The sequence below is a fragment of the Candidatus Stoquefichus massiliensis AP9 genome (assembly GCF_000455285.1).
In the GTDB taxonomy this organism is placed as follows: Bacteria; Bacillota_I; Bacilli_A; order Erysipelotrichales; family Coprobacillaceae; genus Stoquefichus; species Stoquefichus massiliensis.
Genome location: NZ_HG005294.1, coordinates 1 through 50,289, shown reverse-complemented (window position 1 = coordinate 50,289; position 50,289 = coordinate 1). Strand labels below are relative to the sequence as shown.

At 29.3% G+C, this 50,289-nt stretch carries 43 protein-coding genes and 3 pseudogenes; 39 read left to right on the top strand and 7 right to left on the bottom strand.

Annotated elements, in window-relative coordinates:
• The first annotated feature begins 130 nt into the window (after nucleotides 1-130).
• The 26 genes and pseudogenes from BN350_RS20065 to BN350_RS21935 all read left to right on the top strand — a co-directional run bounded on the left by BN350_RS20065 (nucleotide 131) and on the right by BN350_RS21935 (nucleotide 30,106).
• Complete coding sequence (locus BN350_RS20065) at nucleotides 131-856, top strand: LPD28 domain-containing protein (RefSeq protein WP_049945594.1); 726 nt, start codon at nucleotides 131-133, stop codon at nucleotides 854-856.
• Nucleotides 857-880: 24 nt separating this feature from the next.
• On the top strand, nucleotides 881-9,355 hold the full coding sequence (locus tag BN350_RS21475; protein ID WP_028044423.1) for a helicase-related protein: 8,475 nt from the start codon (nucleotides 881-883) through the stop codon (nucleotides 9,353-9,355).
• A gap of 45 nt (nucleotides 9,356-9,400) precedes the next feature.
• Nucleotides 9,401-10,357: a DUF3991 and TOPRIM domain-containing protein gene (locus BN350_RS15560; RefSeq protein WP_028044422.1), complete on the top strand. Its 957-nt coding sequence runs from the start codon at nucleotides 9,401-9,403 to the stop codon at nucleotides 10,355-10,357.
• Between the two features lie 73 nt (nucleotides 10,358-10,430).
• On the top strand, nucleotides 10,431-10,697 hold the full coding sequence (locus BN350_RS15555) for a hypothetical protein (protein ID WP_028044421.1): 267 nt from the start codon (nucleotides 10,431-10,433) through the stop codon (nucleotides 10,695-10,697).
• Nucleotides 10,698-10,946, top strand: coding sequence for a hypothetical protein (locus BN350_RS15550; RefSeq protein WP_028044420.1), 249 nt, complete (start codon nucleotides 10,698-10,700; stop codon nucleotides 10,944-10,946).
• A 56-nt stretch (nucleotides 10,947-11,002) separates the two neighbouring features.
• A complete protein-coding gene (locus BN350_RS15545; protein ID WP_231385305.1) occupies nucleotides 11,003-11,221 on the top strand; it encodes a hypothetical protein in 219 nt (72 codons plus the stop codon).
• A complete protein-coding gene (locus tag BN350_RS19520) occupies nucleotides 11,221-11,418 on the top strand; it encodes a DpnD/PcfM family protein (RefSeq protein WP_044600389.1) in 198 nt (65 codons plus the stop codon). Before BN350_RS15545 ends, BN350_RS19520 begins: the two co-directional genes overlap by 1 nt.
• Nucleotides 11,419-11,546: 128 nt before the next feature.
• Nucleotides 11,547-12,401, top strand: a complete 855-nt coding sequence (locus BN350_RS15535) for a hypothetical protein (RefSeq protein WP_028044418.1) — start codon at nucleotides 11,547-11,549, stop codon at nucleotides 12,399-12,401.
• A gap of 1 nt (nucleotide 12,402) precedes the next feature.
• Complete coding sequence (locus BN350_RS15530) at nucleotides 12,403-12,951, top strand: hypothetical protein (protein ID WP_028044417.1); 549 nt, start codon at nucleotides 12,403-12,405, stop codon at nucleotides 12,949-12,951.
• A gap of 332 nt (nucleotides 12,952-13,283) precedes the next feature.
• Nucleotides 13,284-13,616, top strand: coding sequence for a plasmid mobilization protein (locus tag BN350_RS15520; RefSeq protein ID WP_049945593.1), 333 nt, complete (start codon nucleotides 13,284-13,286; stop codon nucleotides 13,614-13,616).
• Entirely contained in the window at nucleotides 13,616-15,013 is a 1,398-nt protein-coding gene (locus tag BN350_RS15515) for a relaxase/mobilization nuclease domain-containing protein (protein WP_028044415.1), read from the top strand. The genes BN350_RS15520 and BN350_RS15515 overlap by 1 nt, the downstream gene beginning before the upstream one ends.
• The gene (locus tag BN350_RS15510) at nucleotides 14,955-15,698 is read left to right on the top strand and encodes a PcfB family protein (RefSeq protein WP_028044414.1); all 744 of its coding nucleotides are present in this window, start codon (nucleotides 14,955-14,957) and stop codon (nucleotides 15,696-15,698) included. The genes BN350_RS15515 and BN350_RS15510 overlap by 59 nt, the downstream gene beginning before the upstream one ends.
• Before the next feature lie 3 nt (nucleotides 15,699-15,701).
• Nucleotides 15,702-16,613 (top strand): hypothetical protein, encoded by a 912-nt coding sequence (locus BN350_RS15505; RefSeq protein ID WP_028044413.1) that lies wholly within the window; start codon nucleotides 15,702-15,704, stop codon nucleotides 16,611-16,613.
• A gap of 4 nt (nucleotides 16,614-16,617) precedes the next feature.
• A complete protein-coding gene (locus BN350_RS15500) occupies nucleotides 16,618-16,830 on the top strand; it encodes a hypothetical protein (RefSeq protein ID WP_028044412.1) in 213 nt (70 codons plus the stop codon).
• The gene (locus BN350_RS15495; RefSeq protein ID WP_028044411.1) at nucleotides 16,817-17,362 is read left to right on the top strand and encodes a type IV secretory system conjugative DNA transfer family protein; all 546 of its coding nucleotides are present in this window, start codon (nucleotides 16,817-16,819) and stop codon (nucleotides 17,360-17,362) included. Before BN350_RS15500 ends, BN350_RS15495 begins: the two co-directional genes overlap by 14 nt.
• A 731-nt stretch (nucleotides 17,363-18,093) precedes the next feature.
• Complete coding sequence (gene ltrA / locus BN350_RS19515; protein ID WP_081652942.1) at nucleotides 18,094-19,863, top strand: group II intron reverse transcriptase/maturase; 1,770 nt, start codon at nucleotides 18,094-18,096, stop codon at nucleotides 19,861-19,863.
• 113 nt (nucleotides 19,864-19,976) lie between these two features.
• Nucleotides 19,977-20,822: pseudogene (locus BN350_RS19510) on the top strand (VirD4-like conjugal transfer protein, CD1115 family); the annotation flags it as partial.
• 618 nt (nucleotides 20,823-21,440) lie between these two features.
• Nucleotides 21,441-23,258: a reverse transcriptase domain-containing protein gene (locus BN350_RS15480; RefSeq protein WP_028044410.1), complete on the top strand. Its 1,818-nt coding sequence runs from the start codon at nucleotides 21,441-21,443 to the stop codon at nucleotides 23,256-23,258.
• A gap of 113 nt (nucleotides 23,259-23,371) precedes the next feature.
• Nucleotides 23,372-23,809, top strand: a pseudogene (locus tag BN350_RS19505) (type IV secretory system conjugative DNA transfer family protein); the annotation flags it as partial.
• A gap of 111 nt (nucleotides 23,810-23,920) precedes the next feature.
• Complete coding sequence (locus BN350_RS15470) at nucleotides 23,921-24,223, top strand: hypothetical protein (RefSeq protein WP_044600386.1); 303 nt, start codon at nucleotides 23,921-23,923, stop codon at nucleotides 24,221-24,223.
• A gap of 24 nt (nucleotides 24,224-24,247) precedes the next feature.
• Nucleotides 24,248-25,087 (top strand): VirB6/TrbL-like conjugal transfer protein, CD1112 family, encoded by an 840-nt coding sequence (locus BN350_RS15465; RefSeq protein ID WP_478209957.1) that lies wholly within the window; start codon nucleotides 24,248-24,250, stop codon nucleotides 25,085-25,087.
• 506 nt (nucleotides 25,088-25,593) lie between these two features.
• Nucleotides 25,594-26,487, top strand: a complete 894-nt coding sequence (locus tag BN350_RS15455; RefSeq protein ID WP_028044405.1) for a hypothetical protein — start codon at nucleotides 25,594-25,596, stop codon at nucleotides 26,485-26,487.
• Between the two features lie 181 nt (nucleotides 26,488-26,668).
• The gene (locus BN350_RS15450) at nucleotides 26,669-27,076 is read left to right on the top strand and encodes a PrgI family protein (RefSeq protein WP_028044404.1); all 408 of its coding nucleotides are present in this window, start codon (nucleotides 26,669-26,671) and stop codon (nucleotides 27,074-27,076) included.
• Nucleotides 27,027-29,354 carry a VirB4-like conjugal transfer ATPase, CD1110 family gene (locus BN350_RS15445; RefSeq protein WP_028044403.1) on the top strand — a complete coding sequence of 776 codons (2,328 nt, stop codon included), beginning with the start codon at nucleotides 27,027-27,029 and terminating at the stop codon, nucleotides 29,352-29,354. The genes BN350_RS15450 and BN350_RS15445 overlap by 50 nt, the downstream gene beginning before the upstream one ends.
• 6 nt (nucleotides 29,355-29,360) lie before the next feature.
• Nucleotides 29,361-29,642: a DUF6674 family protein gene (locus BN350_RS21940; RefSeq protein ID WP_028044402.1), complete on the top strand. Its 282-nt coding sequence runs from the start codon at nucleotides 29,361-29,363 to the stop codon at nucleotides 29,640-29,642.
• A 20-nt stretch (nucleotides 29,643-29,662) separates the two neighbouring features.
• Nucleotides 29,663-30,106, top strand: a complete 444-nt coding sequence (locus BN350_RS21935) for a DUF6674 family protein (protein ID WP_315968806.1) — start codon at nucleotides 29,663-29,665, stop codon at nucleotides 30,104-30,106.
• 17 nt (nucleotides 30,107-30,123) lie between these two features.
• Here BN350_RS21935 and BN350_RS15430 read toward each other — a convergent pair whose 3' ends face one another.
• A complete protein-coding gene (locus tag BN350_RS15430) occupies nucleotides 30,124-30,453 on the bottom strand; it encodes a hypothetical protein (protein ID WP_028044400.1) in 330 nt (109 codons plus the stop codon).
• A gap of 95 nt (nucleotides 30,454-30,548) precedes the next feature.
• Between BN350_RS15430 and BN350_RS15425 the strand changes: the two genes are divergently transcribed.
• Together BN350_RS15425 and BN350_RS20060 are read left to right on the top strand one after the other, a co-directional pair.
• Nucleotides 30,549-30,920, top strand: a complete 372-nt coding sequence (locus BN350_RS15425) for a DUF6075 family protein (protein ID WP_044600385.1) — start codon at nucleotides 30,549-30,551, stop codon at nucleotides 30,918-30,920.
• Nucleotides 30,920-32,509 carry a lysozyme family protein gene (locus BN350_RS20060; RefSeq protein ID WP_049945591.1) on the top strand — a complete coding sequence of 530 codons (1,590 nt, stop codon included), beginning with the start codon at nucleotides 30,920-30,922 and terminating at the stop codon, nucleotides 32,507-32,509. The genes BN350_RS15425 and BN350_RS20060 overlap by 1 nt, the downstream gene beginning before the upstream one ends.
• Nucleotides 32,510-33,742: 1,233 nt before the next feature.
• Here BN350_RS20060 and BN350_RS15410 read toward each other — a convergent pair.
• The 3 genes from BN350_RS15410 to BN350_RS15395 form a co-directional block, all read right to left on the bottom strand.
• The gene (locus BN350_RS15410) at nucleotides 33,743-34,351 is read right to left on the bottom strand and encodes an ATP-binding cassette domain-containing protein (protein ID WP_028044397.1); all 609 of its coding nucleotides are present in this window, start codon (nucleotides 34,349-34,351) and stop codon (nucleotides 33,743-33,745) included.
• A gap of 523 nt (nucleotides 34,352-34,874) precedes the next feature.
• Entirely contained in the window at nucleotides 34,875-35,678 is an 804-nt protein-coding gene (locus BN350_RS15400) for a hypothetical protein (RefSeq protein WP_147573607.1), read from the bottom strand.
• 114 nt (nucleotides 35,679-35,792) lie between these two features.
• A complete protein-coding gene (locus BN350_RS15395; protein ID WP_028044394.1) occupies nucleotides 35,793-36,194 on the bottom strand; it encodes a hypothetical protein in 402 nt (133 codons plus the stop codon).
• Nucleotides 36,195-37,074: 880 nt separating this feature from the next.
• Between BN350_RS15395 and BN350_RS21730 the strand changes: the two genes are divergently transcribed.
• From BN350_RS21730 to BN350_RS15345, 9 genes are read left to right on the top strand one after another with little or no spacing between them, the layout of a single operon-like run.
• Nucleotides 37,075-37,464, top strand: a complete 390-nt coding sequence (locus BN350_RS21730; protein WP_028044392.1) for a lantibiotic dehydratase — start codon at nucleotides 37,075-37,077, stop codon at nucleotides 37,462-37,464.
• Nucleotides 37,461-39,944, top strand: coding sequence for a lantibiotic dehydratase (locus BN350_RS21725; protein ID WP_261797231.1), 2,484 nt, complete (start codon nucleotides 37,461-37,463; stop codon nucleotides 39,942-39,944). Before BN350_RS21730 ends, BN350_RS21725 begins: the two co-directional genes overlap by 4 nt.
• The gene (locus tag BN350_RS15375) at nucleotides 39,941-41,260 is read left to right on the top strand and encodes a glycosyltransferase family protein (RefSeq protein WP_028044390.1); all 1,320 of its coding nucleotides are present in this window, start codon (nucleotides 39,941-39,943) and stop codon (nucleotides 41,258-41,260) included. The genes BN350_RS21725 and BN350_RS15375 overlap by 4 nt, the downstream gene beginning before the upstream one ends.
• Nucleotides 41,244-42,332: a lanthionine synthetase LanC family protein gene (locus tag BN350_RS15370; RefSeq protein ID WP_187117150.1), complete on the top strand. Its 1,089-nt coding sequence runs from the start codon at nucleotides 41,244-41,246 to the stop codon at nucleotides 42,330-42,332. Before BN350_RS15375 ends, BN350_RS15370 begins: the two co-directional genes overlap by 17 nt.
• A gap of 51 nt (nucleotides 42,333-42,383) precedes the next feature.
• Nucleotides 42,384-42,587 carry a hypothetical protein gene (locus BN350_RS15365; protein WP_028044388.1) on the top strand — a complete coding sequence of 68 codons (204 nt, stop codon included), beginning with the start codon at nucleotides 42,384-42,386 and terminating at the stop codon, nucleotides 42,585-42,587.
• A 56-nt stretch (nucleotides 42,588-42,643) separates the two neighbouring features.
• Nucleotides 42,644-43,384, top strand: coding sequence for a flavodoxin family protein (locus tag BN350_RS20055; RefSeq protein WP_028044387.1), 741 nt, complete (start codon nucleotides 42,644-42,646; stop codon nucleotides 43,382-43,384).
• Between the two features lie 2 nt (nucleotides 43,385-43,386).
• On the top strand, nucleotides 43,387-43,830 hold the full coding sequence (locus BN350_RS15355) for a hypothetical protein (protein WP_028044386.1): 444 nt from the start codon (nucleotides 43,387-43,389) through the stop codon (nucleotides 43,828-43,830).
• Nucleotides 43,805-45,595, top strand: coding sequence for an ABC transporter ATP-binding protein (locus BN350_RS15350; protein WP_028044385.1), 1,791 nt, complete (start codon nucleotides 43,805-43,807; stop codon nucleotides 45,593-45,595). Before BN350_RS15355 ends, BN350_RS15350 begins: the two co-directional genes overlap by 26 nt.
• A 22-nt stretch (nucleotides 45,596-45,617) precedes the next feature.
• Nucleotides 45,618-46,235, top strand: a complete 618-nt coding sequence (locus tag BN350_RS15345; protein ID WP_028044384.1) for a PIG-L deacetylase family protein — start codon at nucleotides 45,618-45,620, stop codon at nucleotides 46,233-46,235.
• A 220-nt stretch (nucleotides 46,236-46,455) separates the two neighbouring features.
• Here BN350_RS15345 and BN350_RS19490 read toward each other — a convergent pair.
• From BN350_RS19490 to BN350_RS19485, 3 genes and pseudogenes are all read right to left on the bottom strand, one after another.
• Nucleotides 46,456-46,764, bottom strand: a pseudogene (locus BN350_RS19490) (ATP-binding protein); the annotation flags it as partial.
• Between the two features lie 159 nt (nucleotides 46,765-46,923).
• The gene (locus BN350_RS20350; protein ID WP_081652940.1) at nucleotides 46,924-47,454 is read right to left on the bottom strand and encodes an accessory gene regulator B family protein; all 531 of its coding nucleotides are present in this window, start codon (nucleotides 47,452-47,454) and stop codon (nucleotides 46,924-46,926) included.
• Between the two features lie 161 nt (nucleotides 47,455-47,615).
• On the bottom strand, nucleotides 47,616-47,903 hold the full coding sequence (locus BN350_RS19485; protein ID WP_081652939.1) for a helix-turn-helix domain-containing protein: 288 nt from the start codon (nucleotides 47,901-47,903) through the stop codon (nucleotides 47,616-47,618).
• Nucleotides 47,904-48,667: 764 nt separating this feature from the next.
• Here BN350_RS19485 and BN350_RS15325 point away from each other — a divergent pair.
• Nucleotides 48,668-49,372 carry a LytR/AlgR family response regulator transcription factor gene (locus BN350_RS15325; RefSeq protein WP_028044383.1) on the top strand — a complete coding sequence of 235 codons (705 nt, stop codon included), beginning with the start codon at nucleotides 48,668-48,670 and terminating at the stop codon, nucleotides 49,370-49,372.
• A 734-nt stretch (nucleotides 49,373-50,106) separates the two neighbouring features.
• On the top strand, nucleotides 50,107-50,289 hold a 183-nt coding region (locus BN350_RS21460; protein ID WP_222704657.1), incomplete at its 3' end, for a hypothetical protein.

The window sequence follows — 50,289 nt, the reverse complement described above, 5'->3', positions numbered from 1 at the left end:
AGGAAACAAGGCTTGAAAGATATAATCTGATTGGTGTTATCAAGGAAGAAAAAATGCCAGAGTGGGCAAAAGAAAAACTGAATCAAATTGAAAAAAGTCAAAAGAATAAAAGTAAAGGTGCTGAACGCTGATGCTGAGAGCAGTTGTTGAACAAAATCATAAAAAAGCATATATAGACTTTAACAGTTCATGGGATAAAATTCATAGATCACTTCGCCATATTGGAATCCAAAAAAATATAGATCAATTGAAAATTAACGAACCACATATCAAGGTTCATTTTACAAAGGATTCAGGTCATTTTTATTCTTGCCTTAGACAATTAGTCAATGAAAATGATACGTATTTTGCTGTTTATGATGCATGTCATATTCTCCAGAGTGAAGATAAGGAATTTTTAGATTATTTGCAGAGCAGGTTTAATAAAAATGAGATTAACAGTATTGCAGATATCAGCATTACAAAGGATTTGTATCTATTATATAAGATCAATAAAACTGATAATGCTAAATGGAGTTTTAATGCAGATGTTCTGCACTATGAACAGATAAATTTTTTAAATAAAACAGTCCTTTTTACTCCCTCAAGAATTGACAGAAATACACTTCCTCATGGAGTGTACTTCTATGAAGTTCAGCATGATGATGCTCATAGAGGTATTATGACAATGATAGGTCATCATATAACAGTTAATTTTTGGGGAAGCATTATATCCAGTCAGAAAATCGGATTAGATAGAAATGGTTATAGAGAAATTGATGAAAAGAAAGATATCAGGTTTTTAGATAAACCAGTTTTAACACTAAAAGAATATTTAAATAAATATCCAGCTAAAAAAATAAGCTTTGAAAGATAAAACTATTAAAAAAGGAGGTGCAGTATGCCAAGCAAATATCAAACAGTATGTGAATTATTAAGGGAAACAACATTAACAGTGACAACATCTGCTGATCAGTGGCTCAATTTTCTTGATACATCATCGTGGTTCTTCAAGTCAACTTTTGAAGATCAGTTGCTTATTTATGCTCAAAAGCCAAATGCGACAGCGTGTGCTGAATTTGATGTATGGAACAAGAAACTTCATCGCTGGATAAAAAAAGGCTCCAAAGGAATTGCTTTGATTGCAGATAATGGTTTGAAATATGTATTTGATGTTTCAGATACAATCGCTAAAGACAATCGGCCACTTTATCTGTGGGAAGTCAAGGAAGAGTATTATGATGAACTTACTGCAGGACTTGAAAATGAGTATGGCAGTATTGACAAGAACGATTTTGGAGCAGTTCTTCTTGAAGTTGCTAAAATCATTTCTGATGAGAACGTTAATGATTATCTTACTTCTTTATTGCATTATCATAGTGGCAGCAGTCTTGATGAATTGGAAGATGCAGAAATCACAAGAGAATATAAAAGTCTCATTCAAAACAGTGTTGGTTACTCACTGCTGAAACGCTGTGGATTAAATCCTTTAGACTATTTTGATAAGGAAGATTTTAATGGAGTTGTATTATTTAACACCTATGAAACAATTGGTCAACTAGGAAGTGGATATCGTGACTTAACGGAAATGGGGCTAAAAGACATTGCATTGCATGTTAGGCAGATCATGATTCGTACATTTGATAAGAGCAGAGATATAGTCCAAAATAAAAATATGGAAAGCGAAAGGAGTGATTTTCATGAAGGAAATCAATTACAGTCAGGTGGGAGATTATCAGATGCCCAATCTCAAGGGGATGGAACCAGTCCTCAACAGCAGATACGCAAGGATGAGAGTCAATTATCTCAAGACACATCATCAGGGTTATCTGTTCTCGCTAAAGATCAGCAATCAACTGAATATTCATCTTCAGGAGATAGAAAAACAGATGGAGTTACGTATGGAAACACTGATGAACCAGTTACTGGAGCAATATCCAGCACCCAACAAGGAATTGAAACAGTTGGAGTGGATACAACATATGAACAACCTGAAAATGCAGGCAGAGGAGACAGCAATCAGGGAAATCATTTACAATTAAATTTAGATATTGAGATAACAGATGGTAAGGAGCAGTCTTTACCATTTTTTGATTTAGATGAAATCGAAACAGTGTTAAGGGAAGATAGGGCTCTTATTCGTTCAAGAGCAGAAATTATAGAATACTTTGCAGAACATACAACTGCTGAGGAACGAATAAAATTTTTAAGTGGCAGTTATAATGATTCTATTATTAAGACAAAAAGACGACCTGATTTTTATGATGGATCAAGTTTGAGCTTTAAAAAGGATAAGGAGCGTAATGGTTTAATTATCTGCTATGGAAATTATGGGAAATATGGTCATCCTACTTTCTATGGCTTTGATTATCTTCAGGAAGTTGTAGCAAATCTAATCGACAAAAAAGAATATCTACTGCCAAATATGAAGAATCTCAATGGCTTTCAGTATTCATATTTTGCTGAAGTATTTAATCGTGATGCAAAACATCGTATTTTTTCCTATCAGTCCTACATGAACTATTCATCTGCTGAAATCATCTCATATTTTAAGAAAACTCATGCAGATAGTGAACGAGCTAATTATGCAAAATCCATTTATCCAGTTGGTATTCATGAATTTGTGATTGATGATATTCCATTTGGTTTTGAAAAGAATGAGGATTTTCTTCTTATCTATTTTGGGACGCAGGAGCATATCTCTGCAAAAGAGGAAGTTGAGTGGAAAAGCGTAGCATCAAATATTGATGGACTTATCTTATCCCGATATTTTGATCCTAACGTACAGATTCCAACTATGGAAGAGCAGATAAATTCAGTTTATGAATCTACTGAAAATTTAGAAAAAGGTATCTTTTTCTCTCAGGAGGAAATTGATCGTGTTCTTGTACTGGGGAGTGGAACAAGGGACGGAAAATACCGAATATATAAACAGTTTAAGCAAAATAAGAATAACAAGGAAAATGCTGATTTTCTAAAAAAGGAATATGGTACAGGTGGAACGCATCCTGCAGTTGGATGGATAGATTTATTCCATAATTCTAAGGGAATGACATTAGAGCGTGGAGATATTGGTGAAAAGGATATATCTGTTACATTGAAATGGAGTCAGGTCAGCAAACGTATTGGAGAACTCATCGAATTAGATCGCTATCTAACACCCATAGAAAAAGATTATTATCCAACATATGTTCAAAAAGAAAATGAAAAAATGCTTGAATATGAAAGACAGCAGTTAGAAAAAGATAAAAAAACCAACCAGCCGGAAAAAATAGAAACAGTCAGCGATATTAATATTCATAGAGAATATGTATATAAGATTGGTGATACTGCCTATATTGGAAGTAAGGAGTATGAAATCATTGATACATCTAATGGTGTTGAACTGCGTGATAAGGATTTTCCACTGTTTAGTGAGCAATATACTGAAGAACAGTTTAAAAAATTATTAGCAGACAATCCACTCAATCAACATCTTCTCAAGGAAGTAATTGATGTGCCTGCTTCTCAAGGATTAACAAGACAGCAACTATATCAAAAATATTTGCCCATATTTGTTGATAAAATCAGCAACAGTTCTGTTTATCCAATTCTGCGAGATAGAGAAACCGATGTCACTGAGGCAGAAAGATATATACGCTCAGAAATGATTGAAATTATCAATGAGTATGCTATTGACGATAAGGATATTTATGATGCGTTTACAACTGATGATGAATTCAGAAACTATATGATTGATGATATTCTCGAAAGAACATATCAGGATATATCACTGCATGATGATCATTCCAAACACTTAGTAAATTCAGTTTATGGTGAACTGTATTCAATGTTTCAGAAATTGTCTCCACATACTATTGATAATCTATGCTGTCTGCAGACTATGGGAGCAGGTCCTCGTGATGATAAACTGATGATTACCAATCATGGCAATAATTTTGAACAGAAAGATAATTTTATTGAGATATTCCATATTTCTTATATTAATGGGATGGAAGTCAATCAGCCTCAAATGAAGTTTGAAATTGATTATAAAGAGAAAACATTAAAGCCTATCTATTACTATAGCAGATCTCCTTATATGGAAATTGACTTGTCAAATAACGAGAGTGTTTTAAGTGATGATGAGGTTTCTCAAGAACTAAGTGGCTATGCATCAAAATGGCTACAGAATCTTACTGATAAAAATTATTATCTTATCAATGAGCAGTATTATAGGGAAGATAGTGGATATTATGATATGAATTTTGATAGGGATGGAATCATCAGTACAACTATGCCCTATCCTCAATTAGTAGAATACTGCAGTCAGAATGGAATTGCTCTTGATGATAAATATCGTGAAAATACTGAAGTAAGAACTTTAGAAAGCATTCTTCATTCTCTTAGAATAGAAGATATTGACGTATCGTGGGATGATGAGCATAAAGGTATTATTGCAGGTGATGGTGATAATCTATGGCAGGGTAAAGCGTTCTATGATTTTCTAGCCGGTGAAGTGTTTGTCTATGAAGATGGAAAACCTGCAGGAGTTAATGAATGGGATTATGAACAGTATCTAGGTTTTGCAGGTGAGTATTCAGATGCTCCTAAAATATTGGAGCAACATGAAAAGATGAATTACACCATAAATGAAGATATTTTAGGTGCAGGAGCACCAAAAGAAAGATATAGAAATAATATTGCAGCCATCAGGTTGCTTTTTTTATTGGAGAAAGAAAATCGACTTGCCACTGCAGATGAACAGGAAGTATTAGCAAAATACGTTGGCTGGGGTGGATTAGCAGACGTCTTTGATGTAAAAAAGACAACTTGGAATTACGAATATCGAGAGTTAAAACAACTTCTCAATGATGAAGATTATAAAAGTGCCAGAGAGTCTACACTAACATCTTTTTATACACCACCGTTTGTGATTGAAAGTATCTATAAGGCAATTGAGAATATGGGATTCAGGCATGGAAATATTATTGATCCAGCCTGCGGTATTGGGAATTTCTTTGGAAAGGTTCCTGATTCACTGAGCAGTTCAAAACTCTATGGAATAGAAATTGACAGCATCAGTGGACGAATTTCAAAACAGCTATATCAAAATGCCAGTATTGCAGTAGAGGGATATGAAGATACGAGATTACCTGATTCATTTTTTGATATTGCAGTTGGTAATGTACCTTTTGGTCAGTTTAAGGTCAATGATCCTAACTACAATAAACTCAATTACAGTATCCATGATTATTATTTTGCAAAGACGATTGATAAGGTTCGTCCAGGTGGTGTTATTGCATTCATTACTTCACGATTTACAATGGATAAAGCCAATGGTTCCGTTCGCAGATATATCAATGAACGTGCAGAATTACTGGGGGCTATTAGACTTCCCAATACTACGTTTCAGGATAGTGCCAATACCAAAGCAGTCAGTGATATACTTTTCCTGCAAAAAAGAGATAAGCCAATAGTCAAGGAAGAAAACTGGCTACAGACATCAGCAGACAAAGACGGAAATATCATTAATCAATATTTTATTGATAATCCTCATATGGTTCTTGGAACTTTTAAGCAAACCAAAGGCATGTATGGTCGTGACGACTTAACTGTAGAGCCATTTGAAGATGTGAGTTTAAAAGAATTGTTGTTGACCACAATTGAATCAATCAAGGGAAATGCAAATGATATTTCATATGTTTATGATGATGAAATCAGTGATGAAGAAATAGAAACAATTCCTGCTAATCCAACCGTTAGAAATTACAGCTATACAATTGTCGATGATGAGATCTATTTTCGAGAAAACAGTATCATGACAAAGATGACCTTTTCAAAGACTGCTAAGAATCGTATCTGCGGTTTAATTGCGATTAGAGAAAGTGTCAGAACGCTAATTGAATATCAGACAGAAGATTATCCTGATACGACAATTGAATTAGAACAACTAAATCTGAATCAGATTTATGACGGTTTTATAGAAAAATATGGCTTAATTAACAGTCAAAGCAACAAGAGAGTCTTTCGTGATGACAGTTCATATTATCTGCTATGTTCATTAGAAAATCTCAATGAAGATGGTACGCTAAAGTCAAAAGCAGATATGTTTACAAAGCGTACGATTGGTCGCAAGGCTGAAATCACTCATGCTGATACTCCAAATGAAGCACTGCTATTTTCATTAAATGAGCGTGGCAAAGTGGATTTAGAGTATATGAGTCAACTTACTCATATAGAAATTTCATCATTAATTGAGAGTTTAAAAGGTGTTATCTATAAGATTCCAAATGTAATAGATGGTACAAAGGAAGATGAATACGTCACCGCTGATGAGTATTTAAGTGGAAATATTAGGGAAAAACTGAATATCGCAAAAATGTCTGCGACAATTGATCCTATATACGCGGAACATGTTAAAGCATTGGAAAATGCGCTTCCTGAGCCTTTAACTGCAAGCGATATTGAAGTACGTATTGGTGCTACATGGGTACCTATAGACATTTATGAAGATTTTATGCATGAGATTTTAAGTATGGATTATTTTGCTAAGGAGAAGATTCATATACATTATTCCTATATAACTGATACATGGAGTCTGTCTAATAAAAGCTGGGATAAGGGAAATGTAAAAGCAGAAAAATCCTATGGTACGCATCGTGCCAATGCTTATAGACTGATTGAAGATTCACTTAATCTGAAACCGACTCAAATTTATGATACTGAATATGATGATGAAGGCAAGAAAGTTAGTGTTCTTAATAAAAAAGAAACAATGATTGCCCAGCAGAAACAGGACATTATTAAGGAAAAATTTATCGAGTGGGTGTGGAAAGATTTTGACAGACGTGAACAGTTGACAATACTCTATAATGAAAAGTTTAATTCCATTAGAGCAAGAACCTATGATGGAGACCATTTGACGTTTCCAAACATGAATCCTGAAATTAGCCTGAGAAAGCATCAGAGGGATGCTGTTGCACGTATTTTATATGGAGGGAATACATTGCTAGCACATGTTGTTGGGGCAGGAAAAACATTTGAAATGGTAACTGCATGTATGGAACTAAAACGATTAGGGCTATCTCAAAAATCATTGTTTGTTGTTCCGAATCATCTTGTTGAACAGTGGGGATCAGAGTTTCTTCAGCTTTATCCATCAGCAAAGATATTGGTCACAACGAAAAGAGATTTTGAAAAAACCAGAAGAAAGAAATTCTGTTCAAGAATCGCAACTGGTGATTTTGATGCAGTCATTATTGGCCATAGTCAGTTTGAAAAAATTCCAATGTCAATTGAACGTCAGCGTCATTTAATTGAACAGCAGATTGAATCAATTACAAATGGTATAACAGATGCTAAAAACAATAATGGTGCAAAATTTACTGTTAAGCAATTAGAAAAAACGAAGAAAAGTCTACGAGATCGTCTTGAAAAATTAAATAAGCAGGAGCGAAAAGATGATATCATTACTTTTGAAGAATTAGGTGTAGACAGATTGTTTGTTGATGAAAGTCACTTTTATAAAAATCTGTTCTTATATACGAAGATGAGAAATATATCACAGTCGGATGCACAAAAATCAAGTGATTTATTTATGAAGTGTCAGTATTTAGATGAGGTAACAGGTGGAAAAGGAATTGTCTTTGCGACAGGAACACCTATATCAAATTCCATGACAGAAATGTATACGATACAGCGTTATTTACAGTATAGTACTTTAAGGAAGATGGGATTAGAGCATTTTGATAGCTGGGCAAGCACATTTGGAGAAACAGTAACTGCCATAGAATTAGCACCAGAGGGTAAAGGCTATCGTATGAAAACACGTTTTTCCAAGTTTTATAATCTGCCTGAATTAGTAGCGATCTTCAAAGAGTGTGCTGATGTTAAGACAGCTGATATGCTGAATTTACCAACACCCACTGCTCACTATCATAATATTTCTGTTCTAGCAAGTGACATACAAAAAGAGATATTGGAAGATTTAGCAGAGCGTGCAGAAAAAATTCGTGATGGAAAAGTTGATCCAACAGTGGACAATATGCTGAAGATTACAAATGATGGTCGTAAGTTAGCATTAGATCAGAGATTAATTGATCCATTGCTACCTGAATTTGAGGGAAGTAAAGTCAATGAGTGCATTAGGAATGTTTTGGAAATTTATCAAAAGACAGCTGATAGAAAGTTAACGCAATTGATTTTCTGTGATATGTCTACACCTAGGGTAGATACCTTTAATATCTACGATGAGATACATGAAAAGTTGGTTAGAAATGATGTTCCAGATGATGAGATTGCATATATTCATAATGCAAATTCAGATATAAAAAAGAAAGAACTGTTTTCAAAAGTACGAAGTGGAAAAGTGAGAATTTTGATTGGTAGTACGCAAAAAATGGGAGCAGGAACAAATGTTCAGGATAAATTATTTGCGATTCATAACCTTGATTGTCCTTGGCGACCAAGTGATTTAGAGCAAAGAGTTGGAAGAATTTTAAGACAAGGGAATACAAATTCAGATGTACACATTTTTCGCTATGTTACAGAAAATACCTTTGATGCCTATTTATATCAGTTGATAGAGAATAAACAGAAATTTATCAGTCCGATTATGACATCAAAAAGTCCAGTGAGAAGTGCAGAAGATATTGACGAAGCAACACTCAGTTATGCAGAAGTTAAAGCTTTGGCAAGCGGTAATCCTAAGATTAAGGAAAAGATGGACTTGGATATTCAAGTCAATAAATTAAAGATGGCTAAAGCGCACTATTTATCTGAAAAATACAGTCTTGAGGATCAGATTGTAAAGTTTTATCCGGTCCGTATTCAAGTGATGAAAGATAGAATCAAATGGTATGAGGAAGATATTGTTAGTATAGAATATCCTAAGGAATTTGATGGAATGATGATTTTGGATAAGCATTACAATGAAAAAGAGCTGGCAGGAAATGCACTTCTACTAGCAATACAGCAGATTAAAACCACGAGTGAAACATATATTGGTTCGTATCGTGGGTTTGAACTTTATATCGAATATAACCTTGGAACAAAGCATCATCAGACAATACTGAAGAAAAGAAATTCATATTATGTTGATTTAGGCAGTGATGTATTTGGAAATATTACTCGACTGGACAATCGTATTGAAAGCATTCCAAAAAATCTTGAAAGTGAGAAAATAGAATTATCAAATACACTTAATCAATTTGAAAATGCAAAAGAAGAAGTTAAAAAACCTTTCATCAAGGAAGAAGAACTTCAGGAAAAACTAAGTCGTTTATCTGTATTAAATAAGGAACTGGATGTTACAAATTCCAAAGAACAGAATATTATTGATTCAGGAGAAGTCATTGAAGAAAAAGAAATAAAATCTAGAAATTACGAACGATAGAGAAAACTTATTTTGAGTTTTCTCTATTTAATTATGGAGGAAAAAATGAAAAGGCATATTACAACAGAACAACTTGCAGAAGTAAAAAAAATAGATTTATTAACCTATCTGTCCAACTACGAACCAAATGAGCTTGTTAAATTAAGTAGAAATGATTATGTCACAAGAACACACAGTAGTCTCCATATTTCCAATGGAATGTGGTGCTGGTGGGTAAAAAATATTGGTGGTAAAACAGCATTGGATTATCTGATTAAGGTAGAGGAAATGAATTTTTTGGATGCCGCACTGCTTATTCATGAATGTATTACAAATGAAAAACCACAAATATCTAAAACTTATCATAAAAATGATAATAGATATCTAAGACTGCCACCTTCAGCTGATAGCAATGAAAATGTTATTCATTACTTAACTAATGTAAGATGCATTGATAGAGAAATTGTTGATTATTATATTTCACTTGGAATGATTTACGAGGCAAGGGATGATCATGCAGTTATCTTTTTAAGTTATGATGATAATAAAAAGCCTCGTTATGCGTTTAAAAGATCAATATGTGGAAATGAAAAAAGACATTTGAGTGGCTGTGACAGATCTTATAGTTTTTCTTTTGTTGATAAGGAGAGCAGTGAACTGCATTTGTTTGAAAGCAACATAGAAATGCTTTCGTATCAGACCTTGATTAAGCAAAAGAAAAGAAATTGGAAAAGAGATAACTATCTTTCACTATCAGGTGCTACGATGATAGGAAGCAGTATTGAAGATACCGATCTGCCAATTGCTCTATATGAATTTCTAAAAAGCAATCAGAATATTAAAGAAATATATGTTCATACAAATAATGATCGTGCTGGTTATGAAACCTATCAAAAGATATATTTTCATTTGTCTAAAAAATTTAATGTTTATAACAAAATCCCAAAACATACAAATGATATAAATGAATTGCTTATTTTAAACAATACTAAAAAGAAAAATAATTCACATCTTATTCTTTAGATAAGATGAAATTGCATATTGGATATATTATTTTACATTCTATATACTTCTATTTATATGGAGGTAAAATTTTATGGAGGATATGGATTATAACGAATTTGAGGAAATTCTACAGAAAATAAATAATAATGTTTACTATGTTATACTTTCCGTTATAGAAAGCATTAAAGATTCTGAAGAATTTAGAGAGTTAAGTTATTCAAGTGAATATAGACAATATGCAAATAAACTCTTGCTGGAATGCATTAGAGATGCATATTTTGAAGGTGCACATTATACACTAAGATTACTGACAGAAGAATTAGATGCTATTGTAGAAAGACGGAAGAAGGAATGTTAAATGAATAATGATATAGATAAAAATATATCTATAACAATTGGAAAAAGCAATGAAAAATATTCAATAACTATTATTTCTTCTGATGATTTAAGTATTGAGGATATTCACGAAGTGATATTTAGTTTTTTTGATATTGCAAAATTACACTACATTATGAGTGCTGAAGAATTTTCCTCTTTCGTGATTGCATTGGAGATATGTTTATATACTGATGAGACGAATTTTGAAGAACTTAATAAATTAAATTAAGATATCACACAAAAATTATTTTAGTATTAAAGCAACCACAGAAGGTTGCTTTTTATATGGGAAGGAAAAAAATGATAAAGAAAATTACTAAAGAAATTAATAAACTGGAACAGCAGAAACACCAAAAAAATGAAAAAAGAAATCAGCTGGATAGTGAAATCAGTCTTATTTCATTGCGATTAAAAGAATTAAATAATTTGAAGAATCAGTATGAGAAACTAGAAAAATCTACTGATTCTTTTTTTGAAAATAACGAGAATGGAGGGACTGTTTAATGCCGAAATACAAAATGGAAATCACTGAAATATTACAGCATACTGAAATAATTGATGCTGAAAATCAGGAAGAAGCAATCAGAAAATTGAAGGAAAAATATGATGATCAGGAAATTATCTTAGATTCTGCCAATCATGTTTCAACAGAATTTCATGTGCTGGAGAAGATTAAAAAGCGTGATTTATATGAAAGATAAGTATATTATCTTTAGATTTTCGTCGATAAATACATGTAATTACAAAGAATTAACAATTATTTAATATAATGATACTAGAGAATACTTCCTTTATAAATTAAACTATTAGCATAAAGGAGGAAATTGATATGATTAAAGGGAAGAAATTTTTGATACCATGCTTAGCAAGTTTAATATGTTTAGGAGGGGTAGTAAATGTTAAAGCAGATAGTATCATTTCGAACAATTCACAAGAAAATTATTATAGTGAAACAACATATTATACAGGTGATGAATTAAAGAATATTCAGCCATACAATGTTGAAACAGAGGATAGCGTATTAGTCGGTGCAGTAGAAAAAACGGTTTATGTTTCTGAGAAGAAAGATGATAATGGTAAAATTATTGATAGTCATCTTATGAATGAGGATGAGGTTAATGAGTATAAAAAATCATTATTGACAAGAGATAGTTCACACTTAGGAAACGATTCTACATCTAGAGGAAGATTAAATATTTTAATTCAGTTATTTAGAGAAGGAAGCGAATATCGTGCATATGGAAACGCAAAGTGGGCAATAGGTGCAGGTACTGCAGAACAAGGCCCAGCTTCTGGTAGAGATTTTGTTGCACTAACTTGGGGTGGTGGCAATAATTTAGTACAAACATCTAAAAGTTTGTCAGTTACTCGTCATAATGGAAGTTCTATGTCTTATAGCCAGGCAAAAGCTGACTCATACAAAGGTTATTGCTGGTCATTTGATGATTATTCAAGTAGTGGAAATATGGAAAGTTTACAAGCGATAGTTAAAATTAAAAGAGTTAGCAGTAAATTAAAAAACTTGCAAACGAGTATGAAGTTTACTTACATTCATACTTACCAATCTGTTACAGGATCTATTAGTTTTAGTGGTGGAACTGCTGGTTCAGCAGCAGGTGTTAGTTTATCATCAACATCAAAAAAATGGCAAATTGAAGTAGATGTTCCTGGCATAGTATATTAATATGAAAAAAATAATTTTGGTTATATTAATTTCATTAACAGGTTTAAGTTTAAGTCTGCTTCCAAAATTATGTAAATCTAATAAGGTTAACATTGATAATCATAATTCAGTAATTGATAACATATTACAGTTAAAAGGATATACTTCCATTAATATAGTTAAAGAAAAAAGATATAAAGATTATTATGCAATACTTTATTATAAATCGAGTTTCAATATAGACAATTCTAAAAAGAATTTAGAATTATCAATCTATAAGAAACTTGATAATTCAAAAAATAATTATGATTATTATGGAGGAGCATCCTCAACTAAAGATTTTGATACATTTAATTGTAATGACAGAGGTCAGGAAACAATTATTATTGTTTATGGTGATAATCAGTTAACCAATGCATCTTCATATTGTATAAAGAGTTCACAAAATTTATATAAGAAGAATATTGAATCAGATTTGATCTTAGATATTTATATTATATATGATACTAACAATTGTAGCTCAGTTAATGAGTTGCTTGATATAAATGGAGAAATCATTAAAATGTTTTAACGAAATTACACATACTAATATGATATAAAAATGAATAATTTAAATCTTATTTAATTTTTAACCAACATTAATTAATAGTAAATAATGTTGGTTTTTTTGTTTTATTTCAAATGATAAATTTAAGACATATTGTGTCCTGAATTGTAGCAAGCAAGGACTTTTGGGTACAAAGAGTCCAAAAGTCAGCTTGTTAGGGGATATCCCCCTAATACCCTCATCTAAGAAAGGAGAATGTGATATGGAGTTGTTGAAGTTGTTTGTGGTTTATGAAATTGGTGTTTTAAGTGGAGTTGGACTTCTGATTCTTATACAGAAGTTGCATGGTGTGTATGATGAAACGAACTAAAGAGATTAAGGTTCGTCTTAGTGATGAAGAATTTGAAAAATTGAATCAGGATGTATTAGAGAGTGGATTATCTAGAGAGGAATATGTAAGATCGCTTTTAAGAAAAGTAGTGCCTTCCAGTAAGCCAAGTCCTGATTTTATTGAAACAATTAAGCAGTTAAGAATGATAGGAAACAATCTGAATCAGATAGCTGTGATTGCCTATAAAACAAAATCAATTGATGTTGTGAGGTATAAGAAAGAAATGCTGTTACTGCAAAATGAAATTAAGCATATTTTAGATTTGTATAATGAACCGATACAATTGGAGGAAAGGTGATGGCAACAACTTCTATATGGGCAGTTAAGGATAATCTTAAAAGAGTGATTGATTATGCATCCAATCCAGAAAAAACAGAGAACAAGGATTTTGATCAGTATGATTTTAAGGGATTGGAAAATGTTATTGAATATACAACTGATGATTTAAAAACAGAAAAGCAGTTTTATGTGAGTGGAGTTAACTGTCATCCAAGCAATGCTTTACAGCAGATGATACAGACAAAGAAATCTGCACACAAAGAAGATGGAGTACTAGCATTTCATGGGTATCAGTCATTTCAGTATGGTGAAGTCACGCCTGAAACAGCACATCAGATTGGTGTTGAACTTGCAGAGCATATGTGGAGTGATGATTTTGAAGTTATTGTAAGCACCCATTTGGATAAGGGACATTTTCATAACCATTTTGTTGTAAATTCAGTTTCATGGACAACAAGAAAGAGGTTCCTAAACAAGCATAGAGATTATGACAGATTAAGAAGACTGTCCGACGAGCTTTGCAGAAAATATAAATTAAGTGTTATTGAGAATCCGAAAAAAGGAAAGCATTATGCAGAGTGGCGTGCTGAAAAACAAAAGATACCTACAAAGCGATCTATTATAAAGGATGATGTTGATAGAGCAATCATTCATTCAAGAACCTTTACCCAGTTTGTTCGCTATCTAAAAGAATATGGATATGAGGTTAAAACAAATGTTAAGCATATTGCTGTTAAGTCACCTGGATCTGATAAATTCTTTAGACTTCATAATTTAACCAATGATGAATACTACAGTGAAGAAAATATAAAATCAAGAATACTTGAAAAATCTATCTTTGTAAAAGAAAAAATGAATCTGAAATCAAGCAATACCAAATACAGATATCATGGTCAGTTTAAGAAAGCAAAGAAATTAACTGGCATTAAAGCATTGTATTTTCATTATTTATATCGAATGGGAATTATTCCCCAAAATGCACCTCATCAGAAGAAGGTGTATTTTTTTATGAAAGAGGACTTACGCTATATGGATAAAATCACAAAAGAGATAACACTTATCTGCAAAAAGAACATTAATAGTATGGAAGATTTAGGTCACTATGAAAACTCAGTTAATGAAAGATTGGATAATCTTATTAAGGAACGACGATGTTTCTACAACAAGGTGAGACGATGCAAAAACAGTGATACTAAAGAAAAACTCCAAACTGATATAGGTACTTTATCAACAGAAATTAAGGAACTGCGAAAGGAGGTGGTTTTATGCAGTGAGATCAGAAAGCGATCACTATTGATTGCTGAAAAATTGAAACAGGTAAATGAAATTGAAAACGGAAAGGACGGTGAAAAAGAAAATGAACGCAGGAGGAGAAACAGCCGATCAGGTCGTACGCATGACACTTCAGGGCATTGAGGTTGCAGCTAATGTTGCATTAAAAGCAGGTGGAATGGCATCCAAGTCACTTGCAGTTACATTGTATGCTATTCTAACAGACAAGAAAAAAGTTAAGGGCAAGGCAAGATTAAATTCCATGCTAAAGAGTGGCAAGGAGTTAAAGGTTTTTGCGATTCGTCATGAAGATTTAAAATTATTTATGGAGGAGGCAAAACATTATGGTGTACTCTATACGGTACTTAAATCAAAAAATGATGTTAATGGAATTTGTGACATCATGGTACGAGCTGAAGATGCATCTAAAATCAGTAGAATCATTGATAAGTTTGAACTTGCAACAATTGATACAGAGGCTATTAGAAAGTCAGTCATGGCTCAGCAATCTGCTAAAGATAATGTATTAAAAGATGTTCCTGTTTTAAGTGATGATGAGCATGATGCATTAGTGGATTCTCTTCTCAAGACAGTTGAGGAGAAATCAAATGAAAACCCCACATTGGCTCGAACACAGAAGATGGGCGAGAATCAGTTCGAGCATACCTTAGATCAAAAAGCACCTATTACTGAGCCCAAACGCAAATCAGTTCGCAAGGAACTCAATGAAATCAAGGAAAAACGTGAACAGCGAATTTCCAAAAAGAAACAAACTGTTAAACAGAGAAATTCACATAAAAAAGTAAAAAGAAAGAAAAAGGAGCGATAAACTATGAATGATATATTTGAAATGCTTGATAGTGCTATTCAGGAAAAATCAGCAAATCAGCAACCTAGAATGCCAAAGGAAGAATATGCAGAAATGATGAATCAAAGGCGACAGGAACTCTACAGTAAAGTTACTCAGCAGATTGATGTGATTAAGGATAATCCTCAGCAGTATATACATTATCTGTATATGCAGGCAAAATTGGATTATACAGTTTCAAATACACTACTGATTATGGCACAAAAGCCTGATGCGACAATGCTTAAGGACAGCAATCACTGGCGAGAAAATAAGCAGTATATTAAAAAAGGTGAGAAAGGCATTCAGATACTTGAGCCTGCTGGGGAATATCAAAAAGAAGATGGGACAATGGGAACAAATTATAAAATCAAGTATGTCTTTGATGTTTCACAATTAGGCAATAAAGTCAATTTAGATTTGTCACCTAAAATTCCAATTAGAGACCTTATTAGTGGACTCATCTATGCAAGTAATGTAAGAATTCAAAAGTCAGATACAATGATGAGCAAAGAAGATGTTCTTTATTCTCCTGAATCATCAACTATTTTCTATAAGAATAATATTGATGGAAATTCATTCCTTCAGGGATTGGTTAGAGAAATCTGTTATGTTGAATTTAATAAGCAGTATGGCAATATGGATCGTGAAAGAGATGGATTTATTGTTGAGAGTTCAGCCTATATGCTTTGTCAGAAGTATAATATATCCGCTGATGATAAAAATTTTGCTAATCAGGTTTCTCAGTATTTTTATGGGATGAGCGAGCAGGATATTAAGGAAGAGTTAAGCAATGCTAAAAACTTAAGTGATGATGTGGGTAAAAGAATTGAAAGAGGAATTTATAAGACTCAGCAGGAAAAAGTCAATACACAAAATCACAATATAGGACGCTGATTTTATGGGGTTATTTGAACAAAAGGAAAAAGAAGTGACTGTTAATATTATAGTTACTGATGTTGAAAGAAAAATTATTATTACTGCCCTTAAGCGTTTAAGAGATGAACAGATCAAGCAAGATAAGAATTATGATTTTATTGAAACAATCATCGGCAAAACAGCAATGGCCAATCCAATCAATAGAAAGGCAAGAAACAGTTATGAAGAAAGATAATAGTGATGAAATTATATTTCTTGTCATTTGTATTATTCCAGTAGTCTGGGTGGCACTGCTTTTTGCACCATATATGAATAAGGGGTTACTGAATGCTTTCATGCAAATGAATGATGCTTTCAGTGATCCTTTTGCTATTATCTGGTGTAGGGATAGTTTACGAACGGTTGCAGTATTTCTAATTGCTTATGTATGTTCAGTAGGTATTTATATATCAAACAGAAAAAACTATAGGCGAAAGGAAGAATATGGTTCAGCCAAATGGGCTAATACCAAAACAGTCAATAAAAAGTATGAAGATAAGACTTTTCAAAAAAATAAGATTCTTTCTCAGAATGTTCGCATCGGTTTGGATGGTAAAAAGCACCGAAGAAATCTGAATACGATTGTGATTGGTGGAAGTGGTGCTGGTAAAACTCGTTTCTACGGAAAGCCGAATCTGATGCAGTGCAATACCTCGTTCGTTGTACTTGATCCAAAAGGAGGTGCGAGACGTTCGTACATGAAAAGTGTACGCACATCTCAAATTTAAATATATTGAATTTGAAATGGAGAACTGAATATGTGATTAGTCGAATGATAAGGTAACGCTTTGAAAGGCTAACTTTAATCCTCCGACTGGCATGGACGTGAGTAAACACAGAAGTGTCAGAAGCTCGGTGAAGTCGGCAGAGAGATACCGTAACAAGTAGAGTTGACGAAAATCATTTAGAGGTAAGTGATGTATCCTATATGCCGGAAGTCTATAAGTTGCCTATGGTTAGAATGTGGGTTGACATTCCCACTGACGAAACTTCGAATGTACGGGTCTATATCGGGACTAAGTAGAAATGCTTGGTGACACAAACGTGTTGCTACTGTGGTTGAGTAAAACTCCGCCTTTATGAAAGACCATATAGTGTTACAGGCACTATCAAGGTAGCGGGCTCATAGAAGTGACCTAAGGGTAAAATGAACAGATAACATATTCGGAACGTCGAAAGCTAACAACGTAGAGAATTTACTTTCAGTGAAACGGTTCTAACGAAAACGTTACGTATAAGTTAGATTGATGTTAGTGAGAGAGGTGCCATAGTACCAATGAAACCGTAAATAAGTAAGCGGTGGAGGGATAGGCACTAGTCATGTTAAAAGTAAAAGTAAAATTAGAAATGGTATGGGTTCGAGTAAGACTAAGAGATGTATTACTCCCAACCTTTAGGAAGGAGGATACAGACCATACAAAGGAAAAAGAAGAAGTTACGTCATAATGAATATTATGACATGCAGAGAGTATTTGATGAACTTTATGCAAGCAGTAAAAATGGGAATAATTTCTATAAATTATATGAAATTATTATTTCCAAGCAAAATATCCTATTAGCATATCGGAATCTGAAAACCAATAGTGGCAGTGAAACTGCTGGAGTAGATGGAAAGACCATAGCCGATATAAAGAAAAAAACAGAAGAAGAGGTTATTCGTAAAGTAAGAAATAAATTGAATAACTATCAACCTCAGGCTGTCAAGAGAGTCTATATTCCAAAAGCTGGAAGTGATAAAACAAGACCATTAGGAATACCTACAATATGGGATAGACTTGTACAGCAGTGTATTCTTCAAGTGCTAGAGCCTGTCTGTGAACCTAAGTTTTATAAACATTCATATGGTTTCAGACAGAATAGAGCATGTGAACACGCTATTAGTCGAGTTGTCTCACTGGTCAATGTTGCCAATCACCATTATTGTGTTGATGTAGATGTCAAAGGTTTTTTCGATAATGTAGACCATGGAAAACTATTAAAACAGATTTGGACGTTAGGAATACGAGATAAGAGAATTATTTCTATTATAAGTAAAATTCTAAAATCAGAGATAGCAGGAGAAGGTATACCAACAAAAGGGACACCTCAAGGTGGTATTATTAGTCCCCTATTATCGCTTATCGTTCTAAATGAACTTGATTGGTGGGTTAGCAGTCAATGGGAAACATTTAAAACAAGTGGTAATGCAAGTGGTGGTAAGGGTTGGTTTGGATATGCACATAAATATACGAATCTCAAAGACGGGTTTATTGTTCGTTACGCCGATGATTTTAAAATCATGTGCAAGTCCTACCAGGAAGCTCAAAGATATTATTACGCTACGGTGAACTTTTTGAATAAGAGACTGAAATTAGAAATCAGTCCTGAAAAATCAAAAGTAGTTAATCTTAGAAAGAATTCATCAGACTTTCTAGGATTTAAAATAAAAGCTATACCTAAAGGAAAAACCAAATATGGATATGTTGCAAAAACGGATATGAATAGAAAGGCAATAGCCAAGGCAAAAGAGCATATGAAGAAACGACTTCTAGATATAGTGAGGAAGGATACTATGACGTCAATAGGGTTGTATAACTCAACAGTTATAGGACTTCAAAACTATTATCGAGTAGCAACGAATATTTATAACAACCTTATGGAAGTGAGCTATTCGTTACTTCCGAGTATGCGAATACGTCTAAGAACAATTGCCAAAACAAAAAGATTCTGTGAAATGGATAAAGAGTTTAGAGAACTGACTTATGGAATTCAGCCCAATACTAAAATCTATGTAGTAAAGGATAAAGGATTACTCCCAATCACAGGAGTTCGACGATACAATCCACTGAACTTTAGTCAAGAAATTTGCGACTATACGATAAAGGGAAGAAAAAAGATACATGATAACATAACAATTGTTCAGCAAAAGGGTTTAACAAAACTATTAGATTTGAGAAACCCAAAAGAAACAATTGAATTTAATGATAATCTGATATCGGCTTATATTATGCAGAGGGGAAAATGCTTTATAACAAAAGAGACATTAAACCTATCATATGGAATAGCCATAAGGAAAAATCCTAATGAAGAAAATAAAGATTATCATACGAATATAGTTATCATTCATCAATTTTTCTATAACCTATTATTCCTAAATGAAAAATATTTTTATAAAAAGCTGAGAACTATGAATATGACTTTAAACTCACAAAATTTAATAACAGAAATATTTGAAAATTATAAAAACTAATTTAAAACTTTTACTTTAACATGATGGCAAGCCGTATGAGGCGAAAGTCTCACGTACGGTTTAGAGCGGGGGAAAATCTGGAGATAACTTCAAAGGATTACCTATCGCTATAACTTTTGCGTGATATAGGATATCTTCTAGAAAAGAGTGGATATGTCATTAAGGTTGTTGACTTAATCAACATGTCAAAATCACACTGCTACAATCCGTTTGAATATATCAAGGATGATAAGGATGTACTGAAGTTAATTACAAATCTTATTCGTAATACCAATCCAAAGGGGAGTCAGACAAATGATCCATTCTGGGAGAAGTCTGAAACAGCATTATTAGAGGCACTTTGTCTATATCTTTTGCATGAGGCTCCTAAGGATGAGCAGAACTTCACAATGGTTATGGAAATGATTTCAAGTGCAGATGTTAGGGAGGATGATGAGGAATATCAAAGTCCATTAGATGAACTGTTTGAAAGACTTGAATTAAGAAAGCCTGACAGTCTAGCAGTTAAGCAGTATAAAATCTATAAGCAGGCGGCTGGAAAGACAGCAAAATCAATTTTAATTAGTGTCGGTGTACGATTAGCTGCTTTTAATCTTGAGAGCATTGCGTCTTTAACTGCAACAGATGAATTGGAATTGAATTTAGTTGGAGAAAGAAAGACAGCTATTTTTGCAGTTATTCCTGACAACGATTCAACTTTTAATTTTCTTGTTGGTATGCTTTATACACAGCTGTTTCAGATGCTTTATTATCAAGCAGATATTATACATGGTGGTGAACTGCCTATACCAGTTCATTTTTTAATGGATGAGTTTGCCAATGTTGCATTGCCAGATGAGTTTGATAAGCTGTTAAGTACAATGAGATCAAGGCAAATATTCGTATCTATCATTATACAGAATCTTGCACAGATTAAGGCACTATATAAAGATAGTTGGGAAAGCATCGTAGGGAATTGTGTGCGCCCATAAGTAGATAGCGCAATATAAAATATCTACGTGGTTTTTACAAGATACTGCCTTAAGCAAGCAGTAGGTAAAAGTATCAAAGTGACAAATAGTTACAACCTATTATTTTACAACTTATCCAAATGGGAAACCAAATGGGGAGTGTAGCATGTTGTTGTTTCGATTTAGAAACACTGGTGACATAGACAAAGTTCTATAAGTTAACGTCATTAGAAAATAAAAATTGATGTATAAGGAATAAAGCTAAACTGCCTAAACGATAGCCAAAACTGGGGAATCCGACCCTTCATACGAAATAGAACTGAAACGTATGATTTTCCTATCATTTACATTTCGCAGTTATGGAAATGAGTGATACTTAGGAATTAGTAACCGTAAGACAACGGGCAAATGGCGAAAGTCGATTCCGACAACATCAAATGCTTATCTTGTAATAACTAAATGGGGATGACCTAAACCTTGAAAAAGGCATGGTTACACAGCTCTCATAGTAGTCCGAGAACCCTGAAATGACAGGGAAAGCCGTAAAAATGGATGCAGTAACACTGCTTACATGGCGAAGGAGAGCAGCTTGTTGTTAATACTAACAGAAAGGAAGGTGCGTGAGGCATGAGAAATCCAATTGAAGTATTAAAAAGTTTGACGGAAAAGTCAAAGAATGAAGACTATAGATTTCAAAGGTTATATAGAAACTTATATAATCCAGAGTTTTATTGGCTTGCATATAAAAACATATACGCTAATAAAGGTAGTATGACTGCTGGTGCTGATGGAACAACATTGGACGGTATGAGTGATGAAAGAATAGAAAAAATTATTCAATCTCTAAGAAATCGTAGTTACAAACCTAAACCTGCAAGAAGAGAATATATTGCAAAGAAGAATAGCAAGAAGAAGCGTCCGCTTGGTATTCCATCTAGTGACGACAAATTGTTGCAGGAAGTCGTTAAAATGATTTTAGAAAGTATTTATGAAGTCACATTTAAAAAGACTTCACATGGTTTTAGACCTAAAAGAAGTTGCCAAACTGCTTTAAAACAAATTCAGAAAACTTTTACTGGAGCGAACTGGTTTGTTGAAGGAGATATCAAGGCTTGTTTTGATAGTTTTGATCATCACATTGTCATTCATCTGCTTAGAAAAAGAATAGATGATGAAGCATTTATTCAGTTGATTTGGAAATTTTTAAAAGCTGGATATATGGAACAATGGACATTCAATAAAACATACAGTGGCGTACCACAAGGCTCAGGTATCAGTCCAATATTATCTAATATCTATTTACATCAGTTAGATGAATATATGGAAGAATACCAAACGAACTTTGAAAAAGGTACAAAGAAAAAAGCAAATCCTGAATATAAGAAAGCATTCAAAAGAACATCGTATTATAGATGTACAGGTAGAAAAAAATGGGCAACTCTAACACATGAGGAACGAAAAAATAGAACTGCTAAATTACGTGAACTAGAAAATACAGAACGTACTATGACAACTACTGTACCAATAGATAATGAGTACAAACGTATTCAGTATGTTAGGTATTGCGATGACTTCATTGTTGGTGTTATTGGCAGTAAGGAAGATGCAGAACAAGTCAAGGCAGATATTAAGGAGTTTTTGATATCAAAACTAAAACTTGAAATGTCAGAATCCAAAACGAAAATAACTCACACTAGTGATAGAGCAAGGTTTCTAGGATATGATATTACAATTTCCAGAAGCCAAGATACAACGAAAACAGCAAGAGGTCATATCCAAAGATGTCAAAGCTATGTAGTAAAATTATTAGTTCCTAGAGAAAAATGGGTTAATAAACTGATAGAATACAAAGCGATTAAAATCAAAATTAACGAAAATGGTAAAGAAAGATATGTAGCACTTCACAGAGGTAAATTAGTTAATAAGGAAGATATAGAAATATTGGCATCATACAATGCTGAAATTAGAGGATTGTACAATTATTACTCAATAGCAAATGATTCCTTTAAAATAGGAATATTTGCGAATTTGATGAAGTATAGCATGTATAAAACATTCGCTAACAAATATAAAACAAACGTACATGAAATTAAAAGAAGGTACTGTATAAATGACCTATTTACGTTATCTTACATGACTAAGAGTGGTCTTAAAACAACCACTTTCTATAAAGATGGTTTTAAGAGGAAAATGGAAGCAACAAAATATGATGATGTCAGTACATTACCTCAATATACACGATATATGAAAACCAATACACTTAGACAACGAGTAGCAAACGGAGTTTGCGAACTATGTCAATGTAAAACTAATGAACTGGAAATACATCAAGTGAAGAAACTAAAAGACTTAAAAGGAAATAGCGAGTGGGTTGCGGTCATGCGTAAAATGAGGCGTAAAACCCTTGTTGTCTGCACTACTTGCCATGAACTTATTCATTCTTAAAGACTATTATGCAAACATAACAAGTGGAAAGCCGTATACATCGAGAGGTGTCTGTACGGTTTGGGAGGGAGTGGAAGTACGTCCTTAAATGGACAGACAGAAGCTTACCTCATGATGAACTTTATTATTTAGGTGGAAATGAACAGTCGACACATAAGTTCATGTCAGAGTATCTTGGCAAGGAAACACTGGATACCAATACATTTGGCAAATCAAGTGGGCGTAATGGCAATTATTCTACAAATTATCAGCAGGCAGGTAGAGAATTACTAACTCCTGATGAAATTAGGCTACTGGATAATGATTATGCACTTCTCTTTATAAGAGGAGAACGACCTGTGTTTGATAAGAAGTTTGATATCTTAAAGCATCCCAATATATCAGATACCGCAGATGGAGAAGCTCAAAGATATAAGCATGGTAAAATCAAATATTCTATTGATGATTGGCAGAATATTTTAATCAGTGATGAAGACTACGAATTATACAGTGAAGAAGATTTAGAGAAATATTTTAAAGAAATAGAAAAAGAGCAATCTAATAATCATTAGATTGCTCAATTAAATGTAGAGATTATCTGCATAGATGTAGTTTAACAATTTGCTTATTAGTATGTTAACTACATCGTTATTTTAAATAAGAGATGGAGGTCAATAAAAAGAATGAAATTATCAAAAAAGAAATATTTTTTATTATATATTGGATTTGTATTAATACTTAACTTTGGAATTGTTCACGTTCATGCTGAGGGAGATCCATTAACAGTTGTGAATAATCTGTCCAATTTTATTTTTGCATTAATTAGAGCTATTGGAATGATTTTATTAGGTTTTGGTGTTGTTCAGGTTGGATTATCACTTAAGAGCCATGATCCGTCACAACGTGCTAATGGCTTTCTTACTGTTGCAGGAGGTATTGTCATTACATTTGCTAAGGAAATACTCAATCTTATTGTGGGTGGGTAGATATGATTTCCATTCAGTAGGGAGGTGTATATTTTGGATGGAATTATAGATAACCTAACAAATGCCATCAATACATGGAATGAAAAACTTGCAGAGATATGGCTACTTCTGACTCAGTCTCCTCAGCAGTTTAAAGGCGGTCATATATGGAATACCATAGTTACAATTCATGGAGCCCTCTTAGCAATTGGACTTGCCTTATTAGTTTTGTTTTTTGTTGTAGGAATGGTCAAGACATGTACAAACTTAACAGAAATCAAGAGACCTGAACATGCATTGAGATTATTTTTAAGGTTCGCAATTGCGAGGGGACTTGTTGTTTATGGAATGGAACTCATGACAATGGTCTTTGAAATTATTCAGGGAATAACATCATCAATTATGAAATCAGTTGGTGTAGGAACAGCGACAAGCACGACACTGCCTCAGGAGATTATCAATGCAGTTGAGGATTGTGGCTTTATAGAAAGCATACCTTTATGGGCGGTTACATTATTAGGTGGTATTTTCATAACCATTCTAAGTTTTGTCATGATACTCACTGTTTATGGTCGTTTCTTTAAGCTATATATGTATACAGCAATTTCGCCAATACCATTGTCAGCATGTGCAGGAGAAATGTCACAAAATGTAACAATGAGTTTTATGAAATCTTATATTAGTGTTTGTATTGAAGGAGCAATTATTGTTCTCGCATGCATTATCTTTTCTGCATTTGCAGGATCACCGCCAGTTGTAGATGCTGAGGCAAGTGCAGTCAGTATGGTATGGAGCTATGTTGGAGAATTAATTTTTAATATGCTGATTCTAGTAGGGACTGTCAAGATGAGTGACAAAATTGTTAAGGATATGATGGGATTATAACAAAATATTCATATTAAATTTTGCTTTAGCATAGAAAAAGGGATTATTTAATCTATTATTTCATTTAATATAATAGATTTTAATCCCTATATTAGTAGTGAGTAAATAAATACATTTGGTAATGGAGAGTTTATAATTAATTATCTCTAAGTTCATTAATTTTGTTAAGAAATATAAATCCAAAAATAATAATGAGTCCAATAATAACTATACAGCAACTTAGAATATATCTAAGAATAACTGTATAATTAGCGTTGTCAAAAGTAGAGATATTATTAGTTATTGAGAATATAACTAATACAGATAAAATAGATAAAATTATACAAATTAGAAATTTAAAAAAAATACTGTTTTTCATATGAGGTCCTCCCTTTTTATGATTGAATTAACAATCTTCCCATATACTAATTATACCACAATGTCAAGATAAAAAACAGACTGTTTTTTTAGTGTTACAAGTATATAGTAAAAGTAGAAAAAGATTTACTTTATAGGAGGCATCAAATATGAAATGTAAATCTGTTAAAATTTTATTATCACTATCATTATGTGCATTATTAATACCTGTTTTTCCAGTTTCAGCATTAGAAGATGAGAATTTATTAGACACAGTTCCTGAAACACAAAAGCATTACGAAACAAGTGAGTATGGAGCTATTATGCAAAGATTAGAAAATTATAAAGTAAAGAAAGCAAGACGTATAACAAACTATGATCCAAATCAAGAAGAATTATTAGAAATCCTTAAAAAAAGACAAGAATACCATGATTATATTTATGAACTTAAGGAGCTTCCTGAAAGTGAATTAGTTGATTTAACTTTTGATGCTGATCAAATTAATGCGATTAAAAATTTTGATGGATCAGATGAAATGGCAACACGAGCTTCTGCTACAGTTTCTGCAACTTTAAAATTAACACAATTTAATTATACAGCAAGCGATAATAGAACACATGCATCTGCAACTTTTAGTGGTAGTTGGAATGGAACACCTCTTTACAAATTACAAGATACTATTGGAATTGGTATGATAGGTTCGTTGTCAAGATTTGTTAAGAGAAGTTCTTCAAATGCTATTACACATTACGATGGTAATGTTGTACGAAATACTTTTGGAGAATATAATTCATCAGCTGGACAGACATATAAATTTGGTATTGCTAATGTTAACGCAAAAGTATTTAAGAATTTTACTATGACATATAGTGCAGATGCTGATGGAAAAAATACATTAATGGATTATGGAGCTGCCTATGTTCATTTTTATGAAACATTCTCTGTAACAGGTTTGAGCATTGGTGTAAGTGGTTCAGGTGCAAGTATAGGTATTAGTTTCTCTGTTACTAAAAATGGAGATGTTGAGTGGAAAAATATTTATCCAAGATCAACGTACATCTAAAAAAGTGATTGTTAGATAGTGATAATAAAATAAGGTTATTTAAAAAGCAGACTTTAAACTAAACTATACCCTATAGATGACACGCTTTTTTATTTCGTGTCTATTCTATAGGGTATAGTTTACTTGTCTGCTTTTTTTTGATTGATATCAGTGAGCATATAAAAAAGTTAAGGAGTTAAAAATGGAAATTAAAATTAATAAGGAAATACGTGATTATACGGAAAGCATTGTTTTGGGATTATCCTTTAGACAGTGCTTTTTCTCTGCAATAGCGTGCATTGTTGCAGTTGTGATATATTTTTCAGTAAAAGATACTCTAGGAATAGAGTTAACAAGTTGGTTATGTATGTTAGGTGCAGCACCTTTTGCATCATTAGGATTTATTAGGTATCAAGGAATGAATACGGAAACTATTGTCAGAAATGCATTGCGTTCTTTTCTTTTATCAAAAAGCCAACTTATTTATAAGCCGAAGAATATTTACTATGAATTACTGAAAGAAAATATTGAAGAATCAAGAAGGAGGTCAATTGATCCAAATGATAAAAAGTTACGAGAAAATAAGAAAACAAAACAAAGAAACATTTAAGGTTCCTAAGTCTGCGCAGGATGTTGTGGATGCAGAAGTGATATATAAGGATGGAATTTTTAAGATAGGCAATAAGTTTACAAAAACATATAAATTTAAGGATATTAATTATTCTATTTCATCGAAAGATGAACAGATTGGAATTTTTCTTAATTATTCAGAACTGTTAAATTCATTGGATAGTTCAACTATGACGAAAATAACAATCAACAACAGAAAAGTAGATCTAAAAGAATTTAAGAAAGATATTCTGATTCCTTATAGGGGAGATTACCTAGATAAATATCGTAAGGAATATAATGAAATGCTACTGGAAAAGGTTTCGGGAATTGATGGAATCATTCAGGAAAAGTATATAACGGTTACAGTCTACAAAAAGGAGATTGAAGATGCACGAAATTTCTTTGCAAGAACAACCTTAGAATTGTCATCACATTTTACCAAATTAGGCTCATCATGTGAGGAACTCAATGCGATTGAAAGACTGAAGATACTTCATGATTTTTATCGGAGTGGTGAGGAGGAACTGTTTCAGTTTGATCTTCAGGATTTTTCAAGAAAAGGTCATGATTTTAAGGATGTTATCTGTCCTAGAACGCCTGAGTTTCATCATAAGTATTTTAAGATTGGGGATAAGTATGGACGAGTCTTATATTTAGCCAATTATGCAAGATATATCAGTGATGATTTTGTTTCTAAACTATGTGATATGAACAAAACACTTATGTACAGTATGGATATTATTTCCGTTCCAACAGATGAGGCAGTTAAGGAAGTAGAGAATCGTCTGCTGGGAGTAGAAACAAACATTACAAACTGGCAACGCCGACAAAATGCCAATAACAACTTTTCAGCAGTTATTCCCTACGATATGGAAACACAAAGAAAAGAGGCAAAGGAATTTCTTGATGATCTTACAGTAAGAGATCAGAGAATGATGCTAGGATGTGTAACAATATGTCATTTGGCTGATTCAAAGGAGGAACTTGATAATGATTCTAATGTTCTGATGAGTATTGCACGCTCCAATATGTGTGAACTTCAGCCGTTAGCATTTTCATGTCGACAGCTTGATGGCTTATCTACTGTTCTTCCAGTTGGTGTAAATAAACTGAATATTGTAAGAACGCTGATTACTGAAAGTGCATCTGTCTTCATTCCTTTTAGGGCTCAGGAAATCATGGACAGAAAGGGCATATGGTTTGGTCAGAATGCCATTACCAATAATCTTATCCTCTGCAATAAGGAATTATTGCTAAATCCAAATGCCTTTCAGTTAGGGGTGCCAGGAAGTGGTAAATCATTTTTAACAAAAGAACAGATTATCTTTATTGCCTTGTCTACAGATGATGATATCTTAATCTGCGATCCTGAAGGAGAATATGCTCCATTAGTTAGGGAACTAGGAGGAGAGGTCATTCAAATATCTGCAGGAAGTTCTACACATATTAATGCGTTGGATATGGAAGAAGGATATGGAGATTCAGGGAATCCAGTTGGCGATAAATCACAGTTTGTGATGTCTTTGTTTGAACAGTTGGATAGAGATGGAATTAAGCCAATTGATCGAAGTATCATAGACAGATGTATTGCATTGGTTTTTCAGGACTACTATCAGACCATGAAGGTTCCAACACTGATAACATTAAGAAAGAAACTGCTTGAACAGCCTGAACCTGAAGCACGAAGTTTAGCATTAAAGTTGGAACTTTTTACGGATGGTAGTTTAGATGTCTTTGCACATGAAACAAATGTCAATGTATCAAGCAGAATAGTTTCATATGACATTTTTAAACTGGGAAAACAACTTAAAACAATGGGGCTGTTAGTTATTACAGACGCGTTTATTAATCGTGTCAATAGCAACTGGCGTAAGGGAAAAAGAACGCATGTTATTGTTGATGAATTTCACGTTGTTTTTGAGAATGATGAAAGTGCGTCATTCTTTAACTCAGCGTGGAGACAATTTAGAAAAAGAGATGCATTTCCAATTGGCATTACGCAAAATGTTGAATATTTACTGGATAGTGTTCAGGCAAGTACAATGCTATCAAATAGTGAATTTGTAGTTATGCTTAATCAGGCATATCAGGATAGAGAGAAACTTGCAAAATTATTAAATATTTCAGATGAGCAACTGTCTTACATCACAAATGCTCAAAGTGGATGTGGACTCATTAAATATGGTGGAAATATTGTACCATTTGTCAATCGCTTTCCAAAAAATACTGAACTGTATAAATTGATGACAACGAAACCTGCTGATAGAAAGGAATGATAAAAGATGGAAAAGCAATTACCAAGCATTAATGATAATTCAACAGTTAAGGAATACTTATCCCTGCTGTTGAATCAGGGATACAAAAAAGAACATAGCGAAACTAAGGAACTCTTAGAATATATTGAACAGATTGAAAAACAGTATAATGATATTGTTAATGAACTTCAGGACGTTAAAAGTTTGCTAAGTCAGTTGCAGAATCCTTCAACGAAATCAAGATTGTCACAAGCCATTGAAAAAACTGAAAAGGTTTTGGATAGTGGAATTAAAAAATTAATAATATAAAATCCAAACTTATCAATTCAATGCAACAATCTATTTGTGATTTTAAGAAGAAAGGTAAATCAGGATTGATAAAAACAGTAAATGTTTTTCATTTCAAGGAGACACTTAGCAGTATGAGAAAATCACTTTTTTTTGCAATGAAAAAAATTGAAGGCCTATCTCATACTTGTGATCAACTAACATCAGAAATGAGACAAGTCAAATCACATTTAAAATCAGTAGGCTATATCATGACTGGAAAGAAAATCAATTACAGTCATGAAAAACAGAAATTAAATCTTATGCAAAAAGGTGTCAAATCAATTCATTCATCATTACAGAAAATGGTTATTAAAACAACCTCAATGTTGCATAAGATTGAGAACTTTGAAAAGCCGTCTGTTAAGGGAGAAATAAAATTACTCACTCATTCTTCAAAGAATTCGATACAAAAACAAAATAGTTATCGTAAGGATGCCAGATAGCACGAAACGACTTCTTTCTAGAAGTCGTTTTCAAGTAATTTTAAAATTGTATCCCATTCAGTATTTTTATTTTTCTCTAGCTGCATTCCAATATAAATGCCACAGAAAAAACTGCTTTTAAAATCAATAAATGAGTAGTACTCATTTTGTTTAACATATAAATTTTCTAGCTCTTCAAGTTCCTTAATGATGTTTTTATGTAATGGTTCTGAACTGATGAGATTACGTATTTGTTTGTATTTCTTATCAATTTTCTCTAATGTTTCTAAATATTTACTATCGCTTTCAGTATCTAGGATATCTGCATCATAAAGCATTTCATGAATGATTTTCAAGGTTTTCTCCATTTTTGTTCTCCTCTCTATTTTTCAATTTAATTTTAAAACATTATTTATATATATACAAATGTACGATTTATATGAGCAGAAAGGAAGTGTTTAAAATGTTATTTAAAGATAAGGAACATTCAAGATTCTACAAGGAATGTATGAAAAAGAGCCGATATGAGGATTCCTATCATCAGGCATTATTTTATGTTTTAGGTATTGATTGTAATACAAGGGATCATGTCTATGACTTGTTTGATTTTGATAAGGATGTTATTAAAAGTAGTGGGTTAAACAAGCCTTGGCAGACAAGCGGTTCATATAAGGCATGTCTCTTTGGATTCAATATGTGGAATGGCTATTCTAAATCAAAAGAAACAACACCATATGAATTATTTAACTGTGAGTATGCCAAATATTTTCAGGAAGCCATCAAGATTAGATATCCTATGTATTTCAAACAAAAGAATAGAGAGCAAAGTCTTTAATGAAAACTATAAAAACAAAAGAAACAAATCATCATATCAGTACTCTTGATAAGAAACAGGATACAAAGTTCTTTGATAAAAAGAAGGATATTAGTGAAAAAAAGAATCAAGATGAATCTGAAGAAACTACTAGTCAAAGATATGCTGTTAATAAAGTTGTAAATAGAGGAAAAATCACTACTGCAGAAACAGTATTTCGAGGAAAGCAATATGTAAAAAGAAAAGCCAAAGAACAAGGCAAACTTAGAAAAGACAGAATAAAAACCTCTAATACTCAATTAGAAATTAAAACAAAAAATGGTAAAGATACTGTTCGTCATGTTAATGATAATGCAAGATTACCATCCGAAAAAAAGGCGAGACTATCGCATTCTAAAACTTATCATAATGACTCTAAAATTAAGGTTAAATTTCAGAACTATAATCCTGATAACTATAGCAAAAAGATGAAACTGTTTATGCTACACAAGCATAAAAACAAAGTTAAGAATGCAAATAAAGCATCATCTGGTGCAAAAAAAAGGATACGTGGTGCTGGAAAAGTGATTAAAGGAAGTTTTACAGTTGTAAGAAAGACTGTAACGGGCATAAATAATCTCATTACATTTGGAACGGGATTGATTTTGTTGATTATTATTACGTTATTTATTGGTGTGTTTGGAGCATTGTCAGATGATTCTACTATTAATTCAGCAACACTGCCACTCAATGATAAAGTTATAGAATACCGAGAAACTATAGAAACATATGCTAAGCGGTATGATATGGAAGAATATGTTTCACTTATTCAGGCAGTCATGATGCAGGAGTCAGGAGGAGAGGGCAGTGATCCAATGCAGTCAAGTGAATGTGAATATAATGAAAAATATCCCAAAAAGCCTAATGGGATTACTGATGCAAATTATTCAATTGAAGTAGGTATACATTATCTATCAGATTGCTTTAAGCTTGCTGAAGTAAGTGGACCATATGATATGGAACATTTATCTCTTGCATTACAGGGTTATAATTATGGCAAAGGATATATCAGTTGGGCAGTTGATTATTTTAGTGGATACACGAGAGCAAATGCAAAAGTATATTCTGATGAAAAGAAAGCAGAATTGCAGACAAACGTTTATGGTGATCCACAGTATGTTTCTCATGTATTTCAATATTATCATTTAGGCAACGGAGATATTGTGATGGTTGCAAAAAGTCAGGTGGGTAATGTTGGTGGGAAGCCTTATTGGCAGTGGTATGGGTTCACATCACATGTAGAATGGTGTGCATGCTTTGTAAGTTGGTGTGCAAACGAAAGCGGTCAATTAAATGTAACTATTCCAAAGTTTGCAAGAGTTGAAGATGGTATTAAGTGGTTTAGAGAAAATGAGAAATGGCAAGATAAATCTTATATACCAGATAGTGGCGATATTATATTTTTTGACTGGAATAGTGATAATGATCCTGATCATGTGGGGATAGTTGAAAAGGTTGAAAATAATATTATTCATACTATTGAAGGAAATAGTAAGGATAAGTGTACACAGAAAGAATATAATCAAGATAGTAAATTACTATTTGGGTATGGGATTAATAAGGAATCTTAATATGTACTTTAAATTAAAGTAACATGATATTTTAATTTAATAATATTAACATATAATTTATTTTCAATAAAGAAATTTAATAGGTAAGCATCAAAATATTAATCATTATTTTAATGATACAATGTATATTTAGCTTTATAATTAAAAAAAAGAAAGATTAAAAATTGATAACAGAATTTATACGATTTTGAGCAAAAAAGAGATTTCTATTGAAATCTCTTTTAAATAATTATTATAAGGTAAATGATTTAGGCTATTCAAATTATTTAGGGGTCTGGTTTTTAGGGGACAACTCTGGGGGACAACTTTAGGGGTCTATCTTAACTAAATATTTTGTTTAAAAACAACAGTTATATTCCAAACTGTTGTTTCTTTATATAGTTCACTTTATTATATTATTGTCTAGATAATAAAGAAAGGAACTATGAGGATTAGATAATTTTGAATATGTACGATACAGATTAATATGGGCTAATCATAAGAATGAAAAAGTTCTTACAATACCCTAATCTAAAGAAGAAGTTTATAGAAGAAAAAAGCAGAAATAATCAAACAAAAATCTAGACACAAAAAGGAGCATTACTTAAAATGTTCCTTTTCGTTAAAAACATAATATATGAGTTGCCCCCTAAATTATTTTTAGGTTTTTTTAAGACCCCTAAAGTTGTCCCCCCCCCAAATAATTTGGTAATCCCCCTAAATTATTTGATTACCCATGATTTAATATTATAAAATGATAGTATCATTCTATTTATTAATATTTAGAATGCCATAAAATTAATTTTTAGAATATATTTTACCATTAGCATGACAACAAAAATAATTAATAATTTATAATTGTTAATCCATGAAGGAACCAAAGTAAAACATATTATATATAGTAAATATAATATAATTGTATATGTGAAAATAACTTCAATATTGATATTATGAAAATACAGAAATACAACAATAAATTGTGAAATAAGAATTTCAATGGTTGATAATATTGTTTTTTTAATTATTAGTATTGTATATCGCTTCTTACTAATACGTAAAAGTATAGAATCATGTATTTTTAAATAATAAAGAATACTATCAGTAATAAATAATATATCAAAAATTAATATTGATAAATTGATGCTTAAATGTAATAAATTAGTAGGCAGAAAATACACTATATTATTATACTCAGCAATATTTTTAGTTAAAAATAATACTAAAATCTTCAAAAAATTACTGTATAGTAGAAATTTATACTTTTTCATTAAGTATACCATCAGCAATTACATATTCTTTATTAAAGCAGATCTTTTCTAAAGGTTCATGTGAACATATAATAATCGTTTTGTTTTCTTTTTTATTTAAATTATTTATTAAGTTATAAAATAGTTCTACACTTTCTTCATCTAATCCCCTAGTAGGTTCATCAAAATATATTATTTTCTGATTTTCCATTATAGCTTGTATAATACCTAGTTTCTGTCGCATTCCTACACTATATTTTTTGACAGGTATTTTTGAGTATGGATTCAATTTAAATTCAGTTAGTAGCTGAGAAACTTTTGGTTCATCGAATTTGTTTTTCAAATTAAAAAGAAATTTGAGATTATAAATTGCTGTTTCATTTTCAATGAATGATGGATTTTCAATGAGTGCTCCTATTTCATTACTAAATTTATTATAAATTACTTCTCCTGAAGATGGTTTTAATAAACCAGTAGCAATTTTTAATAAGGTTGATTTACCACATCCATTTGTTCCACTTATTCTAATAATTTCTCCTTCATTAATAGTGAAATCAATATCTTTTAAAACTATAGAATTATTAAATGTTTTACTAATGTGTTTAAATGTAATCATATTTGTTCCTCTCTTCTAATAAAAATTTTGAAAATAGTATAATTGTATTATTATATTAGCTATAAATGGAATAGTATATAAAATAAATTTAATAAGTGTATTTTTAATAAATAATGTTGTAGTAATAATCATTTCATATATAAAAAATATAAGAGAAATTATTAAAACGAATAGAAAATATAATCTATATGATTGAATATTATTATGGAAGATTAAAATGGGGAAAATATAAATAACAATAATATTTATAATTGTATCCAAAATAGCTATTTTGATAAGTGTGTTTGTATAGGACTCTTTGTTAATCCTTAATAATATATAATTTTGAATTTGATTCATGATTTTATTTCTATTTATAATCTGGAAAATAAAAATATTATTTATAGTCATACAAAATTGCATTGGTATAACTATTATTAAATCAATTGGGATATTTTTCGCACTTATAAGTTGCCAATATAGGAAAATAAAGCATATTAAATATAAAATAGATATCTTTTTATAATTTTTGTATATAGTTATATTAATCATCATGAATCCCTCTATATCTTTTTAAAAGACAAAAACCAAATAACATTATTAAAATATAAATAGATGCGCCACAAACAAAATCTAGTAGTGCATAAGAATACCAACCGCAACCAGGCTCAATAAGACTAGATGGTATAATACTACATAATATTGTTTTTGCTTTTTCAAGATTTCCAGTTATACTTAGTAAAAAATTTTGAAAAATAGGAGATATGATAAAGGATAAAATAATTGTACAGAAAAAAGTTAATACAGGAATAAATTTACAAAGATATTTGTTCTTAATAAAGTATAAGAATGGGTATATTGAAGTACAGAAAATTGAACTTCCTGTGCTTGATAATAATACAAATATAGAAATATTTAAATATGTATTATTAGAAAAATATATATGCTGGAATCTTTCTTTAGCGATAGTTGTAAAGTCAAAAGTATGAAACATATTCATAAGAAGAATTATTGAAATATGAATTATCAAAGAATAAATAAAAGCACTTAAAAATATTGTTATAATTGTTTGTAAATAATATTTTTTGTATCCAACTCTTATTATGATATTTTTGTCAAATTTATTATCAATGTATGAATATGATTTACTAACAGAAAGTTCAAAAATGATAATAAGATACAATACCAGAAATATTCCATTTAATCCACGTTCCCATAACTTTAAGTATATTTCATTAAATTCATTTACAGAAATTCCATTTAACATATTTAATCCAAAAAAAGTACCAGAAATTATTATTATTATTAAAAGAATAATATTTTTGAATAGATTTAAATTTGTTTTCATATATGTGTACGAATTTTGATTATAAATGTTTACATCAAAATTTTTCCTTTCCTTATAATTTATTGTTAGAAAAGAAAGTTATAGGTTACAAAATGTCCCTATAACTTCTTTCAACTATTGACAGAATCTTGCAACAATTGCTGTTCCAGAAGATGGTTCGAAATTCTCTCCACAAGCTCTCATTCTGAAAGTGCTTCGTGACTCATTATACTTATAATAAACCTTTGTATAATTGTTTACATGGATTTTATAATAGTCATCAGAAAATCTCGTAGAAGAACCATCATAGACATAATCTCCATACTTACTAAGTGACGAAGTATCTCTAAGGGCTTCGATAAATCCATAAGAGTCATTCTTTGTTTTTGCAATAGAATTTTCTGATGGATCACTCATTTTACCCCATGAAGGGATAATAAAAGTTTCACCTGGAGTCCAATCATAAGCAGATACACAGCCAATTGCTCCTAACATTAATGCTAAAGCAAACATACTTGAAAATAATAATTTTTTCATATTTCTCTCCTCCTGTCTATAATTTAGCATATTTTTCTTTTAAATGTAAATTTTTGGACATAGATGACAATTATTAAGCATGAAATACGCAATCTTGTTCTTTCATTTCTTCTATTCTTATTAAATTCACTTCTAATGTTCTTTTTAGTGGGTAGTGTTGAATTCATTCCCATGTCTATGTTCTGTTTCTATATAACTATCTATTTTCGCAAAATATAATGCATTTTTGAGATTTGTAAATCGTCCTCATACTTTCATTTTGTCTTTGATGATATTAGTGACCTTTCACTAATATTATTACTAAATGGGATTTCTTTATTATATGTCCATATCAAATAATTATCTTTATATTTCTTCAATCTTTTGAGTAATGTCTTTTCTGTTTCTCCATAGTATTTATTTGTATCACATAGATTTTCATATTCACCTTCATTGAATGTGTTTAATGACATTAAGACGTTATCTTAAATCAATCTCTCCTTATCATTATGGCTATGTGCTATATATAGTGCAATATCTTTATTGCCATAAAACCTAAGCTAGGTTCGATTCATCGCTATGTTTATGACTATATTATCCCAATATACAATATCTAATCTGATTTCTCTTTTTAATTCATGAATAAGTTCTTCTAAATAATTTGATAATCGTTCCTGAAATTTGGATATATAAGCTTCACTTAAGTTGACTATTTTAGTAAGCATACTTGTTGAAGATGATGACTTATTAATGTGTTTTATGACGATAAATTGTTAACTACGTTATAAATATTTATTTTTCTATAAAAAAATTATAAGGTGTAATTGTGGCAAAGACATTGTTTTAACTCAAAAATTAATAAGTGGATATGTGGTTAAAATATTTAAAGAAGGAGAATTTTATGTATTATATTGAAGATGATTTTTATGTGAGAACACCATTACTGAATTATGATATTTTTAATGAATGTAATAATATTTTAGAATATACTAAAAATAATTTTATGGAAAGTTTAGCCATTAATTCGATATCATTGTATAACTCTATCAATAATGAATATGAAGAGCAAAAAAATCAGAGGCAGAGTATTATATCGTTGATTAAGTATATTAAACGTGCATCTATCCGTACAACACCATTTGGAATAAACTCATTTGTATCCCTTGGAAAATTTATAGATGAAACTTCATGTGAAAAAACATATAGTTTTCAATATAATAGTTTAAAGAAAAATCTATTACTTGATTATGAATGGATAACGAAGTTTTTAATAGAGGTTGAAAAAAAATAGGAAAAAAACTTAGAGTAAAAGTAAATAATTCTCTTTTGTTAAATGAAGAATTAATTTTGAATAAGTGGATTGATTGCTTTCATAATCAAACTGCTTTGAAAAACACTCAAATATTAATTAATAATCATAAACCATTTTTAATAATACAAGAAATTGCCGAAAAAGATTTTGTGGATATAAACACAATTATTAAGATAATAAGAAAAGAATACAATGAGATAGAAGATAATATAATATATAACTATATAAATGAATTATTAAAAAATGGTTTTTTAATTTCAAATTTAAGATTATCTCTTCTTTATGAACGAAACATAGACAATTTGATTAGTGTTATACTATTGTATAAAGACGAATTAAATATAGAATTACAAGAACTTGAAAAAATAAAAAATGATATAAGTAATTATAATCAATCAAAAATTCAAAAAGGATTACAAGATTATTTTAAAATAACATCAAAATTGAAAAAATTAAGTGAATCAGAAAATTATGTATCTGTAGATTTGTATAATGAAGAAAAAATTAATTTAGATTCAAATATAAAAAAGGATATAAATGAACTTGTTATTTTTTTAAATATGTTTGCTAATAATAAATATGTTTTAGAAGGATACTATATGAAATATATAGAAAAATATAATTATGATTCAGTAAATGTTATTGATGTGTTTGATGAAATAAGTGGTATTGGATTTCCACAAAAAGACAAGTATCTATTTAATAAAATAAATAATTATATTTATAAAATAAATAATAATCATTTAGATCTTTCTGATATAAAAATAGATTATAATAATGAAAATAGTAAATTAGCTGAAAATTCCTTTGAGATATCTTTAAATATTTTTAAGTTTAAGGATACTTATAAATACATAGTTACTCCATTAATTGGTAGTGATATGTCATATAAAGCTCTTGGTAGATTTTACAAAGCAAGATGTAAAATTAAGTCTATTAATAATCAATTTGACAATGTTGAGTTATGCTATTTTCCTAAACAATCACGAATTGCTAATGTATTAAATTGCTATAGTGATAGTGAATATTATTTAGAATATGGATGTGAAACAATAGTCGAAGGAAAGAAAAGATTATCTATAAATGATGTTTATATTTGTCCAATAAATGGAATTTTAAAATTCATTAATGGGTTAAATGGACACATTATTAATTTTACTATTAACAATATGACGAACTTAAATTTCGCACCTGATATTATAAAATCTATTTATACTATTGATCAATGTTCAAAAAAAAATTTATTAAGTATTTTTTCACAAATTTTTGAAACTTTTAAAGGGTCAAAAATTTGTCCGAAAATAACTTATAAAAATTTCATATTAAAAACATTTGAAATACGATTATTAAAAGAAAATTTTACAATTGACAATATATTGATATTTAAAAAAGAAATAAATAGTTTGTTAACTAATTATAGTATGAAAAATATAGTATATTGTGGAACGGAAGATAATTACTTGATTTTAAATTTATCAAATGATGATGAATTAGAAATTTTAAGAAAAGAGTTAAATCAAAAAAAGAAAATTAATATTAGGACATGTGATTTTAACGAAGATGAACTTCTTTTATCAGAAATAAAAAATAACAAAAAATATATTTTTGAGACAATTTTTCAAATAAATTGTAGTGGGGAGAATAGTATATCTCCGAAGTATAAAAAACATATTTTCAAAGTTAATAGAGATTGGATTAGTTTAAAATTATATATGAAGGAAGATTATATGGATAATTTTATTATTAATCATTTAAAGGAATTTGCAAGTGGTGATATAAAAGGAAATATATTTTATTTACGATATAAAGATCCTGAAAGCCATCTTAGAATTAGAATAAAAAAAGAAAATTTTATGTTTTCTAAAATTGATAAAATGATTGCTACTTTAGAAAAACAAAAAATTATTGATAAGTGCATTATTGATGAATATATGCCAGAGATTAATAGATATGGAGGAATAGAACTTATAAAAAAAATTGAGGAAATTTTTATGATAACCTCAGAGTTAAGTAAAAAAATCATTAATTATGCATATCCTGATAAAGAATTGAAACAAGATTTATATTATTTTTGGACTTTTGATTTACTAAAACAAATTGAAAATTATTGTGATGTTGATGAATTATTAAAAGAATATAAAGAGTATTATAAAAGAAATAAAACAACTGATTTGCTAAGAAAAAAAATTTTTGATATTTATAAAGGTTTATATAACAAACATTACTTATATATATATCAGGAAAATATAGTATTAGTTAACAAGTTAAATTCCTTAATGCAAATAATAGTAGAAAAAGAAAACTATAAAGATATTCTATTAAGTCTTTTTCATATGAACTTTAATAGAACTATTGGAATAAATAGATCTATTGAAAATGAAACAATGGCTAATATAGAGAGTATATATTACAGCTTAAAATGTTTTCTCTCAAAAGGAAAGGGAGTGATGAAGAAATGAAAATACTTTTTCTTACTAGTTATGCAGTAAGTCATATTATTCCCATTAAGTCATTTATACTTAAATTGCAAAGTATGGGACATGATGTGGTATGTTTGATAAATAGTCAGAACATTGATTACTGTAAAGAAAACTGTATTAATTATATTGTTTATCCAAATAACTATTGGAAAAAAAAGCATCGAGAAGAAGCAATGAGAAAAGATAAAAAAATGATTACTTATGCAGAAGAAAAAGATTTTATAAAATTTTATGACGAATTTTTATCAAAGGATTCAATCGGAATATTTAACTATTATGAAGATGTATCATTAAAAATCGAAGAATTTATTGATGTTTTTTGTCCAAATGTTGTCTTTAGAGATTCTACAGATATCTATTGGATGAAAATTAAAAATAAAGAAAAATATGAAAGTATTAAAACTGTTGGTTATATTACAAATAATTTATATTCATGGGATTATTTAATGAATTCATGGAATTATATTTTACCAAACTTTTTGGGAATAGTTGACTATTTATTAAGTGTACCAAAAGAATATTTAATAAATTTTAAAAGTCATTTGGAAAAAATTTATCAAGAGACAGCTAGTAATTTAAATGAAGATTACATTAGACCGTTTTATCAATATGATCCATTAGAAAAAGTCAATATTATATTCTCACAGAAATCATTGCAGCCAATTCTCAATAATAGAAATAATATATTAATTTGTTCACCATCTAAAAGTGACTTCATTGTTGAAAAAAATGTAAGTAATACCATTAAACGATTTTGTAAGGATAAATTGATATATATAGCAACAGGTTCATTTATGAGTAGAGAAATAAACTATTATAGTGATATTTTGAAGATAATAAATGAAAAATTACCTAACTATAAAATAATTATTTCTGGTGGGAAGGCAACAAAACAAATAAAATCTATTGTAAATGAAATGGGAATTAATCAAAAGGTTTTAGTAAAACAAAGAGTGCCTCAATTATTTGTCTTAAAAAATAGTTCAATATTTATTACTTCAGGAGGGATGAATAGCATAAAAGAAGCTATATTTTATAAGACTCCAATGATAGTATTTCCAATATCTAGTGAACAACGATTAAATGGAATGATATTGGAACATTTAAAAATTGGAATAACAACTTATAAATTTCCTTCATCAATGAATTTTTTTGAAAACCATATATTATCAATTTTAGATATAAATATAGATGAAAATTTTAAGCAGCTTTCATTTGATTATGATAATGTATCAGAAGTTGTTAATAATGTTTTTAAAAAAGTGTATATGGATGATAATGAAAATACAGATTAAACATATTGGTGGTTCTAAAATCACTATATTAATTGATAATGAAGATATCATTATACATTATGATAATGATGAAGAGAAATTTATAGTTTATAGGGATGTTGTTATTTATATATGTTTGGTATCTATTGATAAAGATGAAAATAAGAAAGTATATTTTAATAATAAAAATGAAATTCGAAGTTTAATTGATTTATTATTAAAATTAATAAATACCTATCATCTATCTTTTGATTTAGGATATGGATATTCAGGATTAGGATATATGCTTTATGTATTAAAAGAGTTGGATTCAAATTATTATGTATTATATGAAAAAATTAATACATTAATAAAATGGTATTTAGAAAGTTTATTAAAAGTTGATTTTAGATTAATTATAATGAAAAAGAATAATAATTTTCCAAATATATTAGATTACTTTAAAGGAATAGTAGGAATATTAAATTATTTAGAAATGGTAGGCTTAGAAAAAAACATTATAGAAATTATCATAAAGAAAATAGATAAATATTTAATATTTAATAAAGAAGCTATCCCTACTGGAATAGCACATGGATATTCAGGATTATTATTATTTCTTGCTAATAGTAGTTGTCTAAATTTAAATTTAAAAAAGGAAATAATTTTAAAACTGCAAAAAGAAGTGTACGATAATTTACTGAATCAAAAAATTATTAATAGAAATGATTTAAATTGGGGTAATGGCAAATTAGGAACATTATATACATTGATAATTTCGAAGACCATCTTAAATATTTCTTATGATTATGAAAAAGAAAAAATGAAGGAATTAATTTGTTTAGTTGATAGAGATCTAATAACTTCAAATGTATGTTCTGGAATTTCTGGAATTATTAGAATGATAGAAAATTTATATTATAAAAAAATGATAAGTTTGGAAGAAAAAAATGAATTTAACAATATTATAATTAAAAGATATAAAAATGTTAAAAAAAGTGCTGACATGACAGCAAAAGAAAGTTCCGTAGTTAATGGATTTTTAGCTCAGTCCTTATTAAAACAAATAACATGTGATTCAATAGATTTATATTTTAAATTTTTCATGATTTGAACAATTATAACAATTGTTTAAATAAAATTAAAAGGAAGGAGATGAAAAATTATGTCTGAAAAGTTAAAAGATTTTGAGTTGGGTTTAGTTGGGTCTGAAGGCAATGAAGGTGAACCATCACCAATGAGTTTAACATGGGTTACTACATCATCAGGATATTGTATTGAAGCAACTGTAAGTTTGTTCACTGCATCATCACAAATTATTACTGGACTTACTACTGGATCTAACTATACAGAGAGTAGCGATTGCTAATTTGATTGTATCGCTTATCTATACTAGATAGGCGATACTTCTTTAAGGAGAAAAATATGACTAATATATTTATTTTAGTTTGTAGTAATAGAAAACTTGGAACAAATGAAGTCTTTTCGAAGTATGTACTAGATATATTGAATGAAAAATTTCAAAATGAAAAGCAGAAAGTCAATATAGTATATAAATATATTTCTGATTATGACATTAATGTGTGTTTAGGTTGTCAGCGTTGTTTTACAACTGGTATGTGTATTTTAAAAGATGATCAAACAGTATTTATTGATGATATTAAATGGGCAGATGTAATTGTGTTTTCAGTACCAGTTTATATTAATAATATCCCTGGAAATTTTAAGGTATTATTAGATAGAATTGCTTATCTAAATCATCGTATGCCATTTCTTGGTAAAAGTGGAATTTTATTGACAACCAGTTCGAATTCAGGAATAGAAATGGTTGAAGGGTATATGGAAATGATTTATAGCTATTTGGGGATATCACTCGACTTAAAATTAAGTTGTTTGGATAAAAAAATAGAATTAAAAGAGAATGATTGTGAAAATATAAGTAATTATATAAAGTTATTTTTAAAAAATAAATTAGAAATTCCTGATATGTTAAAAAATGTTTTTAATTATTATCATAAACATTTTTCAAGATATAAATTTCAACATGTAGATGATAGTGAAGTTCAATATTGGAAAAATGAATATTTAATGTATGATAGTATAAATGAAGTGTTATACTTCAAAAGAAAAAATAAAAAAGAGGATAAATATGAAAGGAGAAATTAATTATGCAAAATTTATTAATAGGTAATGTTAAGAATGGATGGGAAATAGATGATGAAAAAAAAGAATTAAAAATATATTGTCCAATAAGTTTTTTTGAAAAGATGAAAAAAGTGGAGCCATATAAATGTATACCATTCTCTAATATTAAACAGATTAATGTGGGATGGAATAGTGTACCTCTTGCTATGGGAGAAAATCAACATTTTGTTTTATTTAAACTTATTTTAATTAATAATGAAATTATTGATTTTGAGGGAACAAAAAATGATGTATCAAAAGAATTGTTTAAAAAGGCTATTTTGTTATTGAAAGATAATCAAATTAATTTTAATGATCCATACAATGTTTTGGAGAAAATTATTAATACTGAAGAAAATATATGGAATATTTTACATGAAGCAGAACTAAAAAGAAGAAGTTATGAAAAAAACAAAAAGAAAAGATAAGATATTACTTTTTATCCAGAGATTAAAATATATATTTTCATTGTTAGCTGATTTGAAAATTTTCATTATTATAATATGTATGATTCTTAGTATATTAAATGTACTATTATCTTATATATCTATGATAAATACTCAAGAAATAATAAACTATATTCAATTGAATATTGCCAATAAAATGATAGGAAAAAGGTTAGGTGTTTTTCTACTATTAAGTTTACTTTCTATAATTATTAATAGTGTATATAATTTCCTTTTGTCTAAATATAAAGAATATTTATACTTGGGACTTAATGAAAAATTTTTAAAAGAAACTTTAAAATTTGACATGCAAGATTTTGAAAATCCACAAATTTATGACATAATTCAAAGAGCAGAACAGGAAATAGGAATTAGACCATTTAGTATAATTACATCAGCATTGACAATAATAAGTCAGATTATAAATTTGATCTCTGCATTTTTCATTTTAATGTTGTGGCATCCTAGCCTAATCCTTGGATTTGTTCTATTATCATGTATTGCTGCAAAATATTTCACGTCAATAAGTAAAAATGAGTATAAAGTATTAATGAATAGAACAAATCATGAGAGAAAATCATGGTATATAGCCCATTTGTTAATAAAAGATGAGTATATTAAAGAGGTGAAATTATTTAATTTATCAAATTATTTGATACAACAATTTAGTGTTTTAAGGCAGAAATTTTTTGATGAAAATATTATGATTTTAAAAAAACAAACCACTTTTTCTGGAATTTATCAAGTTGCTAATTGTATTGTTACTTTTATCATAGTTTGTCTTGCCATATATGAATCTAGCATGGGAATATTGTTAGTTGGAACAACCATAACATATATTAATACCACATCTAAAATTGAAAGTGCCATTCAAAATTTAGTAAGCAGTTTTTTTAATATGTATAAAGATTCATTGTATTTGGAGAATATTGAGGTTTTCTTTAAATTACAACCTACAAATAAAGATGGTTTCAAAGAAATAAAAGAAATATTTAGTATTAAGTTTAAAAATGTGTCATTCAGATATCCTAATAGACAAGAATATGCTTTGAAGGATATTAATTTTGAAGTAAAAAGAGGAGAAATACTTGCAATTGTTGGAGAAAATGGTTCTGGAAAAACATCTTTGATTAAATTAATTAATGGTTTATATGATGATTATGAAGGAAGTATTACAATTAATGATATAGAGATTAGGGATATAAAAAAGGAGTCATTACGTAATTGTTTAGCAACTCTTTTCCAAGACTATAATAAATATCAGTTTACAGTTAAAGATAATATAGGATTTGGAAGTATCAGTGAATTAACAAGATTAGATAAAATTATAAAAAGTAGTAAAAAAGCAGCAGCAGCAGATTTTATTTCACATTTACCAGAGCAATATGATCAACAGGTAGGATATTGGTTTGATGGCGGAACTCAGCTTTCTGGTGGACAATGGCAAAAACTGGGATTATCACGCCTTTTTATGAAAAACTCCGATTGTATGATTTTGGATGAACCTACAGCTTCTTTGGATCCCTTATCGGAATTTGAAATATTTAAACAATTGTATGATAATAATAGTAATAAAATTAATATTATTATTACTCATAGATTTATAAACGTAAATTTCGCAACTAAAATATTAGTTCTTGAAAAAGGAGAAATTGTTGAAGAAGGTAGTCATAATGAATTGTTGTCAAATGAAGGGATATATACAAAAATGTACAAGATTCAAAGTGAAGGAATTGTACTAAAATGATCTGTAGATTGGAGGAAATGACATGGATAATATACTAATAATTGGTGCACATCCGGATGATATTGAATTAGGGTGCATAGGAACATTATTAAAATTAAAAAAACATGGGAAGAAAATTATTTATTTAGTAATGACAAAAGGAGGAAATTGGGAACAAAAAACTTATAAAGATAGAGTTAAAGAAATTCGAAGTGCTATTTTATGTATGGAAATTGATGAAGTGTTAATAGGCGAAATTAAAGATGGGAATTTATTACACTGTTCTGAAACAATTGACTTTATTACAGATATAATAAAAAAACACCAAATTGATACAATTTTTTGCCAATACTTTAAAGATACTCATCAAGATCATATTAATATTGCTAAGAATTGTTTATCGGTTAAATCAATATGTAAAAATTTAATATTTTATGAATCTTTAACAAGCGCTGAATTCACACCTAATCTCTTTATAGATATCACAGAATATGAAGATAAAAAGAAAGAAATATTAGTAAATTATACTTCTCAAATAGATAAGTATATGAGGAGAAACCAAGATTTAATGTTATATATTGATGCTAAAGATAAGCTTAATGGTATAAAATCATGTGTGAAATATGCAGAAGGATTTATAATAAATAAAATGAGTCTATAATACGCATAAAAAAATTGTGAATATTTCATTTCATTGCACGTACTGTGTTAATTAAATAACAATAGTACCTCAATAAAGGTGATGATAATATCTTAATGAAAATGATGACATTATATTTCATTAAAAAAGAAAGTTTAAATTTGTTTTCAAGTGTATAAAAATAAGAATTCAAATTTCATTGTTAAATACAATGATTTTGAATTCTCTTTTTTGTATTAGTTTAAATCATGGGCGAATATGTACTATGATTATCTTTAAATATTTTTTCTCTTGCTCTTATTGATTTAGAGCCTTTTATATGAATCAGATAAGAATTTGCAATTATTCTATCAAGAATTGCATCAGCTGTTGCAGCGCCACATAAATTCTGATGCCATCCCTGTGGCAGAAACGGTGATGCAAATATTGTTGAATGATTATTATATCTCAATTCAAGTAATTCCAGTATATCTGACTGCTGAGCAGTAGTTGTTGGTGTCAATAAAAATTCATCAATGATAAGCAGCTCAATTCTTGACAATGCTCTTAACTTCTTTTTATATAGTTAGCTTTTAATAGAAATATTTGTAGATATAATCTACAAAATCATTTTACCTCTTGGAGGTTGCGGTTGGTATAGAAATACAACTATAAGTGTCGTCATTTTGATTAATACACTGTCATCATAGGGGTGAAATATTCATATTAATTATAATTTATGAGTAATTAAATATAACTGATACATTATTTCGACAATAAGTAATGCAGAAAATACTGGGGAGAATGCAGTTGAATTAAATAAAACAAAATAAAATAAAATAAATAAAACTTGTAGTAGATATTTATAGTAAACATCGAATTGCCCAAAATTTATTCTGTTTTCTACAGACGGTTTGATAAATAATAAAACAAAAATAAGGAAGGGGCTTATTATTTTTAGAATTAAATTATAATAATTAAACTGCATTAAAATATTTGTAAGTGAGTAAATAACAGCCATTAAAGTTGTGCATCCATATATTGTTTTACAGTGATATCCGCCTATTGTAATTCTTAATATTGAGAAGACAGGGATAAAGAAAAAACCAAAATAGTAATTTTTAAATATCAACGAAATTATTATCAATAGAAAAAGTGTAAATATATTATACACCAAAACCTCAAGTCCATAGAGTAATACTTCTTTATCGTAATGATTATCTCCGATTTTATTAAATAAATAATTAATTATTAATTTCATTTGTATCTAAACAACCCATATAGTAAATTTATTTATATAGATTTCCTTTCTAATTATTTCAATTTACATAGATTTATTTATTGATTAGTAAATATTTATAGAATAAATACTGCATCGTATATGTTTAATATAGTACAACATAAGGAATCAAATATTTATAATTAGGTATTATGATTGTATAGCAGTGCAAGAATTTTTTTATAAAGTTGATCATTGATGTTAGACACATCTATAGTTCTTTTGCTTATTCTGCCACACATAAAATCTAAGCTCACTAAATATAAATCAGCAAGTTTATATAGATTATTTAGACTAGGTTCCCTAATTCCAGTTTCATATGCTGATATGGTAGTTCTATCAATTCCTGTCGCCTTTTCTACATCATATTGACTCATTTTTCTTTCAATACGAATTTTTTTTAATTGTTTTGCTAAAGTACTATGACTCATTTTTATCACCATACCAAGAATAATCTTTTTTATGCGACTCTAGGTCGCAATGCGACGATTTGTAACATTATATGTTATTTATGAACAAAATTCGAATTACATGAAATAATTCTTGAAGATTTATTTGGATTGTTTTATAGTTATTTCATAATAAAGAATTTATTTTGAAAAGAAATATTGTTTCCTAATATGGTTTGGTTTGTTTAGTTACTTATGAACCTGCATATAATTTTAATGATTAGTGTTTTATATAGTCAATATAAATTATTTTAAGTTGATTTTTAAGATTTTTCATTTAAATCATATAACATATTATTTAACAATATTTCATAGAAAGTAGGTGAAAAAATGATATCAAATAAATCTTTAAGCCAAAAGTTTGCTAAATTCTTTTGTTACTTTTTAAATTCTTTGGCATATGCAACAAGATCATCATATTCTTTTATAGGTCCTTATAATCCTAAGAAACCAGATAAATTAAAAAATAAAAACTAAAGAATGTTAAAAATCTTTCCTGAAAATTAACCTTTGATTTGGAAGGATTTTTAGTAATTGCTAATTGATATAATAATTCTCCATAAGTTAAATATACACACGTTTCCTAAAAAATGTAATGATAATTATTTTATGCAGTAATTATATTTTATTATAAATTTATTACAAATTAGTAAATCCGAAATTCATATGTTATAATGAATTAAACTATTTAATGGCAGAGTTAATATTTTATAGAATAGTATAGAATAAAATATGGAGGGATAGTTATGAATGTTGTTATTGCTGATGATGATTTATCGTTTATAGAAAAAATGAAAAGTGATGTTTTGGAATGTTTTTCATTTCTTAATCAAAATGATCCAATAGAGTTATTAATTTTTACTAGTGATTTTTATAATATATTATCTCTGACCTCCATTGAAATAATTTTTGTTGATATTGACTTGCAAACAAATTATAGTGGATTAAATTTAATAAAACATCTAAAAAGATTATTTCCTAATATGATAACTATATTCATATCTTTGCATGATGAGTTTGTTTTTCCTGCATTATCTATTGGCTTTTTTCAATTTATTAGAAAATCCAAATATGAAACAGATGCACCTAAAGTTTTTAAGCAGGCTAAAGATTTCTTTATAAATAACATATTTAAAGTAATAATAACTTCTAAGGGTAGAAAAGTTTCTATTAAATTAGGTGAAATCATATTTATTTTATCTATAGGTCATGATATTCTAGTAAAAACAACTACTCAAGATTATACAATAATATCATCTTTAGAAAAGTTTATGAATGGGATAAATTATCGAGATCTTATTCAAATTGAAAGAAATCTTGTTATTAATTTTAATTATACAAAAGACGTAAAAAAATCAAAAGTGATAATGATTGATGATGAAATTTATACAGTAGGAAGAAAATATCAAAATAATTTAATTAATGAATATGAATTGTTTTTATTGCGATGATTTTATTTGATTTTGTAATGATTTTTCTAGAAGATTTTATTCTTTCCTACTTTAATTTTAAAATTTTTCAAATTGAAAAAAAGTCATTTATGTTATTGGTATCTATTTTTTGTATATGTGAGACCTATATTTTAAATGAGTTTTTTATGAATAACTTCATATTATTAATATGTCTTATATTTACTCAAATGATATTTATATCATTTAATAAAAAGAAATTTAACTTATATTTTTTTATTGTACCTTCTATTTTGATTGCATGCTTAATTATCTCAAATACAATATCATTATTTATTGTTTGTTTTATTTTTAAAATTAGTCCTCAAAATATAAGTTCTACAACTATTTCTATTGTTAGTGTTTCATTAATATCTCGAATACTGTTTTTTATTCTGGGATTTTTATTCTTCAAAATTGAAAAAAAGGAAGAAAAAGTATTAAAAAATAATGATTGGTTGCCATTTTGTTTCTTTACTTTCTTCTTATTATCAACATTTACCATATTATATGAATCTATATTTTACAATTCTATAAACACACAAATTATATATAATTTACTGATTTTATTTATTTTATTAACTATCACTTTTTTTATACTATACTATAACATGATATTTAATTATCATAATAATATTTATCTTAATAATGAGTTATTAAAAAGCAAATATTCAAAAGACTTATATAATGAAACAGCAAAATTGTCATACCAAATAGTTCAAACAAAGCATGATCTTATGTATGTCTTACTAAAAATTAAAAATCTTATAGAAAGTGAACATAAAGATGAGTCACTAGTTTTAATTGAGGAAAATATTACGAAATTATCTAAATATAATTCTTTACGTACATTTAGTAACCCAATGTTTGATTATAAGTTACTAGAATTAATTCATGGTTGGATAAATATGGGCTATAAT

Coding starts and splice junctions, on each gene's coding strand:
- BN350_RS15350 (WP_028044385.1), top strand. CDS start 43,805: ATGAAAAAAACAAAAAGAAAAGATAAGATATTACTTTTTATCCAGAGA.
- BN350_RS15450 (WP_028044404.1), top strand. CDS start 26,669: ATGGAAATTAAAATTAATAAGGAAATACGTGATTATACGGAAAGCATT.
- BN350_RS15455 (WP_028044405.1), top strand. CDS start 25,594: ATGAAATGTAAATCTGTTAAAATTTTATTATCACTATCATTATGTGCA.
- BN350_RS15535 (WP_028044418.1), top strand. CDS start 11,547: ATGATTAAAGGGAAGAAATTTTTGATACCATGCTTAGCAAGTTTAATA.
- BN350_RS20055 (WP_028044387.1), top strand. CDS start 42,644: ATGACTAATATATTTATTTTAGTTTGTAGTAATAGAAAACTTGGAACA.
- BN350_RS20350 (WP_081652940.1), bottom strand. CDS start 47,454: ATGAAATTAATAATTAATTATTTATTTAATAAAATCGGAGATAATCAT.
- BN350_RS15395 (WP_028044394.1), bottom strand. CDS start 36,194: ATGAAAAAATTATTATTTTCAAGTATGTTTGCTTTAGCATTAATGTTA.
- BN350_RS19485 (WP_081652939.1), bottom strand. CDS start 47,903: ATGAGTCATAGTACTTTAGCAAAACAATTAAAAAAAATTCGTATTGAA.
- ltrA (WP_081652942.1), top strand. CDS start 18,094: ATGCAGAGAGTATTTGATGAACTTTATGCAAGCAGTAAAAATGGGAAT.
- BN350_RS15555 (WP_028044421.1), top strand. CDS start 10,431: ATGGAGGATATGGATTATAACGAATTTGAGGAAATTCTACAGAAAATA.
- BN350_RS15545 (WP_231385305.1), top strand. CDS start 11,003: ATGGGAAGGAAAAAAATGATAAAGAAAATTACTAAAGAAATTAATAAA.
- BN350_RS20060 (WP_049945591.1), top strand. CDS start 30,920: ATGAAAACTATAAAAACAAAAGAAACAAATCATCATATCAGTACTCTT.
- BN350_RS15505 (WP_028044413.1), top strand. CDS start 15,702: ATGAATGATATATTTGAAATGCTTGATAGTGCTATTCAGGAAAAATCA.
- BN350_RS15400 (WP_147573607.1), bottom strand. CDS start 35,678: ATGAAAACAAATTTAAATCTATTCAAAAATATTATTCTTTTAATAATA.
- BN350_RS15445 (WP_028044403.1), top strand. CDS start 27,027: ATGATAAAAAGTTACGAGAAAATAAGAAAACAAAACAAAGAAACATTT.
- BN350_RS21475 (WP_028044423.1), top strand. CDS start 881: ATGCCAAGCAAATATCAAACAGTATGTGAATTATTAAGGGAAACAACA.
- BN350_RS15495 (WP_028044411.1), top strand. CDS start 16,817: ATGAAGAAAGATAATAGTGATGAAATTATATTTCTTGTCATTTGTATT.
- BN350_RS15530 (WP_028044417.1), top strand. CDS start 12,403: ATGAAAAAAATAATTTTGGTTATATTAATTTCATTAACAGGTTTAAGT.
- BN350_RS21730 (WP_028044392.1), top strand. CDS start 37,075: ATGTATTATATTGAAGATGATTTTTATGTGAGAACACCATTACTGAAT.
- BN350_RS15515 (WP_028044415.1), top strand. CDS start 13,616: ATGGCAACAACTTCTATATGGGCAGTTAAGGATAATCTTAAAAGAGTG.
- BN350_RS15480 (WP_028044410.1), top strand. CDS start 21,441: ATGAGAAATCCAATTGAAGTATTAAAAAGTTTGACGGAAAAGTCAAAG.
- BN350_RS15470 (WP_044600386.1), top strand. CDS start 23,921: ATGAAATTATCAAAAAAGAAATATTTTTTATTATATATTGGATTTGTA.
- BN350_RS15560 (WP_028044422.1), top strand. CDS start 9,401: ATGAAAAGGCATATTACAACAGAACAACTTGCAGAAGTAAAAAAAATA.
- BN350_RS15355 (WP_028044386.1), top strand. CDS start 43,387: ATGCAAAATTTATTAATAGGTAATGTTAAGAATGGATGGGAAATAGAT.
- BN350_RS15370 (WP_187117150.1), top strand. CDS start 41,244: ATGAAAATACAGATTAAACATATTGGTGGTTCTAAAATCACTATATTA.
- BN350_RS20065 (WP_049945594.1), top strand. CDS start 131: ATGCTGAGAGCAGTTGTTGAACAAAATCATAAAAAAGCATATATAGAC.
- BN350_RS15550 (WP_028044420.1), top strand. CDS start 10,698: ATGAATAATGATATAGATAAAAATATATCTATAACAATTGGAAAAAGC.
- BN350_RS15500 (WP_028044412.1), top strand. CDS start 16,618: ATGGGGTTATTTGAACAAAAGGAAAAAGAAGTGACTGTTAATATTATA.
- BN350_RS15375 (WP_028044390.1), top strand. CDS start 39,941: ATGAAAATACTTTTTCTTACTAGTTATGCAGTAAGTCATATTATTCCC.
- BN350_RS15365 (WP_028044388.1), top strand. CDS start 42,384: ATGTCTGAAAAGTTAAAAGATTTTGAGTTGGGTTTAGTTGGGTCTGAA.
- BN350_RS21940 (WP_028044402.1), top strand. CDS start 29,361: ATGGAAAAGCAATTACCAAGCATTAATGATAATTCAACAGTTAAGGAA.
- BN350_RS15430 (WP_028044400.1), bottom strand. CDS start 30,453: ATGGAGAAAACCTTGAAAATCATTCATGAAATGCTTTATGATGCAGAT.
- BN350_RS15510 (WP_028044414.1), top strand. CDS start 14,955: ATGAACGCAGGAGGAGAAACAGCCGATCAGGTCGTACGCATGACACTT.
- BN350_RS19520 (WP_044600389.1), top strand. CDS start 11,221: ATGCCGAAATACAAAATGGAAATCACTGAAATATTACAGCATACTGAA.
- BN350_RS21935 (WP_315968806.1), top strand. CDS start 29,663: ATGCAACAATCTATTTGTGATTTTAAGAAGAAAGGTAAATCAGGATTG.
- BN350_RS15410 (WP_028044397.1), bottom strand. CDS start 34,351: ATGATTACATTTAAACACATTAGTAAAACATTTAATAATTCTATAGTT.
- BN350_RS15520 (WP_049945593.1), top strand. CDS start 13,284: ATGAAACGAACTAAAGAGATTAAGGTTCGTCTTAGTGATGAAGAATTT.
- BN350_RS15345 (WP_028044384.1), top strand. CDS start 45,618: ATGGATAATATACTAATAATTGGTGCACATCCGGATGATATTGAATTA.
- BN350_RS15325 (WP_028044383.1), top strand. CDS start 48,668: ATGAATGTTGTTATTGCTGATGATGATTTATCGTTTATAGAAAAAATG.
- BN350_RS15425 (WP_044600385.1), top strand. CDS start 30,549: ATGTTATTTAAAGATAAGGAACATTCAAGATTCTACAAGGAATGTATG.